General features: G+C 69.6%; 50 protein-coding genes (1 of these 50 cut by a window edge). 10 read left to right on the top strand and 40 right to left on the bottom strand.

All coding sequences use genetic code 11. The annotated features are described in order from the left end of the window. The 12 genes from ABIC29_RS15700 to ABIC29_RS15755 all read right to left on the bottom strand — a co-directional run. On the bottom strand, positions 1-743 hold the 5' end (the start) of the coding sequence (locus ABIC29_RS15700) for an ABC transporter substrate-binding protein (protein WP_147309221.1). The gene continues 823 nt to the left of window position 1, outside the view; 743 of the gene's 1,566 nt are visible here — the first part of the coding sequence; the start codon lies at positions 741-743; the stop codon falls past the left edge of the window. A gap of 108 nt (positions 744-851) precedes the next feature. Beyond that, positions 852-2,123 (bottom strand): amidohydrolase, encoded by a 1,272-nt coding sequence (locus ABIC29_RS15705; protein WP_354246899.1) that lies wholly within the window; start codon positions 2,121-2,123, stop codon positions 852-854. Positions 2,124-2,244: 121 nt separating this feature from the next. Then, a complete protein-coding gene (locus ABIC29_RS15710) occupies positions 2,245-2,922 on the bottom strand; it encodes a GntR family transcriptional regulator (RefSeq protein WP_354246902.1) in 678 nt (225 codons plus the stop codon). A gap of 146 nt (positions 2,923-3,068) precedes the next feature. After that, positions 3,069-4,280, bottom strand: a complete 1,212-nt coding sequence (locus ABIC29_RS15715; protein WP_354246905.1) for an acetyl-CoA C-acetyltransferase — start codon at positions 4,278-4,280, stop codon at positions 3,069-3,071. Further along, positions 4,277-4,936, bottom strand: coding sequence for a CoA transferase subunit B (locus ABIC29_RS15720; protein WP_116085332.1), 660 nt, complete (start codon positions 4,934-4,936; stop codon positions 4,277-4,279). The genes ABIC29_RS15715 and ABIC29_RS15720 overlap by 4 nt, the downstream gene beginning before the upstream one ends. Continuing rightward, entirely contained in the window at positions 4,936-5,751 is an 816-nt protein-coding gene (locus tag ABIC29_RS15725; protein WP_354246908.1) for a CoA transferase subunit A, read from the bottom strand. Before ABIC29_RS15725 ends, ABIC29_RS15720 begins: the two co-directional genes overlap by 1 nt. Before the next feature lie 12 nt (positions 5,752-5,763). After that, the gene (gene pcaDC, locus ABIC29_RS15730; protein ID WP_116085337.1) at positions 5,764-6,987 is read right to left on the bottom strand and encodes a bifunctional 3-oxoadipate enol-lactonase/4-carboxymuconolactone decarboxylase PcaDC; all 1,224 of its coding nucleotides are present in this window, start codon (positions 6,985-6,987) and stop codon (positions 5,764-5,766) included. Continuing rightward, positions 6,984-8,165, bottom strand: a complete 1,182-nt coding sequence (locus tag ABIC29_RS15735; RefSeq protein WP_354246911.1) for a lyase family protein — start codon at positions 8,163-8,165, stop codon at positions 6,984-6,986. Before ABIC29_RS15735 ends, pcaDC begins: the two co-directional genes overlap by 4 nt. Positions 8,166-8,178: 13 nt before the next feature. Beyond that, on the bottom strand, positions 8,179-8,772 hold the full coding sequence (gene pcaG / locus ABIC29_RS15740; protein WP_354246914.1) for a protocatechuate 3,4-dioxygenase subunit alpha: 594 nt from the start codon (positions 8,770-8,772) through the stop codon (positions 8,179-8,181). Continuing rightward, positions 8,765-9,562, bottom strand: coding sequence for a protocatechuate 3,4-dioxygenase subunit beta (pcaH, locus tag ABIC29_RS15745; RefSeq protein WP_354246917.1), 798 nt, complete (start codon positions 9,560-9,562; stop codon positions 8,765-8,767). The genes pcaG and pcaH overlap by 8 nt, the downstream gene beginning before the upstream one ends. A 2-nt stretch (positions 9,563-9,564) precedes the next feature. Continuing rightward, a complete protein-coding gene (locus ABIC29_RS15750; RefSeq protein ID WP_354246920.1) occupies positions 9,565-10,746 on the bottom strand; it encodes a 4-hydroxybenzoate 3-monooxygenase in 1,182 nt (393 codons plus the stop codon). Positions 10,747-10,876: 130 nt separating this feature from the next. After that, complete coding sequence (locus tag ABIC29_RS15755) at positions 10,877-11,629, bottom strand: IclR family transcriptional regulator (protein WP_354246923.1); 753 nt, start codon at positions 11,627-11,629, stop codon at positions 10,877-10,879. A gap of 200 nt (positions 11,630-11,829) precedes the next feature. Here ABIC29_RS15755 and ABIC29_RS15760 point away from each other — a divergent pair, with 200 nt between their 5' ends. Then, entirely contained in the window at positions 11,830-13,050 is a 1,221-nt protein-coding gene (locus ABIC29_RS15760) for an FAD-dependent oxidoreductase (protein ID WP_354246925.1), read from the top strand. A 53-nt stretch (positions 13,051-13,103) separates the two neighbouring features. Next, positions 13,104-13,691, top strand: a complete 588-nt coding sequence (locus tag ABIC29_RS15765) for a TetR/AcrR family transcriptional regulator (RefSeq protein WP_354246928.1) — start codon at positions 13,104-13,106, stop codon at positions 13,689-13,691. A 153-nt stretch (positions 13,692-13,844) separates the two neighbouring features. Here ABIC29_RS15765 and ABIC29_RS15770 read toward each other — a convergent pair whose 3' ends face one another. Genes ABIC29_RS15770 through ABIC29_RS15785 form a run of 4 tightly spaced genes read right to left on the bottom strand, consistent with a single transcriptional unit; the run spans position 13,845 to position 17,706 of the window. Then, positions 13,845-14,837, bottom strand: coding sequence for a Gfo/Idh/MocA family protein (locus tag ABIC29_RS15770; RefSeq protein WP_354246931.1), 993 nt, complete (start codon positions 14,835-14,837; stop codon positions 13,845-13,847). Then, positions 14,827-15,720 carry a sugar phosphate isomerase/epimerase family protein gene (locus ABIC29_RS15775; RefSeq protein WP_354246934.1) on the bottom strand — a complete coding sequence of 298 codons (894 nt, stop codon included), beginning with the start codon at positions 15,718-15,720 and terminating at the stop codon, positions 14,827-14,829. Before ABIC29_RS15775 ends, ABIC29_RS15770 begins: the two co-directional genes overlap by 11 nt. Continuing rightward, complete coding sequence (locus tag ABIC29_RS15780; protein WP_354246937.1) at positions 15,717-16,121, bottom strand: C-glycoside deglycosidase beta subunit domain-containing protein; 405 nt, start codon at positions 16,119-16,121, stop codon at positions 15,717-15,719. Before ABIC29_RS15780 ends, ABIC29_RS15775 begins: the two co-directional genes overlap by 4 nt. Continuing rightward, complete coding sequence (locus ABIC29_RS15785) at positions 16,108-17,706, bottom strand: GMC oxidoreductase (protein WP_354246940.1); 1,599 nt, start codon at positions 17,704-17,706, stop codon at positions 16,108-16,110. The genes ABIC29_RS15780 and ABIC29_RS15785 overlap by 14 nt, the downstream gene beginning before the upstream one ends. Before the next feature lie 260 nt (positions 17,707-17,966). On the opposite strand from ABIC29_RS15785, the gene ABIC29_RS15790 reads away from it, so the two are divergent. Next, positions 17,967-19,421, top strand: coding sequence for an MFS transporter (locus tag ABIC29_RS15790; RefSeq protein WP_354246942.1), 1,455 nt, complete (start codon positions 17,967-17,969; stop codon positions 19,419-19,421). A gap of 43 nt (positions 19,422-19,464) precedes the next feature. Continuing rightward, complete coding sequence (locus ABIC29_RS15795) at positions 19,465-20,823, top strand: ROK family protein (RefSeq protein WP_354246945.1); 1,359 nt, start codon at positions 19,465-19,467, stop codon at positions 20,821-20,823. A gap of 6 nt (positions 20,824-20,829) precedes the next feature. On the opposite strand, the gene ABIC29_RS15800 is transcribed toward ABIC29_RS15795, so the two are convergent. The 7 genes from ABIC29_RS15800 to ABIC29_RS15830 form a co-directional block, all read right to left on the bottom strand. Further along, on the bottom strand, positions 20,830-21,786 hold the full coding sequence (locus ABIC29_RS15800) for a LysR family transcriptional regulator (protein WP_354246948.1): 957 nt from the start codon (positions 21,784-21,786) through the stop codon (positions 20,830-20,832). Positions 21,787-21,972: 186 nt separating this feature from the next. Next, positions 21,973-23,205, bottom strand: a complete 1,233-nt coding sequence (locus tag ABIC29_RS15805; protein ID WP_116085354.1) for an MFS transporter — start codon at positions 23,203-23,205, stop codon at positions 21,973-21,975. 51 nt (positions 23,206-23,256) lie between these two features. After that, on the bottom strand, positions 23,257-24,288 hold the full coding sequence (locus ABIC29_RS15810) for a fumarylacetoacetate hydrolase family protein (protein WP_116085356.1): 1,032 nt from the start codon (positions 24,286-24,288) through the stop codon (positions 23,257-23,259). Further along, positions 24,285-25,313 carry an amidohydrolase family protein gene (locus tag ABIC29_RS15815; RefSeq protein ID WP_116085359.1) on the bottom strand — a complete coding sequence of 343 codons (1,029 nt, stop codon included), beginning with the start codon at positions 25,311-25,313 and terminating at the stop codon, positions 24,285-24,287. The genes ABIC29_RS15810 and ABIC29_RS15815 overlap by 4 nt, the downstream gene beginning before the upstream one ends. Further along, entirely contained in the window at positions 25,310-26,443 is a 1,134-nt protein-coding gene (locus ABIC29_RS15820; protein ID WP_116085538.1) for an FAD-dependent monooxygenase, read from the bottom strand. The genes ABIC29_RS15815 and ABIC29_RS15820 overlap by 4 nt, the downstream gene beginning before the upstream one ends. 62 nt (positions 26,444-26,505) lie before the next feature. After that, complete coding sequence (locus ABIC29_RS15825) at positions 26,506-27,537, bottom strand: cyclase family protein (RefSeq protein WP_354246952.1); 1,032 nt, start codon at positions 27,535-27,537, stop codon at positions 26,506-26,508. Then, positions 27,534-28,526 (bottom strand): fumarylacetoacetate hydrolase family protein, encoded by a 993-nt coding sequence (locus ABIC29_RS15830; protein ID WP_354246954.1) that lies wholly within the window; start codon positions 28,524-28,526, stop codon positions 27,534-27,536. The genes ABIC29_RS15825 and ABIC29_RS15830 overlap by 4 nt, the downstream gene beginning before the upstream one ends. A 265-nt stretch (positions 28,527-28,791) precedes the next feature. On the opposite strand from ABIC29_RS15830, the gene ABIC29_RS15835 reads away from it, so the two are divergent. Further along, entirely contained in the window at positions 28,792-29,826 is a 1,035-nt protein-coding gene (locus ABIC29_RS15835) for a VOC family protein (RefSeq protein WP_116085366.1), read from the top strand. A gap of 80 nt (positions 29,827-29,906) precedes the next feature. Here the strand turns inward: ABIC29_RS15835 and ABIC29_RS15840 are convergent, their stop codons facing one another. The 3 genes from ABIC29_RS15840 to ABIC29_RS15850 form a co-directional block, all read right to left on the bottom strand. Then, complete coding sequence (locus ABIC29_RS15840; protein WP_116085368.1) at positions 29,907-30,716, bottom strand: SDR family NAD(P)-dependent oxidoreductase; 810 nt, start codon at positions 30,714-30,716, stop codon at positions 29,907-29,909. Beyond that, on the bottom strand, positions 30,713-31,927 hold the full coding sequence (locus ABIC29_RS15845) for a cytochrome P450 (RefSeq protein WP_354246958.1): 1,215 nt from the start codon (positions 31,925-31,927) through the stop codon (positions 30,713-30,715). The genes ABIC29_RS15840 and ABIC29_RS15845 overlap by 4 nt, the downstream gene beginning before the upstream one ends. Before the next feature lie 71 nt (positions 31,928-31,998). After that, positions 31,999-32,970, bottom strand: a complete 972-nt coding sequence (locus tag ABIC29_RS15850) for a PDR/VanB family oxidoreductase (RefSeq protein ID WP_354246961.1) — start codon at positions 32,968-32,970, stop codon at positions 31,999-32,001. Positions 32,971-33,090: 120 nt separating this feature from the next. Here ABIC29_RS15850 and ABIC29_RS15855 point away from each other — a divergent pair, with 120 nt between their 5' ends. Beyond that, positions 33,091-33,984, top strand: coding sequence for an IclR family transcriptional regulator (locus ABIC29_RS15855; protein WP_116085376.1), 894 nt, complete (start codon positions 33,091-33,093; stop codon positions 33,982-33,984). Here ABIC29_RS15855 and ABIC29_RS15860 read toward each other — a convergent pair. From ABIC29_RS15860 to ABIC29_RS15880, 5 genes are all read right to left on the bottom strand, one after another. Next, complete coding sequence (locus tag ABIC29_RS15860; protein WP_354246964.1) at positions 33,896-36,172, bottom strand: glycoside hydrolase family 3 C-terminal domain-containing protein; 2,277 nt, start codon at positions 36,170-36,172, stop codon at positions 33,896-33,898. The genes ABIC29_RS15855 and ABIC29_RS15860 overlap by 89 nt on opposite strands. Continuing rightward, complete coding sequence (locus tag ABIC29_RS15865; protein WP_354246967.1) at positions 36,169-38,820, bottom strand: family 78 glycoside hydrolase catalytic domain; 2,652 nt, start codon at positions 38,818-38,820, stop codon at positions 36,169-36,171. Before ABIC29_RS15865 ends, ABIC29_RS15860 begins: the two co-directional genes overlap by 4 nt. Further along, positions 38,817-39,683 (bottom strand): carbohydrate ABC transporter permease, encoded by an 867-nt coding sequence (locus tag ABIC29_RS15870; protein ID WP_116085385.1) that lies wholly within the window; start codon positions 39,681-39,683, stop codon positions 38,817-38,819. The genes ABIC29_RS15865 and ABIC29_RS15870 overlap by 4 nt, the downstream gene beginning before the upstream one ends. A gap of 3 nt (positions 39,684-39,686) precedes the next feature. Further along, positions 39,687-40,571 carry a carbohydrate ABC transporter permease gene (locus ABIC29_RS15875; RefSeq protein WP_116085388.1) on the bottom strand — a complete coding sequence of 295 codons (885 nt, stop codon included), beginning with the start codon at positions 40,569-40,571 and terminating at the stop codon, positions 39,687-39,689. Positions 40,572-40,644: 73 nt separating this feature from the next. Next, a complete protein-coding gene (locus ABIC29_RS15880; RefSeq protein WP_354246970.1) occupies positions 40,645-41,949 on the bottom strand; it encodes an ABC transporter substrate-binding protein in 1,305 nt (434 codons plus the stop codon). 190 nt (positions 41,950-42,139) lie between these two features. Here ABIC29_RS15880 and ABIC29_RS15885 point away from each other — a divergent pair, with 190 nt between their 5' ends. Together ABIC29_RS15885 and ABIC29_RS15890 are read left to right on the top strand one after the other, a co-directional pair. Beyond that, on the top strand, positions 42,140-43,207 hold the full coding sequence (locus tag ABIC29_RS15885) for a LacI family DNA-binding transcriptional regulator (RefSeq protein ID WP_116085541.1): 1,068 nt from the start codon (positions 42,140-42,142) through the stop codon (positions 43,205-43,207). 23 nt (positions 43,208-43,230) lie between these two features. Then, positions 43,231-44,223, top strand: a complete 993-nt coding sequence (locus tag ABIC29_RS15890; protein WP_116085392.1) for a LysR family transcriptional regulator — start codon at positions 43,231-43,233, stop codon at positions 44,221-44,223. A gap of 76 nt (positions 44,224-44,299) precedes the next feature. Here ABIC29_RS15890 and hxlA read toward each other — a convergent pair whose 3' ends face one another. Both hxlA and hxlB read right to left on the bottom strand, forming a co-directional pair. Then, positions 44,300-44,923: a 3-hexulose-6-phosphate synthase gene (gene hxlA / locus ABIC29_RS15895; RefSeq protein WP_116085395.1), complete on the bottom strand. Its 624-nt coding sequence runs from the start codon at positions 44,921-44,923 to the stop codon at positions 44,300-44,302. Between the two features lie 59 nt (positions 44,924-44,982). Next, on the bottom strand, positions 44,983-45,561 hold the full coding sequence (hxlB, locus tag ABIC29_RS15900; protein ID WP_116085397.1) for a 6-phospho-3-hexuloisomerase: 579 nt from the start codon (positions 45,559-45,561) through the stop codon (positions 44,983-44,985). 100 nt (positions 45,562-45,661) lie between these two features. Between hxlB and ABIC29_RS15905 the strand changes: the two genes are divergently transcribed. After that, positions 45,662-46,489 carry a helix-turn-helix transcriptional regulator gene (locus ABIC29_RS15905; RefSeq protein ID WP_116085400.1) on the top strand — a complete coding sequence of 276 codons (828 nt, stop codon included), beginning with the start codon at positions 45,662-45,664 and terminating at the stop codon, positions 46,487-46,489. A 16-nt stretch (positions 46,490-46,505) separates the two neighbouring features. Here the strand turns inward: ABIC29_RS15905 and ABIC29_RS15910 are convergent, their stop codons facing one another. The 4 genes from ABIC29_RS15910 to ABIC29_RS15925 all read right to left on the bottom strand — a co-directional run bounded on the left by ABIC29_RS15910 (position 46,506) and on the right by ABIC29_RS15925 (position 52,794). Further along, a complete protein-coding gene (locus ABIC29_RS15910) occupies positions 46,506-47,075 on the bottom strand; it encodes an NADPH-dependent FMN reductase (RefSeq protein ID WP_116085403.1) in 570 nt (189 codons plus the stop codon). Positions 47,076-47,157: 82 nt separating this feature from the next. After that, a complete protein-coding gene (locus tag ABIC29_RS15915) occupies positions 47,158-49,611 on the bottom strand; it encodes a beta-glucosidase family protein (RefSeq protein WP_116085405.1) in 2,454 nt (817 codons plus the stop codon). Positions 49,612-49,698: 87 nt separating this feature from the next. Continuing rightward, a complete protein-coding gene (locus ABIC29_RS15920) occupies positions 49,699-51,471 on the bottom strand; it encodes a glycoside hydrolase family 3 protein (RefSeq protein ID WP_354246978.1) in 1,773 nt (590 codons plus the stop codon). 27 nt (positions 51,472-51,498) lie between these two features. Then, entirely contained in the window at positions 51,499-52,794 is a 1,296-nt protein-coding gene (locus ABIC29_RS15925; protein WP_116085410.1) for an MFS transporter, read from the bottom strand. 106 nt (positions 52,795-52,900) lie between these two features. Between ABIC29_RS15925 and ABIC29_RS15930 the strand changes: the two genes are divergently transcribed. Beyond that, the gene (locus ABIC29_RS15930; RefSeq protein WP_116085412.1) at positions 52,901-53,584 is read left to right on the top strand and encodes a TetR/AcrR family transcriptional regulator; all 684 of its coding nucleotides are present in this window, start codon (positions 52,901-52,903) and stop codon (positions 53,582-53,584) included. Between the two features lie 474 nt (positions 53,585-54,058). Here the strand turns inward: ABIC29_RS15930 and ABIC29_RS15935 are convergent, their stop codons facing one another. The 3 genes from ABIC29_RS15935 to ABIC29_RS15945 all read right to left on the bottom strand — a co-directional run bounded on the left by ABIC29_RS15935 (position 54,059) and on the right by ABIC29_RS15945 (position 57,533). After that, a complete protein-coding gene (locus ABIC29_RS15935) occupies positions 54,059-54,286 on the bottom strand; it encodes a hypothetical protein (RefSeq protein ID WP_116085415.1) in 228 nt (75 codons plus the stop codon). Between the two features lie 420 nt (positions 54,287-54,706). Continuing rightward, the gene (locus tag ABIC29_RS15940) at positions 54,707-56,563 is read right to left on the bottom strand and encodes an RHS repeat-associated core domain-containing protein (RefSeq protein ID WP_354246983.1); all 1,857 of its coding nucleotides are present in this window, start codon (positions 56,561-56,563) and stop codon (positions 54,707-54,709) included. Between the two features lie 514 nt (positions 56,564-57,077). After that, positions 57,078-57,533: a hypothetical protein gene (locus ABIC29_RS15945; RefSeq protein WP_354246986.1), complete on the bottom strand. Its 456-nt coding sequence runs from the start codon at positions 57,531-57,533 to the stop codon at positions 57,078-57,080. Positions 57,534-57,671: the final 138 nt, after the last annotated feature.

Consider the following 57,671-nt stretch of genomic DNA (forward strand, 5'->3'; position numbering starts at 1 on the left):
GAGGTGAGTTCGTTCCGGATGGTGGCGCTCTCGGTGATGTATCGGTAGGCGAGGCTGTCGGGCCGCGCGTCGTCGAAGCGCCAGGAGTCCTCGAACCGCTCGAAGGTCGCATCCTGGTTCGGCGTGTAGTCGACGAGGGCGTAGACACCGGAACCGGCGTCGTTGCTCGCGAGCCACTCCTGTGCGTCGTCGTCGCCCTCGTGCTCCGCGACGAGCACCGAGTCGAGCACGTACACCTTGCTCATCGCTCCGACGAACGTCGTGTTCGTCTTCGCGAGCTGGATCTCGACGGTCGTGTCGTCGACCGCCGTGGCGGACACGTAGTCGCTGATGAACGACGCGACCCCGAGCCCGAGCCCGCTGTAGCGATCGAGCGTGTAGACGACGTCGTCGGCCGTGAGCGGGTTGCCGCTGTGGAACACGACGTCGTCCCGCAGGGTCAGCGTCACGACCGTCGCGTCGTCGTTGTAGCTCCACTCGGTCGCGAGCTGGGGCAGGATCTCACCCTCGGCGTCGTAGGTGATGAGCTTGTCGTACATCGCACCGTCGGTGAAGTCGGTCTGCACATCCGACGCGAGCACGGGGTCGAGGGACTGCGGGGTGGCGCCGGTCCCGATGATGACCGTGTCGTCTCGGGTGGCACCGCCCGACGAAGACGGCTGCGCGGCGCAGGAGGTCAGGACGGCGGTGCCGGCGATGAGGATCGCCGCGATGCGCGCGGCCTTCCATTGGGTTCGTTGCATGTCACTCTCCGATTCGGGGGTGGTGCGGTGGCGTGGGGGGGGTGATGCGGCGGTGCGGCGGGACGGGCGGTGCGGCGGGATCGGGAACGAGCCCCGGGTCGAGGCGGGTCAGGCGCCGACGGGGACCTCCGTCGCGAGGCGGGTCCGCACGAGGTCCGTGACGGACACGAACGCGCCGTCGTGCATGACGGCTCGCTGCGAGGGTGCCGCCGCGATCGCGGCTGCGGCGGATTCACGGTCGAGCACGACGAGGTCGGCGCGGTCCCCGACGTCGAGGCCGTACGCGTCGAGGCCGAGCGCGTCGGCCGCAGCACCGGTGGCGAGGTCGAGTGCGACGGCGAGCTCGTCGTCGGTGCGGAAGTTCGACTGGTAGGCCACCTGGTGCGCGACGGCGAGCATGTCGCCTTCGCCGAACGGCCACCAGGCGTCCCGGATGTTGTCCGAGCCGGCGAAGACGGTGACCCCCGCGTTCCTGAGCGTCAGCACCGGGGGCATCGGGCCCGCGGGCCCGTTGGTCATGACGGCCACGCCGGACGCGGCGAGGTCGTCGGCGACACGACGGAGTTCGTCGCCGTCGAGGGTCCCGAGGCCGTATCCGTGGCTGATCGCGACGCGGCCTCCGAGCCCCGCTCCGCGCGTTCGCTCCGAGATCAGCCGCGCCTGCTCCGAGGCCGGCGCCCCGAGGTCGTGCAGGTGGATGTCGACCCCCGCACCGTGGCGCTCGGCGAGGCCGAACACGATGTCGAGGTGTCCGATCGCATCTCCGTCGTAGCCGATCGGGTCGAGTCCGCCGATCGCATCGGCGCCCAGCCCGAGGGCTGCGTCGAGGAGTCCGGCCACGCCGGGCGAGCGGAGGATCCCGCTCTGGGGAAAGGCGACGATCTGGATGTCGAGCCGGTCACGGGACTCCGACCGGAGTTCGAGGAGCGCCTCGAGCGAGGAGAGGCCCAGTTCGGGGTCGATGTCGACATGGGTGCGGACCGTGCCCGTCCCGAACCGGACGAGCTCGTCGGCGAGGGCCCGCGATCGAACGCCGACGGGCTCGAGGCCCCCCCGGATGCGGCGCTCCGCGGCCACCCTGGCCGGCACTCCGACGCCGACCCGGTGCGGCTGCCAGGGCGCGCCGACGAAGGTCTTGTCGAGATGGGCGTGTCCGTTGACGAGCGCGGGAATGACGAGGCGCCCGCCGAGGTCCAACGTCGTCGACGGCGCCGGGCTCGTGGCGCCTCCGACCAGGAGGTCCCGCAGGCTGGGCCGCTCGCCTGCCGGAGCCGCCGCCGCCGCGCACGACCGGCCGACGATGCGTCCGGCTGCGACCGTGAGGTCGACGAGCGAGCCGTCGGTCAGGCGGGCGTTCTGGAGGGTGATCTTCTGATCCACGGGAATCCTTCATTTGGAGTACTTGGTATACAAGATTCCAAATGGTTGTTTCCGTGGCGTCCGATCTACGTAAACACCATGTTTCTGATGGTTCGGTATTCCATCCTGTGTTTCCGGCGGGTCACTGGGCGAGTCGGGTGCGCATGAGCGCGAGCGAGTCGACCCGGCTGTGCTCGACGTGCGCGTACGCCAGAGACCCCGCGAGTTCCGCGTTGCCGCTCTGGATCGCGCGGCAGAGTTCTCGATGCTCGGCGCACAGGACGCGCTGGTCGCGTTCGGCCTCGAGCCGGAAGAGCCGCCGTACCCGCCCGTTCACCGGGACCATCAGGCTGATGAGCAGGGTGTTGCCCGACAATCGCAGGATCTCCTCGTGGAAGGCCGAGTTGGCCGCGGCGATCTCGCGATCGTCGCCGAGTCCGAGCGACTCCTCGGCGGTGACGAGCCGAGACTCCAGTTCGGCCGCGGATGCACCGGCCGCGCAGGCACGTGCGGCCGACTTGGCGGCCAGCACCTCGAGGCTGGACCGGACCTCGAACAGCTCCGCGACGTCGGTGAGCGTGAGCTCGGTGACGATCGCGCCCCTCCGAGGGATCGTGCGGATGAACCCCTCGCTCTCGAGCCTGGGCAGCGCCTCCCGGATGGGGATCCGCGAGACGTTGAGCTCCTCGGCGAGGTCGCGCTCACGGATGCGGGCACCCGGGGGAAGCACGCCCTCGATGATGCGCTCGCGCAGCTCCTCGTAGATCTTCGTGGCCAGCGAACGGTCCGCGAGCCCGAGCGGCGTTTCGATCGTCGACACCTGGTCCTCCTCACATGGAAGGCCTACTGTATGCCAGACGGTGCGACGGAGGCATCGGCTTCGGCCGATCGTCACATCGTCGTAACGGGCGACGGCCCCACGCACCCGAAGCCCGCGCGATCCCGGTGCAGCACGAACCACCTTCGTCAGGCCCGCGCGAACACCGCCGCGAGGGCCTGCCCTCCGCCGATGCACATCGTCTCGACCGCGAGCTCCCGATCGAGGTCGACGAGTTCGTGCGCAAGGGTCGCGAGCATGCGGATGCCGGTGGCCCCGATGGGGTGCCCGATCGAGATGCCACTGCCGCGCGGGTTCAGGCGCGGGTCCTCGGCGTCGATCCCCCAGTCGGCGAGACAGGCGAGCACCTGCACGGCGAAGGCCTCGTTGAGCTCGATCACGTCGAGGTCGTCGAGGCGGATGCCGGCACGCGCGAGCGCGCGATTCGTCGCCGGCACGGGGGCCACCCCGAAGCGCAGCGGGTCGTTGCCCGCCACGGCCCAGGAGACGAGCCGGAGCATGGGCTCGAGGCCGAGTTCGGCGGCGCGGGCCGGCGTCGTGACGATGCACGCCGCCGCGGCGTCGTTCTGTCCGCTGGAATTGCCGGCCGTGACGGTCGCCTCGGGGTCGCGGCGCAGGATCGGACGGAGCGCACCGAGCGCCGCGAGCGTGCTGTCGGCGCGCGGATGCTCGTCGCGGTCGACGATGACGTCGCCGCGGCGCGAGCGGACCGCGACGGGCACGAGCTCGGCGTCGAACGCTCCAGACTCCTGCGCGGCGACGGCCCGCTCATGCGAACGGAGCGCGAACGCGTCCTGCGCCTCCCGGGAGATGCGGTACTCGGCGCGCAGCAGCTCGGCCGAGCCGACGTTGCCGTCTGGCGTCGGGAACCTGGCACCGCCGACCGTCTCGCGGCCGCGGGCGAGCGCGTCGTGCAGCATCAGGCCGGCGCCGGTCACCCCCCGACGGCCCTCGACCGTGTAGAGCGGCGCGTTCGACATCGACTCGACGCCGAGCGCGATCACGGTGTCGGCAACGCCGGTCTGCACCTCCATCGCGGCGTTGAGCACGGCCTGCAGTCCGGAGCCGCAACGGCGGTCGAGCTGGTAGCCGGTCGTCTCGACGGGGAATCCGGCGTCGAGCGCGGCGACACGTCCGAGCGCCGGCGCCTCCATGGTCGGGTAGCCCTGGGCGCCGATCACGCCGTCGACGTCGGAGGGGTCGAGCCCGGTCCGTTCGACGAGGGCCCTCAGCACGGTGGTCGCGAGCTCGAGGGCGGTGACGGGGGCCAGCGCGCCGCCCATCCGTCCCACCGGGGTGCGGAGCGGCGCGCAGATGACGACGTCGCGCAGCTCGGTCATCGGGCGGCTCCCACGGCGAGGCCCTCGGTGACGGTGAACGGCGCGCCGGTGGCATCCGTTACCTGCTCGATGCTCACGCCGGGGGCGAGTTCGACGAGCACGAACCCGTGATCGGTGACATCGAACACCGCGAGGTCGGTGATGACGCGGTCCACGCAGGCCTTGCCGGTCAACGGGAGCGTGCACTGCTCGACGAGCTTCGCGCTGCCGTCCTTCGCGACGTGCTCCATCACGACGATGACGCGTTCGGCACCGTTCACGAGGTCCATGGCGCCGCCCATGCCCTTGACCATCTTGCCGGGCACCGCCCAGTTCGCGATGTCCCCGCCCTGCGAGACCTGCATGGCGCCGAGCACGGCGGTCGTGATGCGCCCGCCGCGGATCATTCCGAAGCTCGCCGCCGAATCGAAGTACGCCGCACCGGGCAGCACGGTCACGGTCTCCTTGCCGGCGTTGATGAGCTTCGGGTCCTCCTCGCCCTCCCACGGGTAGGGGCCGACGCCGAGGATGCCGTTCTCGGAATGCAGCACGACCTCGACGCCCTCGGGCAGGTGGTTCGGGATGAGGGTCGGCAGGCCGATGCCGAGGTTCACGTACGTGCCGTCCTCGAGCTCGCGGGCGGCGCGGGCCGCCATCTCGTCACGCGTGAGCGGCATCAGCGGACCTCCTCGGTCTCGTCGGCTTCGGTTCCGGATGTCTCGGGCCTGGCCCGAGCGGTCGTCTTCTCGATCGGCAGCTCGGCAGCCTGCTCGCGCGTGAGCACGACGACCCGGTCGACGTAGATCCCGGGCAGGTGGATGTCGTCGGGGCCGAGCACGCCAGGCTCGACGAGCTCGTCGACCTCGGCGATCGTGATGCGCCCGGCCATGCCCGCGAGCGGGTTGAAGTTGCGGGTCGACTTCTCGAACCGCAGGTTGCCGTGCCGGTCGCCGACCGCGGCGCGCACGAGCCCGTAGTCGGTGCTGATCGCCCGCTCGAGCACGTACTCGCGGGTGCGGCCGAACGCCTCGAACGGGCGCAGCTCCTTCGGATCGGACGCCAGCGCGACCGATCCGTCGGCGGCGTACCGCAGCGGCATCCCGCCGTCGGAGACCGCGGTGCCGGCGCCGGTCGCGGTGTAGAACGCGGGGATGCCGGCCCCACCAGCACGGAGCCGCTCGGCCAGCGTGCCCTGCGGCGTCAGCTCGACCTCGACCTCGCCGCCGAGGTACTGGCGGGCGAACTCCCGGTTCTCGCCGATGTAGCTCGCGATGACCTTGCGGATGCGCCCGGCGGCGAGCAACTCCCCCAGGCCCCACCCGTCGACGCCGCAGTTGTTCGAGACGACCTCGAGGTCGCCCACCCCGCGGGCGAGCAGGGCGCGGATCGTCACGATCGGCACGCCCGAGAGGCCGAAGCCCCCGACCGCGAGCGAGGCGCCCGAAGGGATGTCGGCGACCGCATCGGCGGCCGTCGCGAAGGTCTTGTCCATGGTGCTCCGGGTTCAGTCGTTCGGCGAGGAGGTCGAGGGGTCTGCGGCCGCGGCATCCGCTTCGGCGAAGACCGTGCGCGCGATCGCGAGGGCCGAGTTCGCCGCGGGCAGCCCCGCGTAGAGCGCGGTGTGCAGCAGCACCTCGGAGATCTCGTCGCGGGTGAGGCCGTTGGTGAGGGCGGCGCGCACGTGCATGGCGATCTCCTGCTCATGGCCGCCGGTCGTGAGGCTCGCGAGCGTCGCGATCGAGCGATCGCGGCGCGTGAGCCATGGTCGATCCCACACCTCGCCCCACGCGTACCTGGTGATGAAGTCCTGGAACGCCGCGGTCTCGGGGGTCGTGGCCGCCACGGCGCGGTCGACATGCGCGTCGCCGAGCACGGCGCGCCGCACCCGCATCCCGCGGTCGTGGGCGACGGATGCCTCGACCGCGCGTTCGATCGCGACGAGGTGCTCGGCGATGAGCTCGGCCGTGGCCTGCGGCTCCTCGAGCACCGCGAGGTGGGAGGCGCCGTCGAGCGCGATGTGGCGGGCGCCGCGGATGTCGTCGGCGAGGTCCTGCATCGAGGCCGGCGTCGTGACGGCGTCGTGCTCGCCGCTGAGTGCGAGGGTCGGCACGTCGAGCGCCGCCAGGTCGCGGGTGCGGTCGAAGTCGCCGAGCGCCTCGGCGCAGCAGGCGTACGATTCGTCGTCGACGTCGACGAGCGCCGTGAGCGCAGCGGCGCCGGGTCCACCCGCATCACGGCCCAGGAACCCGGGGGCGAACCACCTCGAGGCGCTGCCGGTCACGAGCGATGCGGTGCCGCTCGCACGCACGTCGGCCGCTCGGGCCGACCAGCTCTCGCGCGTGCCGATGCGCGCACCGCTGCAGCTCATCACGAGCCCGAGCACCCGGTCGGGATGCGCGACCGCGAGTTCGAGCGCGACCGCGCCGCCGAGCGAGACGCCCGCGACGTGGAACCCGCCGCCGCCCGCCTCGTCGACGACCGCGAGCACGGCCTCGGCGAGGTCGGCGATCGTGAACGGCTCCGCTGATGCCGGGCTCGCCCCGTGGCCCGGCAGGTCGACGCGGAGGATCCGGAGGCCCGCCGTTCGCGGGTCGGCGCGCAGCGCTCCGACGACGCCGTCCCACAGGGCGGTCGTCGTGCCGAGCGAGGCAAGCAGCACGAGGAGCGGGTTCGACGCGGCCGGCGCGGTGCCGGGAGCGAACGAGCCGAGCAGGCGGGGCACGGTCATGGGCGGGACTGCCTTTCGGACAGGGCGGCGAAGCGGGCGACGGCCCGGTCGACGATGCGATCGGATGCCGCGTCGAGCACCCCGCGGTCGGGACGCTCGCCCGCGGGTCCGGCGTGGGCCAGGATCCGCGCCGCACGGTCGCGATCGAACTCGAGGCCCGCGAGCAGGCGGGTGGCGGCGGTCGACGCGGATCGCGCGAGACGCAGGATTCGGCGCGACGACGACCACTCCGCGTGCCAGCGGCCCGCCGAGCGCTCGTCGCCCGCGAGCGCCGCGGAGGCGACGATCTGGAGCAGGCCCGGCGACTCGACGGCTGCCGCGGTGATCGCGACGGCGTCGACCGGGTTGCGCTTGTGCGGCATCGCGGACGAGCCGCCGCCGCCGGCCAGGCGCACCTCGCCGAACTCCTCGCGCGAGAGCAGCGTCACGTCGCCGGCGATGCGGCCGAGCGCCGCCACGACGGCGGCCGCCGCCGAGGCGACTGCGAGCACGGGCGTGCGCTCGGCGTGCCAGGCGCGGCCGGGGTCGGCGAGCCCGAGCTCGGCGGCGAGACCCGCACGCACGGCGTCGGCGGCGCCGGGGCGCCCGGCTGCGGCATCCGCTGCGGTCCCGGTGCCGACCGCACCGCCGAACTGCACGGGGAAGGCGAGGGCGTCGACCGTCTCGAGCGCGGAGGCGACGCCGTCGAGCCAGCCGGCGGCGAGCACGCCGAGGGTGCTCGCCTCCGCGTGGCGGGCGATCGAGCGGGCGATGCGCGGGCTGCGCCGCTCGGCCTCGGCCAGGGCGGCGAGGTGCGAGCCGGCCTCGACGAGCGCGGCGCGCGTGCCGTGCATGGCATCGCGCGCGACGAGCATGAGCGCCGTGTCGACCACGTCCTGGCTGGTCGCGCCGAGGTGCAGGCGATCGGCCAGGAGGCCGGCCGCCACGAGCTGCGCCCGCAGCGCCGGAACGAGCGTCACCACGGGCACGGCGTCGTGCGCCACGCCCTCGATGAGCGCGGCGCGATCGAGCGATGCGGCCTCGAGCGCGTCGGCCTGCGCATCGAGGAACTCGTCGAGCTCACTCCCCCACGCGCGCAGCAGCGCCCGTTCGACCTCGACCATCGCCCCGAGCACGGCATCGTCGTCGGTGCCCGTCGTGTCGGCTGCGCCAGGATCCAGCAGTCCCCAGTCCGTCATCGCCACGACTCCATCACAGTTCGGTGCCGTAGTCGAGGAACACGGTCTCGCCCTCGCCCTGCAGTCGCACGTCGAAGCGGTACGAACCGGGAGCATCCGACTCGGCCACGAGCGTTCCGCGGCGGGCGGGATCGACGCGGGCGAGCAGCGGGTCCGCCGCGTTGGCCGCCGGCTCGTCGCCGAAGTACGCCCTGGTGAAGAGGTGCTGCAGCACGCCGCGGGCGAAGATCGTCACGAGCAGGTACGGCGCCGATCCGTCGCGCATCGCACCGGGCTTGATCGTCGTGAACGAGTAGTGGCCGTCGCGGTCGACCGCGGCACGGCCGAAGCCGGTGAAGCCGTGCTGGTCGCGGGTGAACGACCCGCGTTCGGTCGAAGGCCGGCCAGCGGCATCCGCACCCCAGATCTCGACGATCGCATCGGGGATCGGGTCGCCGGCCCCGTCGAAGACCGCGCCGTGCAGGCGGATCGCGTCGGGCAGCCAGGGTGCGCGCACGTCCGGTCCCCCGTCGTACGGCAGGGCGTATCCGAAGAAGGGTCCGACGGTCTGCGACGGCGTCTGGCCGAGTGGCGTGGTCTGCTCGGTCCGGTCGGTCTGCTCAGGCATGGTCGGCGTCCTCCGGTTCCATCCAGGTCGACTTCGGGCCGGTCAGCACGACGTCCCAGTGGTAGCCGATCGCCCACTCGGGCTCGCTCACGTCGTGGTCGTACGCGGCGACGAGCCGCTCGCGCGCGGCCGGGTCGACGATCGACTGGAAGATCGGGTCGAGCGCGAAGAGCGGGTCGCCCGGGAAGTACATCTGCGTGATCAGGCGCTGGGTGAACGCCGAGCCGAAGAACGAGAAGTGGATGTGCGCGGGCCGCCACGCGTTGCGGTGGTTCTTCCACGGGTAGGCGCCGGGCTTGATCGTGGTCAGGCGGTAGGAGCCGTCGTCGCCCGTGATGATGCGGCCGACACCCGTGAAGTTCGGGTCGAGCGGCGCCGGGTGCTGGTCGCGCTTGTGCACGTAGCGACCCGACGCGTTCGCCTGCCAGATCTCGACGAGCTGGTTGCGCACCGGCCGGCCCTCGCCGTCGAGCACCCGGCCCGTGACGATGATGCGCTCGCCGAGCGGCTCCCCGGTGTGCTGGATCGTGAGGTCGGCCTCCTCGGCCGCGACGTCCGTGTGGCCGAACGCCGGCGAGACCAGCTCGATCTCCTCGGGGTCGGCGCGCACGAGCTCATGCGTCGGATGCCGCAGCAGCGTGGAGCGGTACGGCGCGAAGTCGCGTCGGGGGTGGGCGGCGAGCCCACGACCCTCGGATGCCGCGGCATCCTGCTCGAGCGCATGACGGTCGGCGATCTCGTCGCTGATCGTGCGCTGCGACAGGTCGGGCTGGGATGCGAGGCGTGGCATGGTCACTCCGTGATGAAGGGAAGGCCGGCGTACTGCTCGGCGAGGCTCTGCCGCGCGGCGCGCGACCCGGTGACGTACTCGAGGCGGCCGACCTGGCTGCGGTACGCGAACTCGCGCGCCGAGGCATCCGGCGCATCGTGGACGTGGAGGAGGTCGGTCATCCACTCGGAGAACTGCTGCACCTTCCACTGGCGGGCGAGCGCGGCGTCGCTGTAGCCGCGGAGGCCGGACTCGTCGCCGCCCTGCAGGCCCGCGACGAGCGCGCGCCCGAGCAGCACGACGTCGGCGATCGCCGAGTTGAGGCCCTTCGCACCGGTCGGCGGCACGATGTGCCCCGCGTCGCCGACGAGGAACAGCCGCCCGTGGGACATCGTCGAGGCGACGAACGAGCGCATCGGCGTGATCGACTTCTCGAGCACCTTGCCCTCGTGCAGGGTCCAGCCGTCGACGCCGAGCCGGGTCTGCAGCGCGTCCCAGATGCGGGCGTCCGACCAGTCGTCGATCGACGCGTCGTGGTCGACCTGCAGGTAGAGGCGCGACACCTCGAGCGAGCGCATCGAGTGCATCGCGAACCCGTCGGCGTGCAGCGCGTAGATGAGGTCGTCGGTCGACGGCGGGACGTCGGCGAGGATCCCCAGCCATCCGAACGGGTAGGAGCGCTCCAACGCCCGGATTCCCGGGATCGCCGGTCGGCAGACCCCGTGGAAGCCGTCGGCACCGACGACGACCTCGCCGTCGATCGAGGTCGCCGCACCGGCATCCGTGAAGGACACGCTCGGGCTGGAGCCGCCCAGTCCGGTCGGGGTGACGTCGGCCACCTCGAAGCGGATGTCGCTGCCGAGCCGGTCGTGCTCGGCGAGCAGGTGCCGCACGAGGGCCTGCTGCCCGTAGATGGTCACGGTGCGGCCGACGAGGTCGACGAAGTCGACGTGGTGGCGGGTGCCCTCGAACTGCAGGTGGATGCCGTGGTGGGTGAGCCCGCGCTCGCGCAGGTCGGCGTCCAGGCCGAGCTCGGCGAGCGCGTCGACCGATCCCTGCTCGAGCACGCCGGCCCGGATGCGGCCGAGCACGTACTCGCGCGAGCGGGCCTCGAGGATCGTGAAGGCGATGCCGGCCCGGTGCAGGATGTGCCCGAGCAGGAGGCCGGCGGGTCCGGCTCCGATGATGACCACCTGGGTTCGCAACGCTGCGTCCTCTCGCGTCGATGGAAGGGTGGCACCATCGTGCTGCGAGGGCGGATGTCGCCGCATCCCGGATTCCATCTGATGGAAGCCGTCGGCGTCGTCCCCGGCCCCCGACTCGGGCGTCGTTCGCCTACGGCCGATACCCGAGCGCCGCCGAGATGCCCCGGCCCGCGATGCGCACGCCGAGCGCGAACTGCGGCTCGTCGCGCCGTTCGACGTGCGCGATGATCGAGACCGCCGCGACGACGTCGCCCGTGGCGTCGCGCACCGGGGCGGCGACCGAGAATGCACCCTTGGTCAGCGCCTCGACCGACATCGCGATGCCCGTCGAGCGGATCCCGGCCATGCGCTCGCGGAGCGCTGCCTCCTCGACGATCGTGCCCGGCAGGAACTTGCGCGGACCCGCCGCAATGACGTCCTCGAAGACGCCGGGCGGAGCGAAGGCGAGCAGCGCCTGGCCGACGCCGGTCGCGTAGAGCGGCAGGCGCGAGCCGATGTCGGTGATCGACGGCACGGCGTTCGCACCCGACATCCGCTCGAGGTAGACCGCGCCGAGCCCCTCGCGCACGGCGAGGTGCACGTGCTCCCCGGTCGACTCGAAGAGGTCCTCGAGGTACGGCTTGGCCGCGATGCGCAGCCGGCGTGACGACGGCTGACGAACCGCGAGACGCCACAGCTTGATGCCCACGCGGTACCGCCCGTCGCCGGAGCGGGTGATGCCGCCCCACTCGACCCACTCGCCGAGCAGGCGATGCGCCGTCGACAGCGGCAGCCGGGCGCGTTCGGCGATCTCGCTGAGCGTCAGCTCGTCGCCGCGCTCGAACGCGTCGGCGATGGCGAAGAGCTTCTCGGCGACGCTCCGTGCGTCGTCACCGCGGGGCATTCGACGACCTCCGTCTGATATCGGAGAGGGAACGATCGGACACGGCGCGCGCCTTCGAACGGAACGAATTGTGCGCCCAGCCTACCCAGCCCCCACCCATCGGGCGGGTATCAGCGCGACGGATCTCATTCATCCGCTTTCGCGATGAGCAAAGAACTGTAATGGCCTTACAGTTTCAGGGAGCACTCAAGGAGGAGCGCATGTCCACAACCACCCCGATCGCCGTCCTCGGCGCCGGCCCAGCCGGCATGGCGGCCACACTCGGCCTGCTCAAGGCCGGTCACGACGTTCGCCTCTACGAGCGGTACGCTCACGCCCGCCCCGCGGGCAACATCCTGAACCTCTGGCCTCCGCCCATCAAGGCGCTGGAGGACATGGGAGTCGACATCGAAGACCTCGGCGCACCGTGCCACACCACGTTCCGTTCCGAAGCAGGACACGTCCGTGCGGACGTCCGGATTCCCGATGAGGTCGTGGCCCGGTACGGAGGCGGGTTCATCGGAATGCTCCGCCCGGACCTGTACAGCCGAATGCTCGCCGCGATTCCCGACGGCGTCGTGCAGACCGGCAGGGAACTCGCCTCGATCGACGACCATGGCGACGGCGTGACCCTGCGGTTCTCCGACGGCGAGATCGTGGAGACTCCGGTGCTGATCGGCGCCGACGGCATCGACTCGACGGTTCGCCGTCACCTGTGGGGCGCGACACCGAAGCGGCCGCACCATCTGCACATCATCGGTGGCTTCACCTTCGACATCGATGACGTGCCCGGGCTCGAGCGAGGCGAGGTCGTGCTCACCCACAACCGCACCGTGCAGGGCACGTACTCCTCGATTCGGCGGGATGGTCGAGACGGAGTTCAGTGGTGGGTCCTCGAAGCCTGGCGCGACGACCAGGACGCTCCCGCCGACCTTCGTGCGCATGCGACCGGGCTGGCTGCGGGATTCCGCGGCCCGCTCTCGGACCTCGTTGCTCGGACGGATGTCGCGCACGTCCAACGGTGGCCGATCCGCGACCTCGCACCGCTGCAGAGGTGGTCGAAGGGGCGGATCACGATCGCCGGGGATGCCGCGCACGCGACCTCCCCCTATGCGGCGTACGGCGCGGGCATGTCGATCTGCGACGGCTACTTCCTCGGGCAGGCACTCGTCGGCGTCGATCTCGATGACGATGCCGACGTGGTCGCCGCGCTCGGCGCGTACGAGCAGCTCCGCATCCCGCATACCCGCTCCCAGGTGCAGCAGGCGTACATCCTCGGCAAGGTGTTCCATCACGCCCCGACCGTCCTGCGTCCTGTGCGCGACTTCATCCTCGACCGCACCCCATTGCTGCAGCGACAGGTCGGCGAACGCAGCCCTGGCGAGATCGTCGCCCAGCTCGCCGAGATGGGCGCTGGGATCCTGGCCCCGGCCGAACGATGACCACGACGGGATGCCCGCACCCGAACCGTGCGGGCATCCTGCAGGATGGGACGGTGACCGATGCCGTGCGCCCCCCGCTCCAAGCTCGAAGTCGAGACGCGTGGGAGCGAGTACTCGCGGTGGGGCTCGATCTGCTCCGCACCGAAGGCTACGACGCCTTCACCATGGGCGAGATCTGCCGTCGCGCAGGCGTGTCCGCCCCATCGATCTACGCACGCGTCGACGGGCGCTCCGGTCTGTTCCTCGCCGTCTACGACCGCGGCATGCGGGCCGTCGCAGCGACCGAGGACCGCGCGCTCGAGGCATCCGGTGGCACGATCGAGGGCGTCGCGCGTGCGATGGCGGCGGTGTTCTCCGAGCACCGCGACCTGCTTCGCTCGGTCATCGTACGTGCAGCCGCGGAGCCCGCCCTGCTCGACCGGGGCGCAGAGCTCTCCCGGGGCGTCGTCGAACGCTTTGCGAGCCGGCTCGAGCACGTCGACCCCGAACGAGCCGCGATGCTGGTGCGAACGCTGTACACGGAATGCTCGTTCCGAGCCATGTACGGCTCGGAATTCTGGCGTCCGACGGCAGAGACCGACGATGAGTTCGTCGAACGATTGACGACACTCGCCCGATTGCTTGCCGGACCGGTGCACTGACACCCGGTCCGCCCGACGCTCGACGCCCGACGCTATCCAGCGACGACGACGAACTCTCGTTCGACCGCGACCCACCCTTCGGAGGCGGCTGACCGGAGGACGGCTTCGGTCACGCGAACCATCCGCAGGCCGTCATGGAACGATGGCATCCGTTCAGGAGCAGCGCCCCCGGTTGCCGCATACACGTCTCGGACGAAGGCGTTGAACGCATCCTGGTAGCCCATGGGATGACCCCCCCGGGACGATCGAGAGCTCCCCTGCTGCGCGCGACATCGCCGATGCCCCTCTGGACACGGTCGTGACGGCCCCTCGGCGGCCGATGCGAAGCGAATCGGGCTGCTCCTGCGCGAACCCGATCGAGCTGGAGGTTCCGGCGATCTCGATCCGCAGGTCGTTGTCGTGGCCGGCGGCGGTCTGCGAGACCAGCAGCGTGCCGACGGCGCCACCGCTGAACTTGACGGTCACCGCGGCGACATCCTCGGTGGCGACCGCCGCACCGCCGCGCACCGGATGCACGATCGAGGTCGTCGCGCACAGTGTCTCGACCCGTTCGCCCGTCACGAACTCCAGGAGGTCGACGAGATGCGATCCGATATCGGCGAATGCGCGCGACCTGCCGCCGTCGGCATTGCCGACCCGCCAGTTCTCGTCACTCGGGTCGAGGAGCCAATCCTGCAGGTAGACGCCCTGCACCGTGATCAGGCGTCCGAGCTCGCCGACGGCGACGCGCGCCCGAAGGTCCTGGATCATCGGGTGGTACCGATAGACGAACGGGACGGCGGCGATCAGGCCGGATGCCGCGGCCAGCGCGGCGATCGCCGCTGCATCAGCGGATTCCGTGGCCAGCGGCTTCTCGCAGACGACGTGCTTTCCGGCCCGAAGCGCCCGCGCAGCCAGATCGGCATGCGTCACGTTGGGTGTGCACACATGGATGACGTCGATCTCCGGGTCGGTGAGGAGGTCGTCGACGGAATCCGAAGCGCGCGCGAAGCCGAGGTCTTCCGCGGCTCGGCGAGATCGAGCGGGCGTCGAGGATGCGACGGCGACGAGTTCCGCCCCGGCGGCACGGGCAGCACGGCTGTGCACCGTCGCCATGAAGCCGCCGCCGATGATGCCGACGCGTGGTGCGACTGAGTCACGCGGCACGGAGCTCTCCCTCGATCCGGCGGAGCAACGCATGCTGGCGGCGCACCTGCTCGATGCTCCGGTACGGCAGACGGTCTCCCTCGAACTCGCTCGAGAGATAGCCGGACCACTGGTGCTCGAGCAGCGTCGCGAGGATCTCACGCCACGGGATCTGATGGTCCACGAGGTCATCGCCGATCTCGAAGAACTTCGTCTGGATGAACGCGGTGTACGGCAGCACGTCGACGAGGTCGGCCATGGGCACGGCGAGCGGCTTGCGCCATCCCTCCTCCTGCGCTTCATCGCTCAGACCGTCGTGCTGCACGTTCGTGATGGCGCGCTGGAATACGCCGGTGTCGATCATCAGGCGGAAATGATCGCTCCCGGTGCGCTGGATGAACTCGAGGTACTCCGCGACGACCGGGTGTTTGATCGGCGTGGGAGCGTGGATCTCCGGACAGATCACGATGTCCAGCTCCGAGGCGAGGTCGAGGTTGCGCTCGATCACGCCTTGCCAGATCGGGTGCGGTGTCAGGTCCATCGAGACCACGCCGATCTTCGGCCGGAGCGTGGTGAATCCGAGCGTCGAGGCGAGGCGAAGATCACCCGCCAGCATCTTGGCGCCCTCGTCGACCGTGAGATCGCGGTCGCGCCACATGCGCGAGTCGATCCACGAACCGTAGTTCGTCGGCTCGAGCCCGTACGTGTCGAGCAGCCGTCGCCACTCGTCGACCCAGGCAGTGGTCGGCGCCGGGTAGCCGGGGATGTTGCCCTCGCCGAGGATCTCGATGCCCGTCGCGCCGAGGTCCGCGATCTCGGCCATCGCGTCCTCGAGCGTGAGGACCGTGTTCATGTCGCCCGTGTAGCTGTACAGGGAGACGCCGTACTTCAGGGTGGCGCTCATGGGAGGATCGTGACCTTCCGCTCGGAGTGGAACAGGGACGGCTGGAATTCCGCCGGGATGTACGGCGCGTGGATCGCGATGTCGACCGCGAGATCGTGGACGCCGACGGCGAGCCCGCCGTGGTGCGGGACCGTGATGGTGGCGAGCTCATCGAGCTGCCACCGCACCTCCGTTGCCGTCAGCCGCAACTGTTGGATGCTGAATTCGCGGCCCTGCAGGGTCCATCGCGGAAGCTCGCGGTCGAACCCGACGCCGTCGACGACGACGTCGACGCCATCGATGAGGCTGCCCCACACGCCGCGGTAGTTCGGCATGCGGAGCCGGAACTGGAATCCGGTCACCTGACCGTCGACGACGACGTTCCGAACGCCGTGGTTCTGGATAAGTTCACGCTCGAGCATCGGTGGTCCTCGCTTCCGTGCGGTCGTGTCGGATGTTCCGCAGCCCGAGGGCTGCGGCGAGATCTCGAGCGCCGCCGACCGCGAGGGCGACGCCCGTGAGGGTGGGGTTGCAGGCGGTGGGCGTCGGGATGACGCCGTTCCCCGCCACGTACAGTCCGCGCACACCCCAGACCTCGGAGTTCGGACCGCACACGGAGGTGCCGTCATCGGTCGCCCCCATGCGAACGGTGCCCTGGTAGTGCAGAGAAGCACCGGATGGGAAGGCGAAGGGCGCATCGCCCAGCGGCTCCCCCACCGCGTTCGCGGCTGCCGTGATCGAGACACGTGCTCGATCGAGCGTCTCTCGATCGCGATCGGTCAGGGTGTAGTGGATCCGCATCGCCGGCATTCCGTAGTCGTCGACGTCGGACTCCGAGAATTCCACCCGGTCGCTCGCCTGGATGTCCTTGGCGCAGAACCAGCCGAGTCCGACGATCGAACCGGGCACAGCCTCGCCGTCCATCGGTACGGGCGACGCATCGAGCTGCATGACCTGCCCATGGAACGGCTCCGCGTCGGTGAACGGCACCCAGCTCACGCCGCTCTGGGCGGTGATCGCGGTGCCGCGCACGGTGGCGACCGGAGCTTCGTCGGCGTCGCGGAGCTGGGCCGCGTAGACGATCTGCGGCTGGTCGTTCAGGTATCGGCCGAGCGCGTCCAGACGGATCCCCGACGCGTGCAGCACCTGCGGCGTGCGAAGGCTGTCGGCGGCCACGACGACGAAACGCGCACCGACCGAATGGTGTTCGCCGGTGCGCAGATCGCGTACCTCGACGCCGGCCGCACCGTCGTCGTCGATGACCACGCGGGTGACCAGCGACTGGTCGAACAGCGTGAAGTTGGGATTGGACCGGGTCTCATCGCCGAACACGACGTCGGATCCCGACCAGTGCAGCGTTCCGTCCTCAGCCGTTCGCACCGCGAGGGGCATCGGCTGAACCCGGCGTTCCGGGTGACGGTCGGCATCGAGCGCTGCTCCGAGGTTGGTGCGCACCCGGTCGGCGAGCGGAGCGTCCGCGAGCAGGGCGGAGCTGACGCCGAGCAGTCGCTCGCCCTCGTCGAGAAGTTCGTCGAGGTCGTCGAGGAACGCGATGCGCTCGCCCTCCCCCGGCCGCGGGCAGGCACCCGTCCAGTGCGCAGCCATGCCGCCGACGTTGCTGGACATCGCCGCTGCCGGCAGTCCGTCTTCACCGGGCTGTCGCCAGCCATCGCGCAGCAGGAACGTCCCGGGTCGCACGAGCCGCTCAGCATCGTTCGCGTAGTCGTTCATCGTGTCGGTCGAGCCGGCGTCGACCTGCGGCCGAGGCCCTTCGGAACGGCGCTGCGATTCGGCGCGTTCGGCGAGATCGACGATGTTCTTCACGTGGCTGCCCGGGGGCGAACTCACGGTCGGGCCCACCTCGAACATCGCAACCCGGGCGTGCGGCGCACGCTCGGTCAGGGTGCGAGCGTAGGCCGCCCCGGCCGGACCGCTGCCGACGATCACCACGTCGACCTCGGTCCTTCGGCTGAGAGCGGGGTCGGCCCCGCGTTGGGTTGCAGACATCGAACCTCCAGGTACAAGAGAGGCGGTCGCTCGCGGCGACCGCATCAGTATCTTATGTGCGGGACGCGCAAAAGCAAATACGCCACCTCGACATCGCCCTTCCACCCAACTGGTTCAGGCCACACCTGACAGGTACTGCCAAGTCGCGCCTTGGGACGAGTGCGCCAGTCGTCCCGACTTGTCACGAGGACTTGACTTCTGCGCTCTACGCACGCAAGATCGCTCCCAACCATTCCCTTCGACGTGGAGAATCCTCAACGATGAGTAACCAGACCCCGCCCTTGGCGCAGACTGCCGCCGTTCGCTCCATCACCCCGCTCGACGCGAGCGCGCTCGGATCTCCCGATGACCCTCGCGCGGTCCGCCCCCGGGAGAAGGCGGCGTTCGCCCTCGGTGATATCGCGTCGAACCTGACGTGGACGACCATCTCGAGTTATCTGCTCTTCTTCTACACGGATGTCGCCCTGATCAGCGCCGGCATCGCCGGCACCGTCATGCTCGTCGCCCGGCTCCTCGATGCGTTCTTCGACCCGATGGTCGGCGTCATCCTCGACCGTACGAACACGCGCTGGGGCCGGGCGCGCCCTTACCTGCTCTTCGGCGCCCCCGTACTCGCCGGACTGACCATCTTCACCTTCGTCACACCTGCCGGAGGCGACGACGTGTGGACGATCGGATTCGCCACGGTCACCTTCATCCTCGTCGGATTGGCCTACTCGGCGGTGAACGTGCCGTACGGCGCCCTCATGGCCATGACGACCCGTGACTCCGGTGCCCGGATGAAGCTGGCCGGCTGGCGTTCCTTCGGCGTCGGGATCGGGATCATCATCGTCTCGACGGCCTTCCAGCCCGTGGTCACCGCGATCGGCGGCTCACCCACCTCCTCGTTCGGATTCGGGGTGGCGGCAGCGATCTTCGCCCTCGTCGGGCTCGTGCTGTTCTGGCTCGTGTTCGCCTGGGTGAAGGAACGGGTCCCGCTCACGCCGGCCAAGCTCGAGCGGGGAAGCCTTCGGGCGTCCCTGAAGGCCCTCGCCAAGAACGGTCCGTGGATGGCCGTGTTCGCCTTCTCCATCCTCGCCTTCGCCCGACTCGGCGTGATCACGGGCGGCACCGTCTACTACGCGCTCTATGTGCTGAACAACCCGGCCGCCATCTCGATCGTGCTGCTCGCCTTCTCCCTGTCGGCGGTCATCGGTTCCCTTCTGACCGCCCCGATCCTGCGCGTGCTCGGCCAGCGCCGTGGCATCATCCTCGGCCTCGTCGCCTCGATCGTGCTGACGGCGGCGCTCCCGTTCCTCCAGGACAACCTCTTCGCCTTCATTGCGGTGTTCTTCCTGGCCAACCTCGCCGGCGGCTTCGGGTTTGTCGCCGCTCCCGCGCTCACCGCGGACACGGTCGAATGGCAGGAGTATCGCAGCGGGCGTCGCGACGAGGGGCTGCTCTTCTCGGGCTACAGCATGAGCACGAAGATCGGTGCCGCCCTCGGTTCGGCGATGCTCGCATGGGGCCTCGCGGCCATCGCGTACAACCCGGCGGAGCTCACCCCGGCAACCTCCGAGGGCATCATGTGGCTGTACATCCTGCTCCCCGTCGCCATCGCGGGACTGCAGATCGTCGCGATCGCCTCGTACCGCTTGGAGAAGCGACTGCCCGAGGTTCAGGCTGCGATGGTCGAGCGCCGCGCGATGGCCGACCCCGGTACCGCCGGATCATGAGATCATGGCCGTCCACCGGATGCCGAGCTGGGAAGGGAACCCGATGACCTCGACTGCAACACCGGAAGAGGCGTCGATCTCCGTGCCCGAGCGGCAGTCGGTGGGCGGCCGTCCCATGCTGGACCGGCCATCCGCCGACGGCTTCGTCGCCGCCGCGCTGGACAGCGCGGCGCTGGCGGCCGTGGTCGATCTCATCCGCACAGGTGCGGCAGAGACCCGACCGGAACTGATCGCACGGAGCGGTCTCGGGCGGAAGGTCGTCGCCCAGCGCGTCGAGCAGGCCATCGAACTCGGGCTCGTCGAAGAGGGCGCACTGGCCCCATCCGGGGGCGGCCGCCAGGCGCGCATGCTGCGCTTCCGCGCAGACGCCGGCCACGTCCTCGTGACCCTCATCGGCGCGAGCGAGTTCACGGTGGCGGTCTCCGACCTCTCGGGACGACTTCTCGAGGTGGCGCATGAGGATTGGGATCTGGCGGCCGGCCCCGAGGCCACCATGGAGCGAGTGCACCAGAACTTCGAGACGCTCTCGTCACGATTCCGGGGCCGCCCGTGGGCCGTCGGGGTCGGCCTTCCCGGTCCGGTCGACTACGAGTCGGCACGGCTCGTGGCCCCCCCGATCATGCCCGGATGGGACGGCTTCAGCGCCCGCACCTGGCTTCGTGAGCGCTACGACGCGCCGGTCTGGGTCGACAACGACGTCAACTTGATGGCGCTCGGCGAATGGACCAGGAGCCCGGCGCGCGACGGCCGAGACATGCTCTTCATCAAGGTCGGCACTGGCGTCGGCGCCGGAATCGTCGTGCGCGGCAGACTCGTCCGGGGGGAGAACGGCGCGGCCGGCGACATCGGCCACACGCACATCACCGACGACCCGACGAAGGTCTGCCGATGCGGCAAGGTCGGATGCCTCGAGGCCGTGGCCAGCGGTTGGTCGATGCTCGCCGAAGCCCGGCGACGAGTCGGCGAGAGCCCGACGCTGTCCGGCATCCTCGAGCGCACCGGAACGCTCGCACTGGGAGACCTCGGCGCCGCCGCCCGCCGAGACGATTCCCTCTCGAACGAACTCATCGAGTCGAACGCGCGCACCGTCGCCGAAGTCGCCGCCAATCTGGTGAATTTCACGAACCCCGGGACGCTCGTCATCGGTGGCGGAGTCCTCCGCGCCGGCGACCGGATCGTCGATGACATCGACGAGGTCGTCCGCAGCAGGGTGACCGACCTCGTCGCCCGCGGGCTCGTGATCAGGCCCGCATCGCTCGACTACCTCGAAGGGGTCCAGGGTGCCGCCGTCCTCGCGGTCGAGAACCTCTTCGCACCCTCGACGCTCCCCCGGTGGATCGAAGACGGGAACCCGCTCGGCCGGGCGGTGACCCTGCAACGCTACGGCGCCGCGTTCACCTGAACCTCGTCACCGCGAGGCATGCCCGAGGCCATCCTGGTCATCAGCGGCGGCGAGTGCGGCACCGGCTTCCGCGAACAGCCCCCGCATCCACTCGTGCTCGGGGTCGCGCCGGTGCATCGGATGCCACCACAGCGCGTTGTGGATCGCGGTCGCCTCGAACGGGGGCTCGAGCACGCGGAGCCCATGCATCGCGCGCACGTGGTCGGCGAGGCCGGCCTGCACAAGGCCGAGCCGAGGCGTGCCGGCCACGAAGCCGGGAAGGCTGAGGAAGCTCTCGACGACGACCTCGACGCGCGGCTCGATGCCGAGTTGCTGGATCTGCCGGGTGGCCGAGGTGAACGCCGACCGGGACTGGTAGGTGAAGACCCAGGGCAGGGCGGCGAGGTCGTCCATGCTCAGCGTCTCGCCGACGGCCGGGTTGTCTTCGGCCGCGACGATGACCCAGCCGTCGGTCCAGAGGTCGGTGTAGGGCAGCCCGTCCAGGAACCCGTGCGGCATCAGCATGCCGTCGGCGCTGCGGAGCCGGGTCACCGCGTCGTCGACGATCTGCGGGTTGTGCAGCAGGAAGCGGAAGCGCACCCCGGGCGCCCGCTCCGCGGCGAGCACGGAGACCCGCCGACCGATCGTCGCGAACGCGTAGTCGGACCCGTAGACCGCGAACTCGCGCGTCGACTCGCCCGGATCCCATTCGGCCTGCGATTCGAAGACGCGGCGGGCGGCGTCGAGCGCCGAGCCGGTCTGCTCCGCGAGGCGGGACGCGAGCGGGGTGAGCTCGTAGGAGTTGCCCTGCCGGGCGAGGATCGGGTCGTTGAAGTGGGCGCGGAGTCGCGAGAGCGAGGCGCTCAGCGCCGGCTGGCTGAGCCGAAGCCGCTCGGCGGCGCGCGTGACGCTGCGCTCGGTGAGGAGCGCGTCGAGCGACACCAGGAGGTTCAGGTCGAGGCGCGAGAGGGAGCGATCGGACACGGCATCGTGCTTTCGGATCGGCGGAACGGCGGAACGACGAATCAGGATCCGAGCATATCAATCGCTGCGATGCGCGGTCGGGTGCGAATCGAAGTCATGGATGAGAAGGAACGCCGGCACCCGGCATCCGCACCTGAGCGATGCGGATGCCGGGTGGACGGCGTGCGTCGGCCGCCGGCCCGGGCGTCAGGCCGCGGCCCGGTCCCCCGTCGCAGCGGGGCGCCGCAGCAGCACCCCGAGCACGATCGCGACGATCGCCGCGACGACGCCGACCACGCCGACCGCGACGGACAGGCCGCCGACCGCGGCGGCGAGCCCGCCCATGAGGATCGGCGTGAGGAACTGCCCGAGGTAGAACGCCGTCTGCCACCAGCCGGTCGAACGACCGCGCTGCTCGAACGCGATCTTCGACAGCGCCCAGGTGAGCAGGGTCGGCAGCAGCAGGCCCGAGCCGGCCGACGCGATGATCGCGCCGACGATGACGGCCGGGAGGCCGCCGCCCAGCCAGATCACGAGCATGCCGATCGCCTGCAGTCCGAACGCGATCGGCAGCTGCACCCGCGGCGCGAGCTTCGCGATGCGGGCGAACGTGAACGCACCGGCCGCAGTGGCCAGCGAGGCGAGCGCCGCGGCGAGGCCGATGACGCCCGTGTCGGTCGCCGCCACGCCCGTGCCGACGACGAGGTAGCTCGTCTCGATGATGAGCACGTAGAACGTGAAGCCGCCGAACAGGGTCACGACGAGCGGCGCCGCGAGCAGCTTCCACGGCACGCGCACCTTCTCACCGGTCGAGACGTGCGCATCGGTGCGGTCGTCGCGGCTCGGCTCCCACAGCAGGAAGATCATCGGCACGGCGATGAGGATGCTGATCGCGTAGACCCAGAACGGCGTGTGCCATCCGGCGACGCCGAGGGCGCCGCCGACGGCGATGAACACCGTGGCCGCCAGCGTGGTGACGACGGTCTGCAGGCCGAGGTACCTGGTGCGCCGCTTCTCCTCGTGGAAGTAGTCGACGATCAGGGTCGTGCAGACGGTCATGATCGCCGCCTCGCAGACGCCGACGAGCACGCGGCTGAAGAGGATCAGCTGCAGGTCCTCGAGCCATGCCGGGGCGGTGCCGACGAGCGCATAGGCGAACATCGTGACGATCAGGAGGTTCTTGCGCCCGAGCCGGTCGACGATCTGGCCGGCGAACGGCGCGAAGATCGCGATGATGAGCGCCGGGATCGCAACGATCATCGGCACGAGAACTTCGGAGCCCGGCTGGTCGCCGAACACCTCGGAGAGCTGCGGCAGGATCGGCGTGATGAGCACCGATCCGAGCACGGGCATGCAACTGCCCGCGAGCAGGAGCACCGCTTGCCAGAAGCCGGCGGTGCGGGTGGCGACGGGCTGCGTCGCCGGGCGGGTATTCGTCATTGAATCTCCTCGATCGGGGTGGGGGTGGGGTGGTGCGTTCGTGGGCCCGGCTCAGCCTGTGGTGGCCGGCGCGGGGAATGACGTCACGACCGGCGTGTCCGGCCTGGTGCGCGGGCGCGTGCGCGCCGGTCCGATGTGCGGCGCAGGACGCGGCGGCCCGACGAGGTTGCGGATCTCGCCGACACCCTCGACGCGCATGACGACCTCGTCGCCTTCGACCAGTGGTGCGGGTGAGAGCGACCCGGTGCGGCCCCACAGCTCGCCGAGGCATCCGCCGTTTCCCGCGGTTCCCGAACCGAGCACGTCGCCGGGTGCGACGCGGGAGTTGCGCGAGGCGTACGCGACGAGTTCCGCGAACGGCCAGCCCATGTTCGAGAGCAGGTCGTGGCCGATCCGCACGCCGTTGACGAGCACCTCCATGCCGATGGGCAGGAACCCCTCGTCGTCGTGGCGGTCGGCGAACTCGTCGGCGGTCACGATCCACGGGCCGAGCGTGGTGGCGAAGTCCTTGCCCTTGCACGGGCCGAGCCGCACCTTCATCTCCCGGCCCTGGATGTCGCGGGCCGACCAGTCGTTGAAGACCGTGTAGCCGAAGATGTGCGCACCGGCCTCGTCGGGGTCGAGGTTCGTGCCGTCGCTTCCGGGGACCGCGCCGATGACGGCGGCGACCTCGAGCTCGAAGTCGAGCCGCTCGGTCTGCGGCGGCCGCACCGTGTCACCGGTGGCGATGAGCGAGTGCGGATTCGTGAAGTAGAAGGTCGGGAACTCGTACCATTCGGCGTCGACCCCCTGCCCGCCCGAGACGGAGCGCACGACGCCCTCGACATGCTCCTCGAACGCGACGAAGTCGCGCACGCTCGGCGGCACGACCGGCGGGAGCAGCCGCACCGCCGCGAGCGGGAGGCGCCTCGCCGGTTCGGACTCGGCGGCGCCGGCCGCGGCATCCGCGATCCAGGGAACCTCGGCCAGGCCCATGCGCAGGACGTCGGCGACGGTGAGCCGGTCGGGGAACCGCACGACCTGGTCGCCGACGACGAACCCCTCGCCGATGGTGCCGTCATGCTCCCAGCGCGCGATCCTCATCGGGTCGCCGCCCGATCCAGGGCTGGAATGAGCGACCGGATGCTGCCCGACAGGATCGCCTGCTCGGCCTGCGCGTCGAGTCCGGCGGCCCGCACGAGGGCGACCGGGTCGTCGACGCCCATGTCGAACGGGAAGTCGCTGCCGAGCACGACCCGGTCGGCACCGGCGGCGTCGACGAGGATGCGGAGGCCCGTCGCATCGTGCACGAGCGAGTCGAACCACAGCCGCCGCAGGTAGCTCGACGGCGGCTCGCTGCATCCGTGCGCCTCGGGCCGGACGCGCCACGCGTGGTCGCTGCGACCGAGGTACCCGGGCAGGTAGCCGCCGCCGTGCGCGGCGACGATCCGCAGGCGCGGATGCCGGTCGAGCACGCCCGAGAAGATGAGGTGCGAGAGCGCGACCGCGTTCTCGGTGGGCTGGCCGACGGTGTTGGCGAGGTAGAAGCGGTCGAGCCGCTCGTCGAGCGTGCAGCCGAACGGGTGCAGGAAGACGACGGCGTCGAGCTCCTCCGCCCGCGACCAGAACGGCTCCAGCCGCTCGTCGGACAGTTCGACGTCGCCGGCGCTCGAGGAGATCTCGACGCCGACGAGTCCGAGCTCGAGCACCGCATATTCGAGTGCGCCGACGAGGAGCGACGGATGCTGCAACGGCACGAGGCCGAGCCCGAGGAGGCGGTCGGGGGCCGAGGCCACGAGCTCGGCGGTCGCGAGCGAGGCCGCCCGCGCGACCCGGTCGGCGAGCTCGGCCTCAGCCCACGGGTAGTAGTGGGAGGGCGACGGCGAGACGAGTTGGATGTCGATGCCCGTGGCGTCCATCGCCTCGAGGCGGGTCTCGAGATCGGTCAGCTTCGCGAACCGCTCGCGGATCATCGCACCGGATGCCGCCTGCGACTCGGGTCCGTTGCGTCGCGCCTCGAGGGCTGCGGCGGCCGCGAAGCCCTCCGGATCGGCGGCCTGCACGATGCCCTGCAGCGCCGGCAGCAGGACGTGCGCGTGCACGTCGACGACGGGGTCGTTCGCGCTCATGCCGGCTCGCTCACGAGGGAGCCGACACGGTACATGAGCCCGGGCACGTCGGCGTCGCGATCGTGGTCGAGCATCCACTGCCCCACCTGCACGGATGCCTCGACGACAGCCTGCGCGCGCGGCAGGCGCCGGGCGTGGAACTCCTCCCACAGGGTGTCGTCGACGGCGTCGCGACCGAGCAGCAGCTCCGAGAGGACGAGGGCGTCCTCCGCCGCCTGCGCGGCGCCCTGGGCGATCGTGGGCGGGCAGCTGTGGGCCGCGTCGCCGATGATGACCACCCGGCCGCGGTTCCAGGCGTCCGGCACGAGGTGCGCGGTGAACCACGTGTAGTTCACCCGCGCCGACGCCGTGAGGGAGGAGCGGATCTCGTCCCAGGGTCCGCCGTACCCCTGCGACAGGTCGCGCATGAGGTCGATGCGTCCGTTCTCATCGAGGTCGCCGTGGTCCTGCGCGGCCTCGACGAGATAGGCGTACATCGTGTCCTCGCCGGTCGGGCAGTATCCGGCGATGAACGCCGGGCCGCCGTAGTAGAGGTCGGTGTGCGTGACCGATTCGGGTCGCGGCACGAAGGCGCGCCAGATGCCCATGCCGGTGCGGTTCGGCTGGGTGTCGATGCCGAGCATCGACCGGATGCTGGAGTGCAGGCCGTCGGCGCCGATCAGCAGGTCGTAGCGGCCCGTGCTGCCGTCGGAGCGCGCGACGTCGACGCCGTCGTCGTCCTGTTCGAAGGAGGTGACGGTCACCCCGAGGTGGATACCGGCACCGACCTCGCGCGCACGGTCGGTGAGGATGCGGGCCAGGTCGGGCCGGTACATGCCCGCCGTGGCCGGGAACGCGTCGCCGCCGGTGCGCTGGTCGGGGATCTGCGCGAGCACCGGGGCCTCGGGTCCGGGTGCGCGGATGCCGAGGACGTCGAAGGAGTAGGACTCCTCCTGCACGGCCGGCCAGATGCCGAGGCGGTCGAAGACGCGCAGGGCGTTGCCCTGCAGGGTGATGCCGGAGCCGAGCGCACCGGGGTCGGGCTTCTGCTCGAACACGTCGACGTGCACGCCGCCCTCCGCCAGGAGGATCGCGGCGGCGATGCCGGCGACACCTCCCCCGGCGATGGCGACTCGAGAGACTGCGGTCATCATTGACTCCTTGTGGTTCTGCGGTGGTGCGTGGTCGTGCTGCGGGCGGTCGGGTCGTGCGGCTACTTGAGGGCGATGGGGTTCACGGGTGAGCCGACGGCGCCGGTGATCGGCAGCGGCGGGGCGGTGAGGAGGAACTCGTACCGGCCGTCGGCGGCGCAGTCCGCGGCGAGCGCGTCGAGATCCCACATCTCCCCCACGGTCAGCCCGATGTTCGGGATGACGACCTGGTGCAGCGGCTGGAAGGCCTCGTCGAACTCATTGGGCCGCACCTCGAAGCCCCACGTGTCGGTCGCGACGGCGGCCACCTCGGTGCGGTGGATCCAGCCGGCGGTCGTGAACGAGAGCCCGGCGCTCGGGCCTCCGGCGTAGCCGTTCCAGCCCTCCCGCTTGGCGCGGGCGTAGCGGCCGGTGCGCACGAGCAGGAGGTCGCCGCGGCCGACACGCGACGTCGGCCCCTGCGCGGCGATGCACGCCTCGAGGTCGTCGACGGTGATCGCGTAGCCGTCGGGCAGTTCGCTGCTGCCCGGCTCGCCGAGCCGAGGTCCGAGGAACCGGCCCACGTCGAGCAGCACGCCTCGCCCGACGATGGCGGATGCCGCGTGCTCGATGCCCGTGACGAGGTCGCCCTCGCTCGTGACGACGCGGCCGGCCGGGCGGCCGTTCCAGGCGACGCCGCGATCGAAGATGTGGCCGAGGCCGTCCCATTGCGTCGAGCACTGCAGCGGCATCGCGATCACGTCGTCGGCGCCGCCGAGGCCGTGCGGGAAGCCCTGGCCGACGAACTCGGCGTCGGTGCCCGTGTCGAGCATCGTGTGAACCGGGTTCGTGCGCCGGCGCCATCCCTGCTGCGGGCCGTTCATGTCGAAGGGCTGCGAGAGCGAGAAGGATGCCCCGCGCTGCACGAGAGAGGCGGCCCGGGCCCTGGCATCGTCGTCGATGAAGTTGAGGGTGCCGAGGCGATCGTCATCGCCCCACCGTCCCCAGTTTCGGTATGCCTCGGCGGCCGCGGCGATGTGCGTCAGCGGGTCGCTGCGGTCGAGCTCGGCCGGATCCTCGGTGAGGGCGCGCGGGTTCCCGACGGTCGCACTCATGCCGGCACCCGCGCGGCCGCGGAGCGCACGACCTGCGTTCCGAGGCCCTCGATCGTGCCGATCATGACGTCGCCGTCGCGCAGCATCCGGCCATGGACGAGCCCGTTGCCGGCGGGGCTGCCGGTCAGGAGCAGGTCGCCCGGCAGCAGCGGCATCGTCTCGGATGCCGCGGCGATGAGCGCGGGGATGTCGAACAGCAGGTCCTCGGTCGTGGCATCCTGCATCGTCTCGCCGTTGACGGTGAGCGTCAGGCGCAGGTTGCCGGGATCGGCGATCTGCCGCGCCGGCACGAGGAACGGGCCCGTCGGCAGGAAGCCCGGGGCGTTCTTGGCGCGGTACCAGTCGGTGCCGATGTCCTTCATGTCCTGTCGGAACACGAGGTCGCGCGTCGTGATGTCGTTCACGATCGTGTAGCCGGCGACGTGGGCGAGCGCATCTTCACGGCTCACCCGGAACGCGGGCGCGCCGATGACGACGGCGAGCTCCAGTTCCCAGTCGTGCTGGTCGCTGTAGGCGGGCAGTTCGAGGATCTCGCCGGCTCCGACCACGCACGCGGGCAGGCCGATGAAGAAGTACGGGATGCCCTCACGCGCGCGGCGGTCCATGAGGTCGGCCGCCCACTCGCGCAGCTCCTCGATCGGGCGCGGGTCCTGCTTCGCACGGCCGGCGACGACGAGGTCGATGACGTGCGTGCGGTAGTTCGCACCGGTCTGCAAGACCTGCCGGGGCTCGACGGGGGCGAGCAGGGTGACGGACTCGAGCGGCTGCCACGCGGCACCGGCGGGCTCGTCACCTGCCGCGGCGAGCGCGGCGATGCGATCCCAGGCCGCTTCGCCCTCGGCGAGGAAGTCGTTGAGCGACTCGGCACCGAGCTCCTCGGCGGAGAGGGGGCGGATGCGGTCGCCGACGACGAGTCCGGGCACTGGGCCGGTGTCGGAGGCGAAGCGCGCGAGTGCGAAGGGGACGGTCGGGCTTGACGACGTCGTCACGTGTGGATCTCCGTTCGCCGGATGCCTCGATGCATCCGGTGTGCTTGATTCAAGAGCGTCGGCGTACATCAGGAAAGCGGAGATCGGTGATACCGCGCATCATCACTCCTGATACCCGCGCTCCCGCTCCCGCCAGCCAGCGCCCATCACTGCCATCTATGCGGGGTATCCAAGGATTCACCTTCCCGAATACCCGCCCGCCGCTCAGGGTGGTCCTGTGGCGCCACGTGCGCACAGCCCAACCGGAACGACCGAAGGATCAACGATGATCAAACTCCTCTCCCACCTCGCGCACGTCGAGATCGCGGCACCCGACCCCGCGGCATCCGTCGCCTTCTACGAGCGCCTCGTCGGCATTCGCGCGATCGCGAGCGAAGGCGGAAAGACGTACCTGCGCTCGTGGGGCGACTACTACGACTACAGCCTCGTGATCTCGCACGGCGCCGAGCCGGCCCTCGTCGAGATGGCCTGGCGCACCACGAGCGACGAGGCGCTCGACGAGGCCGCACGCCGCATCGAGGCCGCCGGCGTCACCGGCGTGTGGCACGACTCGGGCTTCGGCCACGGTCGCTCCTACACCTTCACCGGCCCCTACGGCCACACCATGAAGCTGTTCTGGGACGTCGACAAGTACCAGGGCGAGGGCGAGTTCGCCTCGGTCTTCCCCGACCGCCCCGAGCGACGCTCGCGTCACGCGGTCGGACCGCGCTCGCTCGACCACGTCACCGTCGCCGCCCGCGACGTGCGCGGGTTCGCCGAGTGGTACCGCGACGTGCTCGGCTTCCGCATCATGGCCTACACCGTGCTCGACGAGGCCCCGGTCACCGTCTTCGGCGTCATCACGACGAACGAGAAGTCGCACGACCTCGGCGTCGTGCTCGACTCGTCGCAGCGCGCCGGCCGCGTGAACCACTACGCCTACTGGGTCGACACCCGCGAAGACCTCCTCCAGGCCGCCGACGTGCTCATGGAGAACGGCGTCGCCATGGAGTACGGCCCCTCGATCCACGGCATCGGCGAGCAGAACTTCCTCTACTTCCGCGACCCGAGCGGCATGCGCGTCGAGGTCAACACGGGCGGCTACCGCAACTACGTGCCCGACTGGGAGCCCAACGACTGGAAGCCCTCGCAGGGCTCGAACAACCTCTACCGCAACGGCGCCATGCCGATGTCGATGACCGAGTCGTTCCCGCCGGATGCCGCGCCGTCGGCCACCGAGGAGGGCCTGCACCCCGACACGGCCGAGGCGATCATCGCCGACGCTCTGGCGAACCCGTACGCGAAGCAGGGTCGCGGCTGATCGTTCCCAGCGGTGTCGAGGCCGCTCGCCCCGGGTGACCGGGACGGGCGGCCTCGTTCATGCTCCGAGACGGAGCGAGGTCATTCGATCGGGGCCGCGTCGAGCGCCCGCGCGAGCGAGAGTCCGCCGCCGTGCCCGGTCAACCCGCCGTCGACGGCGATCTCGGCGGACGTCACGAACGACGCAGCAGGCGAGATCACCATCGCGACGACCTCGGCCACCTCGGCCGCACTCCCGGCACGGCCCAAGGGCGTCGAAGCGAAGCTCCCCGCCCGGAAGGCGTCCGAAGCCGAGGCGGTCATCGGGGTGTCGATGTACCCCGGACTGACCAGGTTCACGCGGATGCCCCTCGCGGCGAGCTCCATCGCCGCCGATTTCGTGATGCCTCGAATGGCCCATTTGCTGGCCCCATAGGCGATGCCGTAGTGGGCCGTGAAGCCCGCGGCGGAACCGATGTTCACGATCGATCCGCCCTCCTCCATCAGCGGCGAGATCGCCTGGATCCCGAGGGCCGGCCCGATCGCGTTCACCGCGAACGCGGCTTCGAAGTCGTTGCGCGTGACATCCGCCAGTCGGCCTCGACGTGTGATCCCCGCCGCGTTCACGAGACCGTGCACCGTGCGACCGGCCACGCGGAGCCCGTCCGCGAGTTCTCCCCACGCCTGCGGATCGGACACATCGACCTCGAGGCCCTCGATGCCGGGCGGCGGTTCGCCGCCGCCCTCCCATCGCAGGTCGGCCGCGATCACGCGCGCCCCGCGGGCAGCGAGCAGGGCGGCGCACGCCGCACCGATTCCCGACGCCGCACCCGTGACCACGTACGTACGGCCCGCGTGCTCCGTTGCGCCGTGCCCGGCCGGCTCGGCGGCGGCGTCACGGTCGAGGCTCACGCGAGCTCCACCCGCATCGGCATGCGCTTCCACGCACGGAGCGTGTTGTTCAGGTGGCGCTCCGGAGTTCCGATGAGCTGGATCGATTCGACCCGTCGCGCGAGCGCCGTGATGAGGGACACCGCTTCGAGCCGCGCGACGTGCTGGCCGACGCACTGGTGGATGCCCATGCCGAACCCGACGTGGCCGGAGGGGTCGCGGGACAGGTCGAAGCGCTCGGGATCGGTCCACCGTCTCGGGTCGGAGTTGGCCGAGCCGAGGAACATCAGGATCTTGTTGCGGGCGGGGATGTGCGCGCCGCCGAGTTCGATGTCCCGCGTGGTGGTCCGGAAGAACGTCTGCACCGGCGCCTCGAGCCTGATCGCCTCATCGAAGGCCACGCGCGCGAGCGACGGGTCGGCGCGGAGCTCGGCCCAGGCATCCGGATGCGTCGCGACGGCGTGGAGGACGGCACCGATCGCGTGCACCGTGGTGTCGACACCGGCGGACAGCAGCGACCGGACCACGAGCGGGGCCTGGTCGGCGGTCAGGTCGCCGCGGTCGGCGGCGGCCCAGATCGCGGCTCCGAATCCACCGGGGCTGATGCGATCGCGTGCGCACTGCTCGTTGACCCAGGCCGAGTGCTCGCCGATGTGCGGCGCTCCGTGCTGCACGAGGAAGTTCTCGGGCCCGAAGCTGTTGAACAGGTGGTCGCCGTAGGGCAGGAGATGCTCCCGGCCGTCGGCCGGAATCCCGACGGCATCGGGGAACACGCGGAGCGGGAAGGCTTCCGCAAGCGACTCGACCGCATCGAACTCGATGCCCTGCGCGAGCACCTCATCGATGAGGTCATCGGCGTCGGCCTCCCAGCGGGGTGCCAACTCCCGCAGGGCGCGCGGACCGAGGACGCGCTCGAGGACCGACCGCGGCGCATCGTGATGCGGAGGGTCGGCTTCGAGCAGCAGGCTCGGCGGCCGCCAGGGCGTCTCCTTCCGGAAGTCGGTGATCCCGACGCCGGCCGAGGACTCGAACCCCTGCCAGTCGAGCAGTGCGGCGCGGACGGTTTCGTATCGACCCATCGCGAAGACGCCGTAGCGTTCGAGGAGGACGACCTCGCCCGCTTCGCGGAGGCGTCGCTGGAAGGGAAGCGGGTCGGCGAGGACCTCCTGGCTGAATGGGTCCTCGTTCGAGGTCGGGATCGTCGTGTCGAGGACTGGGGTGCTGGTCGTCATCGGTGCTCTCTTCGTCGAGATGGGTTCGCTGATCGGGACAGGTCTGGCAGGGTGGGTGGCGCGGCCGCGCCTCAGAGGGCGATCACGAGTCGATCGCTCTTCGACCTCGAGACGCACGGGAAGAAACAGGCGCCTTCTGCGCGCTCCGCGTCGTCGAGGATCGCGTCGCGGTGGTCGGGCACCCCGGCCACGATGCTGGTCTCGCACGTGCCGCAGACGCCGCGCGAGCACGAGGTGAGCAGGTCGAAGCCGGCGCTCCGCAGGGCATCGGCGACCGTCACCCCGGGCGCGACGCGAACGCGTCGTCCGGAGCCGGCGACCTCGACATCGAACGGCGTCGTGCGCGCGGGCTCCCCCTGCTCGGCCGCCGCGAACCGCTCGACCCTGGTCCAGCCGGGCCTGCGTTCGACGGCGAGTTCGGAGATCGCGTCGGTCAGGCGGGTCGGGCCGCATGCGTAGAGCTTGGCCTGCGTCGTCGCCGCGGCATCCGTCCCGGTCTCGAACCACGAGCGGATGTCGGTGGGTCCGTGCTCGTCGGAGGTTCGGACCGTGACCCGGTCGCCGTATGGTGCGAGTTCATCGAGGAAGGCCATCCGGGACCGCGTGCGTCCGAGGTAGAGCAGTCGCCAGCTGAAGCCGAGCAGGCTCGCCGCCCGCAGCATCGGAAGCATCGGCGTGATCCCGATGCCACCGGCGACGAAGGCGAAGGACGGGGCGGGGGTCAGTCGGAAGGTGTTGCGCGGGCCGCCGAACCCCACCAGGTCACCCTCACGCAGCTCGTCGTGGACGTAGCGCGAACCGCCGCGCCCATCGGCCTCGCGGAGGATCGCGATGCGATACGCGCCGGCCTCGCGCGGGTCGCCGTGCAGGGAGTACTGGCGCGTGGTGCCGTCGGGCAGCACGAGGTCGAGGTGCGCACCGGGCGTCCAGTCGGGAAGTCGCCCGCCATCGGGGCGTCGCAGTTCCAGGGACACGACCTCGTCGGCCGCCTGGGTCTTCGCGGTCACCACGAGCACGTCGGCTCCGGTCTCGATCAGCGTCATCGCTGCCTCCCTGTCTTCGTCGACGATCGGTAGGGACACGCTAGGTCGCGCACGTCCAGCGTTGCGCCGGATTTCGAATCAATCGAAAACGGCTAGGATCGATGCGCAGAGGAGGTCATCATGGCGCGGGCATCCGCAGGCCGATCGACGCTGAGCCGGCAGCTTCAGCTCCTCGACGCGTTCAGCATCGACGCGCCGTTCCTCACCCTGTCCGAGCTCTCGAGGCGCAGCGGACTGCCGGTCGGCACGACGCACGCCCTGCTCGCCGACCTCGAGGAACAGCGGCTCGTCGAGCGCGGCGCCGATCGCACCTACCGTCTCGGCATCCGTCTCTGGGAGCTGGCCTGTCGAACGCCGGGCGCGCTGGGCTTGCGTGAGATCGCCATGCCGCACCTCCAGGAGGTGCACGGCGTCATCCACCAGCACGTCCAGCTCGGCATCCTGAGCGGCGGCGACGTGCTCTTCCTCGAACGGCTCTCCAGCCGTGACGCCGTCGTGAACGCGACGATCATCGGCGGGCGCCTCCCCCTGCATGCCTCCGCAGCGGGCCTCGTGCTGCTCGCCGACGCCGATGCCGGCACCCGCGACGAGGTGCTCGCCCGCCCCCTGCGCTCGCTCACCGACGCCACCATCACGGATGCCGCGGGGCTGCGCCGTGTCCTCCACCGCGTCCGCGCGCAGGGATTCGCCGTCGCCGACGGGTACATCCATCCGAGCGCCCGCGGCATCGCCGTTCCGATCACCGGAGCCGCCGGTGAGACCGTGGCCTCCGTCGGCGCCGTCGTGCCCAATGACGACGCCCCGTGGGTGCCGCTGGTGGACCAGCTTCGCACGGCCGCCGGGCGGATCTCGGCCGCGCTGCGCTCGGCCGCACTGCCGCAGAGTCATCCCGAGGCGAGCCCCGGCGGCCGCTACCGCACGCTGGTCAACTCGTCGGACGAGTCGATGCAGTACCTGGCCGGTCCTGCGAACCGCCGGCAGCCGCACTCACCCGCTGGAGCAGCTCCTCGCTGAGGGCGTTGCCGGCATCCACCGCGAGCCGGTGGATGGGAAGCCCGCCGACCATGAGCACCGCCGTGGGATTCGTCAGCATGCCGATCGTCGCGCCCGTCGGGTCTGCGGCGCGCAGTTCGTCGAGCAGCAGGGCGCCGGCGACGGGGTGTTCGAGCCATTCGACCAGGGTCGAGTGCCTGGTGAGCGGCAGGGCGACCTCCGTTCCGGCGATCTCGACGAGCACGGTCCGGCGGATGTCGCGTGACGACGCCGCGAAGTCGAACCCGTGCGTCCCCCCGTCGACGACCCATCCGCCGCCCGCCTCATCCCATCGCTCGACGGAACGACGGTCGATGCGTACGGAGACCGATCCGGACGCGCCCGGCTCGAGCTCGATCGCTGCGAATCCGGCGAGGGTTCGCACGGGCCGGCGTACCGGAGACGCCGGCGGAGACACGTACATCTGCACCACGGCACGAGCGGCCCGCGCGCCGGTGTTGCGAACGGTCGTGCTCGCCACCCATCCGGAGCCCTCAGGCTCGACGTCCGCATCGTCGAATTCGAAGGTCGTGTAGGTCAGGCCGTGGCCGAAGGGATACGCGACCGGCGAATCGGCGCTGTCGTGACCGCGGTATCCGACGAACACGCCCTCACCATAGACACTGCGGCCGGCCTCACCAGGGAAGCTCAGGTAGCTCGGCGAATCCGAGAGCGCGAGCGGCACGGTCTCGGCGAGCCGGCCGAAGGGCGCGGCCGCACCGACGAGCACGTCTGCGAGCGCGGTGGAGACACCCTGTCCGGCCAGTCCGGCCAGGAGGATCGCATCGACGTGCGGGCGCCAGGGCTCGAGCGAGACCACGCCGCCCGCGATCACGACGACCACCGTGCTGGGAGCGGCCAGGGCGACCCGGCTGATGAGCCGGACCTGCGCCTCCGGCAGGTCGATCGTGGTGCGGTCGTAGCCCTCCGATTCAGCGGTCTCGGGCAGGCCGACGACGACCACGGCGACGTCGGACGACGCGGCGACGCGGACCGCCTCGGCGAGCAGTTCATCGCTCGTCGTCACCGCATCGGGCAGGTACCCGGGCGCGTGATCCACGACGCCGACGAGCGGTCGGAGCGCCTCGACGATCGAGCCGGCCGCCGGCGCGTTGACGCCGGCGCTTCCAGCGCCCTGGATCCGCGGCTCGTCTGCGAGGGCGCCGATGACGCCGACCCGAGCGGCGTCGCCCAGGGGCAGCGTCTCGTGCTCGTTCCTCACGAGCACGGCTGCCTTCCGCGCCGCCTCGACGGCGAGTGCGGCGGCACGTTCGCGGTCGACCGGGCGAGCGTCGGCTCGGGCCGAGACCCGTTCGCCGAGCGCGATGATCCGTTCGGCGGACCGACGCACGACGGACTCGTCGAGCACGCCCGCTCGCACCGCCTCGACGACCTGTGCATCGGATGCCCCTGAGGTCGACGGCATCTCGAGGTCGAGACCGGCGCCGACGGCACGAACGCGGTCCTCGACCGCACCCCAGTCCGAGACCACGACCCCGTCGAAGCCCCACTCCTCGCGCAGGACGCCGGTGAGCAGGCGTCGGTCTTCGCTCACGTAGGTGCCGTTCACCCGGTTGTAGGACGCCATCACGAGCCAGGGCTTCGCCTCGGTGACGACGGCTTCGAAGGCCGCGAGGTAGAGCTCCCGCAAGGCGCGCTCCGAGACCTCGGCGCTCACGCGCATGCGGTCGGTCTCCTGGTTGTTCGCGACGAAGTGCTTGACGCAGGCGCCGACGCCCGCAGCCTGCACGCCGCGGACGAATGCCGATGCGAGGCGAGCCGTGAGCAGGGGGTCTTCGGAGGAGTACTCGAAGTTGCGGCCGCCGAGCGGCGAGCGCTTGAGGTTCATGCCGGGGCTCAGCAGCACGTCGGCGCCGGCAGCGCGCGCCTCGTCGCCGATCGCACGGGCAACACGCTCGACGAGTTCAGGGTCCCACGTCGAGGCCATCGCCGACGAGGTCGGGAAGCAGGTCGCCGGCACCTTTCCCGACCAGTCAGGCAGGTTCATGGCGACGCCGTTGGAGCCGTCGGTCATCATCACGGCGCGGATGCCGCGCTCCGGAATGGCCTTCGTCGACGCGAAGTCGGCACCCGAGAGCAGGCTCGCCGCCTCTTCGAGCGGGAGCTCGGCCGAGAGCGCCACGGCGCTCGCCCCGGTGTCGGAGCTCATCGTGAACCCTCCTGGATCATCTGCGCGCGCTCCTCGGGATTGTGGATGTTCCATCTTCGCGGTCGAACAGGATCCTCATCGGGCGCCCGATGGGTGAACTCGAACCGGTGGGCGCCGGCCCCCACGGTCTCCACGTGGTCGGTCCCATCCGGCAGGACCACCTCGGCGGTCACCCCGACCGGGATCCGAAGCTCGACGATCATCCGACCGCCATCGCGCGTCCATTCGCACGAGATCGTGCCGAAGGGGCTGTCAAGGCGCACCGAAGCGCGACCGAGCCCTCCGCCGGGCTGCGGCGCGATGCGTACACGCCGATAGCCGGGTTCCAGCTCCTCGAGTCCGCCGACGACGCGGTGGAGGAAGTCCGCCACCGCCCCGAGGGCGTAGTGGTTGAACGACGTCATCTCGCCTGGGTTGATGCTGCCGTCGGGCAGCATGCTGTCCCAGCGCTCCCAGACCGTGGTCGCGCCCATCGTCACGGCGTACAGCCACGACGGCGCCTCGGTGCGGAGGAGCAGGTGGTACGCGTCGTCGAGGTGGCCGGTCGAGGTGAGTGCGTCGCACACGATCGGCGTTCCGACGAAGCCCGTGGCGATCAGGTAGTCGCCTTCCGCGACGAGTTCGGCGAGCCGTTCCCCCGCTGCGCGGTACTGGTCGCCCTCGAGCAGTTCGAACGCGATCGCCACCGAGAGGGCGGTGACGGTATCGCTGACCACTCGCCCGGACGGTGCGACGTAGTTGGTCTGGAACGCCGCCGCGGCCAGATCCGCGATCCGCGCGTACCGCGCCACCGCGGCCGCATCGCCGAGTAGTTCGGCGGCATGCAGCACCAACCGCGCGGTCCGGGCGTGGTAGGCCGTCGCGACCAGTGTGGCGTCGGTCCTGGAGTCGCCGGGCCGCTCGGGCGGTGCCGCGGGGTCGAGCCAGTCACCGAGCTGGAAGCCCTCGTTCCAATGGCCCGTGTCGTGCGTGAGCGCGAAGACCTGATCCACCCACGCGCGCATGCTGTCGAAATGGGAGCGCAGGAGGTCGAGATCACCGGTTCGGCGGTAGAGGGTCCACGGCACGATGACCGCGGCGTCACCCCAGGCCGCGGCGGGGTCCACCGGGAAGCCGCACTCGATCCACGGGTGGAAGTTCAGCACCGACCCCGTCGCACGCTGCTCGGCAGCGAGGTCCCTCAGCCAGTTCTCGAGCACGCCGGTGGCATCGAACAGGTACGACGCGGTCGGCGCGAAGACCTGGATGTCGCCGCTCCAGCCGAGCCGTTCGTCGCGCTGCGGGCAGTCGGTCGGCAGGTCGACGAAGTTGTCGCGCATGCTCCAGACCACGTTCTCGTGGAAGCGGTCGAGCAACGGGTGATCGGCCTCGAACCAGCCGGTGCGACGCATGTCGGAGTGCACGACGAGGGCCTCGATGCCGTCGGTGCCGGCATCGGCCGGCCATCCGATGATCTCGGCGTACCGGAAGCCGTGCAGCGTGAACCTCGGCGTCCAGGTCACGAGCTCATCCGTTGCGAACGTGTACGCGTCCTCGGACGTGGCCGATCGAAGCGGGCGGAGCGCGAGCTCGCCGTCCTCGAGCACCTCCGCGTGCCGAAGGGTCACGGTCTCCCCCGGCGTTCCGGCCACGGTGAATCGCAGCTTTCCCGCGATGTTCTGGCCGAAGTCGAGCAGCAGGCGGCCGTCGTCGCGCCGTTCCGCCGTGACGGGACGGATCGACTCGATCACGCGGACCGGAGGACCGGTCGGTGCTTCCAGGTCAGCGGTGAAGCGGAGCCGCGGAAGGATGTCGGTGGCGTTCCATTCGTCGGCTTCGAACCCGGGCGCCGACCAGCCTGGCTGCTCGAGGCGGGCGTCGTGGCGTTCGCCCTCGTAGAGTCCGGTGGCGACGATGGGTGCAGGCGACTGCGTCCAGTGCAGCGGCACGACGCGGGCGCCGAGGTCGTCCTCGATCTCCAACTGCAGCAGCAGCGAGACATCCGTGCCGTAGTTGTCCCACAGCCCGCCGTTGAACCCGAGCCTGCCGCGATACCAGCCGTCGGCGAGCCATGCGCCGATCGCGTTCCGCCCCTCGGCCAGCGTCTCGGCGATGTCGAGCGTGCGATAGCGGAGGCGATGACGGTAGCTGGACCATCCGGGCGCGAGCACCTCGTCGGATGCCGCGGCGCCGTTCACCTCGAGATCGTAGACGCCGTGCGCGGTCGCGTACACCCGTGCCCGGCGCACGCGGCCGACGACCTCGAACTCCGCACGCAGGAGCGTGGCGGCTCGCGGGCCGTCGTGCGGCGCCTGCAGGGACGGCGAGACCCAGTCGACCACCCAGTCCGCGACCTCGAGGAGTCCGGCTTCGACCCGGACCGGTGCGCTCCAGGCAGTGGGCGCCTCGTCGCCGACGAGATGGGAGCGAACGCGCACCTGTGCCGCCTCACGGGACCGGAGCGGACGTGCGGGCCACGGACGGAAGAGCGTGTCGGCGGACTCCACGAAGACCGTCGTCGACTCGTCCGTGCCGACGAAGCCCACCTCGACCTCGTACGCGCGTTGCGCCCGCTCGCCGCTCACGGCCCAGCTCAGGCGCGGGGCGGCGACGCCGATCCCCAGCGTCGTGGCGGCGTGCTCGAGCCGAAGGCCCTCGATGCCGGTCATCCCTTCACCGAGCCCGCGGTCAGGCCCTTCATCACGCGCTGGTTGAGGAAGAGGTAGATCGCAAGGGTGCCGATGACGTTGACGGCGATGGCGGCGAACGTCGGCCCGTACTGGACCTGCCCGAACTGTCCGGTGAAGTTCAACAGGCCGACCTGGATCGTGCGCAGGTCGTCTCGGGTCGTGAACGTGAGCGCGATGAGCAGGTCGTTCCAGATGAAGAAGAACTGCACGAGCGCGACCGTGAAGATCGCATTGCGCACGAGCGGGAACCCGATGGTCCAGAACATCCGGAAGATGTTGGCCCCGTCGAGCGTCGCAGCCTCGAAGATCTCACGAGGGACGCTGCGGAAGTAGGTGGCCATCATGAACACCGTGAGCGGCAGGCCGATGGCGGTGTACGTGATGATGAGCGGCCAGAGAGAGCCCGTGAGGCCGGCCCGGAAGTAGATCGTGAACAGCGGGAGCAGGATCATCTGCCCCGGGATCATGATGCCCGCGAGGAAGGCGAGCAGCACGGGGCCACGCCCCTTCCACACCATGACCTCGAGGGCGAAGCCGGCGGCGACCCCGAACACGATCGTGAAGAAGAGCGCGGGGACGACCGCGAGCACGCTGTTGCGGATGTAGACGGCGAGGTTGCCGGTCGTCCAGGCCTCGACGTAGTTGTCGAAGTTCGTCCAGTCCTCCGGCAGCGCCCAGGTGGGGTTGTTCAGGAACTCCTCCTGGGTCTTCAGCGAGCCGGTGAGCAACCAGAACAGCGGATAGACCACGACGATGAGGAGCAGCCCGACGACGATCCAGACGGGAACGCGACGAACGACTCGGATGAGGCGGGGCGATCGATCGGTGGAGGTGGCGGTCATGGTTCAGCCCTTGGTCAGATCGCGGCGCGAGGAACGGAAGATGAAGATCGTGACGAGCAGGCAGATGATCGTCAGCAGCAGTGCGATCGAGCTTCCGTACCCGTACTCGCCATAGGTGAAGGACGTCTGGTACATGTACAGCGTCAGTGGCGTGGTGGTGTTGCCCGGTCCTCCGTTGGTGAGGGCGAGCACCGAGTCGAAGACCTTCAATGTCCCGTTGACGCTGAAGATGATCGAGGAGAGCAGCACCGGCAGCGACAGTGGGATCACGATGTGGCGAACGAGGCGCCAGCCCGATGCACCATCGAGGCGAGCGGACTCGAACAGGTCGTCGGGGATGTCGACGAGCCCGGCGTACAGCAGCACGGCGTAGAAGCCCATCGATCGCCAGAGGTCCATGAGGATGAGCACGAGGAACGCCGTGTCGGGCGATGCGAACCAGTCGACCGACTGGATGCCGACGAGATTCAGGAGGTCGTTGACGAGGCCGTTCTGCGGCGCGATCTTGAACAGCTCCTGGAAGAGCAGGGCGACGGCGACCGTCGGCAGCACCACCGGGAAGAATGCGAGGGTGCGGATCAGGCTCGACGCCTTGCGGAGCCAGAACACGTAGATGAGGGCGAGCAGGTAGCCGAAGCCGACCTGCGCGATGGTCAGGACGACCGCGTACTTGAGCGTGAAGACCAGCGCATCTGCGATCTTCGGATCGGTGAACAGCGCCGCGAAGTTGTCGAGGCCGACGAATTCGAACCCGGTGATCGGGTTGCCCTCGAACACCGTGTAGCCCAGCGACCAGAAGATCGGGACGAGCATCACGAGGGTGTAGACGAGCAGGGCGGGGCCCAGCAGGACAAGGATGGCGCGCCAGTCGCCGAGTACGCGGTTCACAAGAGTTGCTTTCGATCGAGACGTGGGCCGAGGGTCGCGTGGGAACGCGACCCTCGGCCGGTTGGGGTCGGAGTTACTTCAGGTCCGCCTGGACCATCTCCATGAACTTCTCGGGCGTGATGGCGCCGGTCACGAGCTGCGACGCGTTGGTCTGGCTCGTCGTGGCCGCCTTCGCGTTGAAGAGCGCCTCGAACCAGAGCACGCTCTGCGTCGTCTCGTCGATGCGCTCCTGCACGGCCTGCGTGAGCGGCGGCAGGTCCTCCACGGGTTCGTTCACGGCGAAGCCGGTGATGACGCCCTGCTCGCTGAGCGAGGTCGAACCGAAGTTCTCGGCGAAGCAGCCGAGCCATGCGGAGACATCGTCGGTGTAGCTCGCCTCGGAGAGCGCGAGCGGCACCCCGACGTTCGCGGCGAGCTGGTCACGGCTGCCCGCGCCGCCCTCGACCTCGGGGAACGGCATGAATCCGATGTTCTCGGCGCCGATCTGGTTCTGGGCGGGGTCGTTGAAGTTCGCGAGGATCCAGCTGCCCATGTAGAACATGCCGGCTTCGCCGGTGAGGAACTGGTTGACGGCGGTCATGTAGTCGATCGAGCCGACCGACGGGCCGAAGTACCCTTCCTTGCCGAGGTCGGCGACAGCCGCCGCCGCTTCGACGTATTCGGGGTCGGTGAGCGAGGCCTCGCCGTCGATGACCTTCTGCAGGGCATCCGGGCCGATGGTGCGGAACAGGTAGTTGCCCACGAGGCGAGTGAGCGGCCAGCCGTCCTGGCCGTCGGCGGAGAACGCGGTGACGCCCGCGGCATTCAGCTTCGCCGCGGCATCCGTCAGCTCGTCCCACGTGGTCGGCTCGTCGATGCCGTTCTCGGCGAAGAGCTGCTTGTTGTACCAGATGCCCTCGACGTTGAACTCGGTCGGCAGCACGTAGACGTCGCCGCCGTAGAGGGCCTCGATGGTGGAGCGGGCTGCGGGGATGATCGCGTCGCTCTGGTCGAGCTCTTCGAGGGCCGCATCGACAACGACGAGCTTGCCGCCGTCGTTGAGGTCCTTGGCGACCTGCGGCGAGTTGCCGCTGGCGAAGAGCACGGGGAGCGCGTTCTGGCCGGCGAGCAGCTGGAGCTGCTGGTCGTAGCTGGCCTGCGGCTGGGTGGTGATGTCGAGCGGGAGCGCCTCGTTCTCGGCCGAGCAGCTGCCGGTGCTGAGCGAGGTCAGCGTGTCCTGGATGCTCGTGTTCTCAGCGAACGACAGGTACGTGAAGTCCGTCGGCGCCGCGGTGTCGCCGCCGCTGTCGCCCGAACAGGCGGTCAGCAGGAGCGCGGTCGCTCCCAATCCGGCGATGAGCGGAACGAAGCGTCGCGCTCGGTTGCGTGCTGTGGTCACAGTTCCTCCTTGAATGCGGCCGCGCCATCGAGTTGTAGCGCTGCAAGAGGATGCTAAGCGGACGCACAGCGCTCCGCCTCGGCTCAGCCGTGATTTCGGGCATGCGCATCCTGATACCCGCTATCGAACCCGCGAATACCCGCATCGTTGCGTGGCTTGGAACGCTGCAACGATCGCGTACGCTGTGCTCATGACGATCACCTCGACGACGAGTCCCGGCGGCCAGAGGGCATCCGGTGCGACGAGCACCGGAACCGCGGGCATCGCCGATGTCGCCTCCCTCGCCGGCGTCTCCCAGTCGACCGTGTCGAACGTCCTGAATCACCGCGAGCGGGTGGCCGCCGAGACGATCGACCGCGTCGAACGTGCCATCTCGATGCTGGGGTACGTGCCGAACGGGGCCGCTCGATCCCTCGCTGCCGGGCGCTCCAGATCCGTTGGACTCGTGCTCTCCGACCTCGGCAACTCGCTGTTCGTCGACATCGCTCGCGGCGCCGAGCGCGCCGCGGAGGAGCACGGGCTCTCGCTGCTCGTCGCAAATGCCGATGGTCGCCTCGAACGCGAGGATCGCTACGTCGACCTGTTCACGGAGTCCCGTGTGCTCGGCACACTGCTCACCCTCAACGACGAGTCCCACTACCGGGCGCTCGCCGCGCGGCGCGCGCGCGGCACGGTGCTCACGCTGCTCAATTTCCATGCCGATGCCGCCGCGTTCTGCAGCGCGTACTTCGACAACGAAGCCGGCGGCCGGCTGGCGACCCAGCATCTCCTGGACACCGGCCGCTCGCGGCTCGTCTTCGTCGGCGGCCCGAGCGCGCTGCAACCGGTCGCCGAGCGTCGGGAGGGCTTTCGGCGAACGCTCGCAGCAGCGGGCGTACGACCGGTCGACGAGCTCTCGCCCGAGGGCATCAATCGGGCCGACGGGTGGCAGGTCGGTCACGTCCTCGCTCCGAGGGTCGCCGCCGGTGAGATCGACGGCGTCGTCGCGGCATCCGACCTGCTCGCCGCCGGCATCGTGCAGGCGTTCACGGAGACCGCCGGACTCTCGGTCCCGACATCCGTGGGCGTGATCGGGTACGACAACAACCAAGCGGCGTGGGATGCACCGATCCCGATCTCCACGATCAGCCAACCGGGTGCTGAACTGGGCTACGCCGGGGTCGGGCTCCTCCTCGACGACATCGATTCCAGCGCGCACGAGCATCGTGCCGTTCGACTCGAACCCGCACTCGTGGTACGACGGAGCACAGGGCGATAGGAACCGGCGAAGGGACGACGTCGATGGAGACGGATGGATCGGGCGGATCGGCTGCCGGCGAGGCCGGGGCCGCCGGCGAACGCCATCGTGGTCCGATGCAGCTCGGCTCGATCGATCTCAACCTGCTCGTCCCGCTGCAGGCGCTGCTCGAGGAGAAAGGCGTCAGCCGGGCAGCCGACCGCCTGTTCATGAGTCAGCCCGCCCTCTCGGCGGCGCTCGCCCGGCTCCGTCGGCACTTCAATGACGAGCTCCTCGTCCGCTCGGGCAACACGTACGTCCTCAGCCCACTCGGGACGGAGCTCCTCGCCGAAGTCCAGGGAGCGACCGGCGTGCTCAGCAAGCTCTTCGGGACCCAGGCGGAATTCCGCCCGTCCGAGAGCCACCGGGAGTTCCGCTTGGTCGGCTCCGACTACGTCGCGGCGATCTTCGGCGCGCCGCTCGCCAGGGCGGTCGCGGCGGCCGCACCGCACACGCAGCTTCGGTTCGAGCACGTGCAGGACGCCGTCGTCGACAACGCGCCCGACTCGCTCCGCGACATCGACGGGCTCTTCCTCCCGCATGGCTACTTCGAGAATGCCGAGCACATCGACCTGTTCGTCGACCCATGGGCGTGCATCGTCGCGGCACCCGCAGATGGCGCCGAGCCGGCGGAGCTGACCGTCGACTCGCTCGGCATCCGCCCGTGGGCCGTCACCTACAGCGGCCGCACCGCCGTGACGAGCGCGACCCGCCAGCTGCTCACGCTCGGCGTGTATCCCCGAACGGAGGTCGTCACCCGCAGCTTCCTCACCTTGCCCGACATGGTCGCGGGCACCGACCGGGTGGCTTTCGTGCCGGAATCGCTCGCCCGGCGCTTCGCAGCCCGCTCGGACGTGGTCGTCGTGACGTCCCCGCTCGAGCTGCCCCTGATCCGGCACGCATTCTGGTGGAGCCCGACCCACGAGGAGGACGCGGGGCATCGATGGTTGCGGACGCAGATCGCCGCCGTAGCTGAGAGGATGCACGCCGACGCCTGATGGCTCCCATCGGGTCGGACGCCACCGAGACAGGGAGGCCGACCTCGCGCCGACCTCCCCCTTCGCAGCGCGCCTGCTAGACGATCGCGGCGCGGAGCGTCGCGGCTGCGGCGCCCACATCGGCTGCGCCGTAGATCGCCCCGCCGGCGACGGCGACTCGGGCGCCCGATGCCTGCACGGAGGCGATCGTCGAGGCGTTGATGCCGCCGGCGACCGAGAACGGCACACCCGAGGCCTCGCCATCGCGGAGCAGCGTCGAGAACGTGAAGCCCTCCTCGGCCTGCTCGTCGAGTCCCGCGTGCATCTCGACGAACTCGACCCCGAGGGCCACGACCTCCTTGGCGCGCGTCGGCTTGTCGACGACGCCGATCAGGTCGACGACGATGCCCTTGCCGTGCTTCTTCGCCGCCTTCACGGCGCCGACGATGGTGCTGTCACCCGCGGAGCCGAGCACGGTCACCAGGTCCGCGCCCGCGGCGAAGGCGATGTCGGCCTCGAGTTCGCCGGCATCCATCGTCTTCAAGTCGGCGAACACGACCTTGTCGGGATGTGCCGCCTTCACGGCGGTGATGGCGGAGAGGCCCGCGCTCTTGATCAGCGGGGTGCCGAGCTCGAGGATGTCGACGTGAGGCGCCGCGGCGGCGGCGAGCTCGAGTGCGGCCTCGGTGGTCAGCGTGTCCATGGCGAACTGCAGTTTCATCGTGTTCCTTCGTGTGCGGTTGGGTGGGTGGCGCGTGAGGTTTCTCGGGGTGGTGCGGCTCATTCGAGGTTCGCGTGCCTCGGCCACAGTTCGGCCGCGGTCGCGCCTGAACGCTGCCAGAGCGCATCGAAGACGGCATCGCCGACGATCACGACCGCCTGTTCGAACAGGCTGCCGGCGTATTGGGCGGATGCCGCACCTGACCGGTCGAGCTTGCCCGCAGCGGGCACCACGATCAGGGCGGTCGAGAGCTCGGCCAAGGGTGATTCCGGAGCGGTCGTGATCGCGGCGATGCGAGCGCCCACGGATGTCGCGACCTGCGCCGCACGGACGATGCCGTCCGTGGTGCCGGAGCCGCTCGCCGTGAGCAGCAGGTCGCCCGCCTGGATCGCCGGCGCCGTGACCTCGCCGACCACGTGCACGGGAAGTCCGAGGTGCATCAGGCGCATCGCCGTCATGCGCAACGCGAGGCCGGAGCGGCCCGCGCCCGCCACGAACACGCGCGGCGACGCGGCGATGAGGTCGGAGAATGCCGCCAGCGCGTCCGTCTCGGTGACGACGACTCGCTCAAGCAGCGTGTCGAGCTCCTGCCGAACTCGTCGGAGCGACGTGGCGACGGAGGCATCGATGAGGACCATGTCCCCATGGTCGCGTCGCAGCGAGCGAGATCACCCCACTCGTCCGCACGGTTCTGCCCATCCGAAAGGATGGCTGCTCCGGGATGGGTAGGTTGGTGCGATGGAATCGACCACCGACCTCCCCTCGCCGGCGTCGCGGCGCCTCGCCGCAGAGCATGCGGGCACGGTCGCCGAGCAGGCGGATCGGCACGCGATCGCACTCGAATCCATCCTCGCGATCCTGCGCTCCACCCGACTCGACGACCGCGGTGCGCGCACGATGGCCGCCGAAGTCGCGACGACGGCGCTCGTCGGCCTCCGGATGGCGACCGACGAGCAGCGGAGCAACCTGCTCGAGCCGGTGGTCGGCGCCTTCGCCCGGCTCCGCGTCGACCTGCATCCGCTCGTCAAGTATGGAGACCTCGATGTGCAGTTCGTCGAACCTCCGGCCACCGGCCGGGCCCTGCCCGGCGAGGTCGCGCACGCGGCGCGCGCCATCGTCCGCAGCACGGTGCTCGCCTTCGTCGACCAGGGCGAGACGCGCCGCGTGCGCATCCAGTGGGACTGCGACGGCCTCAACCTGCTCATCGGCATCCGCGATGACGGCAAGGGCGAACTCACCGCGCACGATGACTCGTTGCGTCCGATCGCCGAACGGGTCTCGGCGTTGAGCGGCGCCTTGGCAGTCTCCTCGACGCCGGGTTGGGGCTCCTCGCTCGACATCCGACTCCCCCTCGACCCGCCGGCCGAACCGGAGCCGCTCGCCGACGCTGTACCGCTCTCGGGTCGGGAACGCGACGTTCTGCGGCTCATCGTCGCCGGCGAACGCAACCGAGCGATCGCACGCCAGCTCGGCATCAGCGAGAACACGGTGAAGTTCCACGTCTCGAACCTCCTGCGCAAGGCCGGCGCCCGGAGCCGAGCCGAGCTGGCCGCCCTTGCTCGCTGATACGACGCCCGCGGGGTTACGGGCGCGGGATCACCGTCAGCACCCGTTCGACATGGGTCCTGAACTCCTCCATGAAGTTCGTCAGGAACTGCGCGGTGCTCTCGACGAGCACCTCGCCGTCATCGGCGAAGACCTCCGGCGTGAAGTGGATGTACGCCTCTGGCGCCGTCATCTGGCGGGCGTTCACGAAGCTGAGCACGGCACGCAGGCTCTGCTGGGCCACGGCCGTGCCGATCATCCCGATCGAGGCGCCGATCACGGCCGCGGGAATGTGGTCGAAGGAGTTCTGACCCCACGGCCGCGACGCCCAGTCGATCGCGTTCTTGAGCGCGCCCGGAATCGACCGGTTGTACTCGGGCGTGACGAACAGCACCGCATCGGATCGGCCGATCGCCTCCTTGAGCGCGATCGCCTCGGGTGGGTAGGCGTCGTCGTAGTCGGGACTGTAGAGGGGAAGGTCCCGGATGGGGATCTCCGTGAACTCCAGACCTTCCGGCGCGAGCCGGATGAGCGCTTTGGAAAGGGTTCGGTTGATGGATGTCGAAGAGAGACTGCCGACGAAATAGCCGACCTGATACGTGGTCATCGCGACTCCTTGGATTCGTTCCTGCGTCCGGTCGCAGCCTACGCGCGCACCGGACGAGCGGCATCCCCCGCCTCGAAGCCCGCTACTCGACGCTCACGCGGGCGAGGAAGCTGCGGTCCGCACCGACGTTCACGGTCTGGCCGGTGACCTCGACACGCGCCGACTGGCGCAGATCGTCGGATGCCGCGCCGAACGACACCTCGATCGCGCCGGGTTCGAAGACGAACCCGTCGTCCTCGAGGCCGATGTACGCGAGCTGGCTCAGGTCGAACTCGACCGTGACCCGCTTCGACTCCCCCGCAGCGAGCGCGACGCGCGCGAAGGCGACGAGCTGCTGAGCGGGGCGGGTGACGCCGCGGGCCCGGTCGGCGACATACGCCTGCACGACCTCTTCACCGCTCACCGCGCCGGTGTTGGTGATCGAGATCGTCGCCGAGACGGTTCCGGATGTCGTCACCGCGGCATCCGCCAGCGCAACCGAGCCGTACTCGAACGTCGTGTACGACAGGCCGTGCCCGAAGGCGTACAGGGGCGTGGCCGGCTGGTCCTGGTAGCCCTGGTGCATGTCGGTCTCGCTGCGCCGGTAGCCGGAACCGAGGTGCTGACCGCTGTGGATCGGGACCTGGCCCGACGTGCGCGGAATCGTGAAGGGCAGCTTTCCGCCGGGGTTGGCTGCACCGGTGAGGACGGATGCCAGGGCCCGGCCCTGCTCCGGCCCGCCGAAGTAGGCGGTCACGATCGCCGACACCGAGTCTTCGATCGAGCTGAGCGCGTAGGGGCGTCCCATCTGCACGACCGCGACGACGGGCTTGCCCGACCGGGCGGCCTCCTGCGCGAGGCGCACCTGGATGGCGGGCAGGTCGATGTCCGCCGTGTCCACGCCTTCGCCCTCGGTGCCGCCGACCGCCCCGGCCAGCCACGACGATCGCCCGCCGAGCGCGAGCACGATCACGTCCGCGTCCGCGGCGGCGCGGAGCGCGTCGGCCGGGTCCCAGTCCTCATCGCGGAGCGGGGTGACGACGGACGCGATCTCGGCCGCCGGCAGCGCGTCGCGCAGCGCATCCGTCAGCGACCGCGCACCGTATGCGCCGCGCACGACCGCTTCGAGGTCGATCGACATGAACGCCGCCATCGCCTCGGCCGCTTCGGCGGCGACATCGTCCGGCACGTCGGTCGGTGCGTCCACGCCGGCCATGTTCCCCATGCCGCCGGACATCATGACCTTCATGAGCTCGATCCCGGCAGGCTGCGTGTAGGCCGCGAAGGCCGTGTACGCCGATTCGGCGTGGGGTCCGAGCACGGCGATGCGGCGCGACGCTGAGGAGAGCGGCAGCACGTCGCCGTCGTTCTTGAGCAGGGTGACCGACTGGTTCGTGAGGGTGACGGCGAGCTCGCCGCCGCGCCCGGCGACCTCGCTGATCTCGATCGGGTCCTCGCTGGCGTACGGGTGCTCGAAGAGGCCGAGAGCGAACTTGTCCCGCAGCGCGCGATGCACGGCCTCGTCGAGCCTGCTCTCGGCGATACGACCGTCGCGCACTGCACCCGCCAGGACCGGCCCGTAGGCGTACGGGTTGGGGAGCTCGACGTCGAGGCCCGCCGCGAGTGCAAGGGCGGCCGCTTCGACCTTGTCCTCGGCGACCTCGTTGCGCTCGACGAGCATCTGGGTGGTCATGTAGTCCGACACCACGGTGCCGGTGAATCCCAGCTCGTCGCGCAGCAGCCCTCGCAGGATCGCCGGGGATGCCGCGACCGGAACGCCGTCGACAGTGGAGTACGAGTTCATCACCGAGGCGAGGTTCGCGAGCCGGATCGCCGCTTCGAACGGGCGGGCGTAGACCTCGCGGAGTTCGCGTCGCGTCACCGCGGTGCCGGCCATGTTCTGGCCGGCCTCGGTCACCGAGTAGCCGAGGAAGTGCTTGGCCGTCGCGATCACGCCCGAGTCGAGGTCATCGCCCTGCAGCCCGCGGATGAAGGCGACACCGAACGCGGTCGCGAGGTACGGGTCTTCGCCGTAGGTCTCGTGCACGCGACCCCAGCGCGCGTCGCGCGCGACGTCGAGCACCGGCGAGAGCGCCTGGGTGAGTCCGACCGTACGCATCTGGTGGCGGATGAGCTCGGCCATCTCCTCGACGGCGTCGGGGTTCCAGGTCGCCGCGAGGGCGATCGCGGTGGGGAACGAGGTGAAGCCCGGAGCGACGACGCCGTTCAGCGCCTCGTTGTGGAAGATGGCCGGGATGCCGGCGCGGGTGTTCTCGACGAGGTATCGCTGCAGCGCGTTGACCGATGCGGCGACCTGCGGAGCGCTCTGCGAGCCGAACATGCCGATCCCCGAGACGTGGCCGATGCCGCCGCCGAGCGCCTGCTCCACCGCGGCCGGCACGATTCCCTGCGGGCCGACGAGTCCGAACGGCATGATGCCGACGAGCTGCTGCGCCTTCTCCTCGACCGTCAGCTGGGCGGCGAGGCGCGAGGCGCGCTCGTCGGGAGTGCCGGCGGTCGGGATTTCGACGCGCTCCTGGGTCTGGGTGGCTTCCATGGTGAATTCGTCCTTCTCTGGTGAGAACGGCGCGCGCGTGGTGGGCACTCGCCGAATGCCGCGCACCGGTGAGGCGCGGCCGTCTGGTCAGTCGGTGTAGCCCAGGCCGTGGCCGAAGCGGAAGGTGGGCGACTCAGTGTCGAACGGGGTGTCTTCACGGCTGTCGCGCACGGCGTCCATCGACGACGGAAGGTCGAAGGGCAGCCTGCCCTGCGGCGTCGCGCGGCCGGTCAGCACGTCGAGGCGCGCGGCATCCGATGCCCCGTAGTCGGCGATGATCGCGGCGGCGCAGTCGACGAGGTCGCCCAGGACCGCTGCGCGGTCGAGGGTGATGTCGATCACGGTCGGGACCGACTCGCAGATGCCCCGCAGGCGCGCCTGCTCCTCGGGGGTGAACTCGAGGGATCCGGCGTGGAAGAACAGCTCGAATCCGGGCCCGCGGGGCTCGAACGGAGCGGAGAGATGGAGGACGGCGAGATCGGCCTCCTCGACGGAGTCGACCCTGGTCCAGTCTGCTTCACTCGAGATGTCGATGTTCTCGGCGTACACCTTGACCGCGCCGGTGATCGGCAGGGTGGGCACACCGTCGCGCTCGGTGTTGCTGAGCAGCGTCATCGAGGCGCGCTGGGCCGCCGCGCCCTCGGCGACGAAGCTGTCGTTGCCGGCGATCGTGACCGCCTGCTCCTCGTCGGCGAGGGGGTGCTCGAACAGGCCGAGCTCGATCTTCTGCGTGAGGAGGCGCACCACGGACTCGTCGAGTCGCGACTCCGGCACCCGTCCGAGCCGCACCGCGGTGACGAGCTCCTCGGTGCACATCTCTCCGCCGAACTGGTCGACGCCTGCGTCGAGGAGGCGCACGATGCGCTCTTGGCGGGTCTTCGTCTCGAGGCCCCACGCCTTGGCGGGCATCGGGGCGCCGAGGATCTCGATGTCCGTCAGCAGTCCGAAATCCGTGCAGACGACACCGTCGAAGCCGAGCTGCGTGCGCAGCAGGTCGGTGACGATCGCCTTGTTGAAGGCGAACCCGACCTCTTCGTACTCGGTGCCGACCGGCATGCCGTAATAGGGCATCATCGAGGCGACGCCGGCATCGATGGCCGCGATGAACGGCGCGAGGTGGGAGCGGAAGTTGCCTCCCGGGTACACCTGTTCCTTGCCGTAGGTGAAGTGCGGGTCCTCGCCGTCCTTCTGGGGGCCGCCGCCCGGGAAGTGCTTCGCCATCGCCGAGACGGAGGAGGAGCCGAGCTTCTCCCCCTGCAGGCCACGGACGTAAGCCGCCGCCAACTCGGTGGTCAGCCCGGCATCTTCGCCGAACGTCGCACCCGCCCGAGCCCAGCGGGGCTCGGTCGCGACGTCGATCTGAGGATGCAGGGCCGACCGGAGTCCGACCGAGACGTACTCCTGGCGCACGATGTCGGCGAACCGCTCGACCAGTTCCGGGGAGCGCAGGGCCGCCAGGCCGATGCTCTCCGGCCACAGCGAGAACATGCTCGACAGCGCGGATGCCGCGGGGTTGTCGACGAATCCGTGGCGCGGATCGGTCGAGAAGGTGATCGGAATCCCCAGGCCCGAGCGCAGCGCGAGTTCCTGCGCGGAGTTGACCCACTGGGCGAACTCGCGCGAGTCGTTCGCGTCGCCGATCACGTACAGGTGCGTGAGTCGGTGATTGATCGCGAGCGACGCCAGCGACGGCAGCCCGAACATCGTGTTCGGCTCGTCCACGGGGCCGACCGACACGATCGAGAGGAACATCGTTCCGGCCTTGTCCTCGATGGACATCCGGCTGACGAGGTCCCGGGCCCTGGCCGCGGGGGCCAATGTCGGGTCCTGGTACGGGAAGCGCGCGCTTGCGTCGGGCATGGGGATTCCTTTCAGAGGGATGTCAGGTCAGCGAACGCCGCGGATCCGGAAGACGAGGGCGCCTCCGACTCCCGCGACGAGGCCGGCGAAGACGAACCACAGCAGGTAGCCGGCGCCGAACAGGCTCTGCCCGATCGGGATGATCAAGACGCCGGCGATGAGGGGGACGACCATCGCGGGCAGGGTGTTCGCGATGTTGAGCACGCCGAGGTCCTTCGCGGTGTTCTCGGGGTCGGGGAGCACGTCGATGCACAGCGCCTGGTCGACCGCGAAGAAGAGGCCGCCGCCGATGCCGATGAATGCCTCGGCGACGAGGATGGCCACGAGGCCGGCGCTGTCGCCGAACGCGTGCGAGAACCCGAGCAGGATGATGCCCACCGCGAGCAGGATTCCGCCGAGCGCGACGAAGATGCGGCGGCGGCCCATCTTGTCGGAGAGCTTGCCGCCGATGATGCTGACGACGATGAGGAAGACGGTCGACACCATCGTGGCCGTCAGGTTGAACGACAGCTGTTCGGTGATCGACATGCCGTATGAAGTGGCGAGGAACAGCGTGAGGTAGGCCGCGACACTGCCGTAGCCGAACATGATCATGGCCTTGGTGAGCCAGGCCCAGCCGAGGTCGGGGTGCTTCTTCGGGTTGAACCAGAACGTCTTGAGCAGGTTCAAGACCGACATCCGCTCCTCGCGACGCTCGGTGCGGACCTTGTCCTTCAGCACGAAGGCGAAGACGAGGCCGAGCACGAGGCCGACCGTCGCGGGGATGACCGCGCGGAGGAAGTCGTTGGGGAACGCGTTCAGCGAGATGGCGCCGGCGAGGATCGCGACGGGGGTGGCCGCGCCGACGAGGCCGGACACGAAGCCGCGGCGGTGCTCGGGCACCTGATCCGCCAGGGTGGCCGACTCCGCGGCCTGCGCGAAGTTGCTGAACAGCTGCGCGCCGCACCAGCCGATGAGCAGCACCCACATGTTCGGGGCGATGCCGACGACCAGGAAGGAGAGGAAGGTCCCGACGACGCCGGTGATGATCCACGGGCGGCGCATGCCGAACCGTGACATCGTCGCGTCCGACAGGCGGCCGGCGATCGGCTGGGACACGAGCGCGAACAGCGAACCGACGGCGGTCACGATGCCGAGCTGCACCGGGACCTGGTCGAGGCTGACGAGTCCCTGCAGCTTGACCGACAGTCCGCCGAGGATCGGGGTGAGGATCGCGAAGTACAGGCCGAAGGCCGCGAGCGCGAAGGTGGGCGTATAGCCGCGAGGTTCCTTGCCGGGCCGATCGACGGCGAACGGCGCGGGGGCCGCCGTGGTTTGTGACATTGCGTGACTCCTTCGTCATGATGACTCGTCATCCTATTTGTAGGAGACGACGACAAAAGGCAATGTAGCATGAAAAACCTACATCGATGTCGGTATTGGAGGACGTTTGTCGACAGGCAACTACGCGAAGGGGCTGCGGCGGCGGGACGCGATCGTCGAGGCGGCGACCGAGGTGTTCGCACGAGCCGGTTTCGATGGAGCGTCGATCGTCGAGATCGCGGCGGATGTCGGCATCTCGCGCGCCGGTCTGCTCCATCACTTCGAGTCGAAGGAAGAGTTGCTGATGGCGGTGCTCGATCAGCGCGAGGCATCGGACCGCCAGGTCTTCCTCGCCAGCGGCTCGCGCCGTGAGGGCGGAATCGGCGTCCTTCGAGGGATGGTGCGCCTCGCGCAGCGCAACGAGGAGCGCCCCGGCCTCGTGCGTCTCTACGTCGCGCTCAGTGCGGAAGCGACAGCCCACGACCATCCCGCCCACAGGTACTTCGTGGAGCACTACACCCGGATCCTCGAGGGAACGACCCACGCTTTGCGGAGCGCCAGGGAGTTGGGCGCCCTCCGGCCGGAGATCGACCCGGATCGATTCGCCACCGACCTCGTCGCCCTGCAGGACGGCCTGCAACTCCAGTGGCTGTTGAGGCCGGAGCGCGCACGAATCGCAGCACCGCTCGAGGCGTTCATCCAATCCGCGCTCACCCGCGACCTCTGGGCGATCGTCCCCGACGTGGATTCAGGGGTCGATCGGCCTCGGGGCGTGACCACCTCCGACTCGAACCCACCGCTCGAGGGCTGATCGCAACGACGGCTCCGCCGTCGTGAACGCGCCTCGGAGATCGGCGCGCTTCTGCGCGGCGGTGGCCAGCGAGACGAGCATCAGAACGGGTATCCGCCGTGCTCGCTGCTCGTCGTCGTCGGCGCCTCGCAGCCACTCCGTGACTCGTCACGCTCGCCGGCTGAACACCGCACGCGGCTCCTGCAGGACAGAAAGCCCCGGCGAGAATCACTTCTCACCGGGGCTTTCATGCTGGTCGGGCTGACAGGATTTGAACCTGCGACCCCTTGGAAGATCTAGCCCGTCTCGGGATGCCTCCGGATGCCTCGGGAACTCGCGGATTCCCTCGTGATGACAGGGGAACCGGGCGGTTCGACAGTTCCGAGTGTACGCGGACGATGCCGGAGGTTCACGGCTGATTTCGATGGGAAAGAGGTGAGCAAGCGCGATTCAGTCGAATCCAGGGTCATCAATATCGTCTTGGACAGCGAGTCATCAATACCTTCCGCAGACCCCCTGGTCAGCTGCCCGAACGCGTCTTACCCGGTCAGCCATCAGCACGTTGTCGACGGTCACCGTCTCGACCTGCCCGTCGACGTTGTACGTCAACACCGTCACGATCCCGACACCACCGGGCGGCGTCACCGTGGACGTCGTCGCCTGACCGAGGAGGTTGTACCCTGTCGTCGTGACCGTGCCCCACACATCCGGGTAGTTGGCCATGCGCCCCGGCCTCGATCGTGCGGACGCGCTACGTGTCCGCACGAGCTGCGCGGAGTATCGCCTGGCGCGTGTCCCTTCCGACCGACGCAACACCAGGACCGCGGATTACGACGCCGGTGCCCGGGTCAATCTCAGGAACAGAGTGAATCCCAATGCGCGACGTCGTGTAGCCCGCCGCAGTCTCTCTCCTGGAGGCTCTCGTTGTTAGTAGGGCGATCGGCCACATCGCGACGAACGCCATCAGAAAGACGATGCAGACTGCCACGACCAAGGGGTTCTGAAGGACCTGTCCACTCACGGTCATGGCAATAATGAGCACGATTGGCAGCATTATCAACAGAACAACGTCGATCAGAATTATGCCAAGGCAGGCCCATACCGAAAGTCCGGGTACTGTTCCGCCGGAACTCGGACTATCCATCAGCGCGTCCAATCTTCAAACTGCTGACCGTAACCGACTACGTTACCCAATGTTCCTGACATCGTCGCCAGTCCGTTGGTTGCTGCATCAGCGGACCTTCGTGCAATACGAGTGGTGCCGGCCACCCGCATGCCAAGGCCGATCATCTTCCCAGCACCCCCGATCCCAAGCGTTGCAACACCGATCCCGCAGCCGACAGCATCGCCTGAAATGCAGTCAACCGCCGTCGCGGCGACTCCAGTAACCGCTGCCGCCGCCAATAAAGCGGGAGCCGCCGGTCCCGCGAAGATTGCCGCCGCAAAAAGCACGAGGCTCGCTGTCGACAGGATCGTGCTTGTCAATTGCCAATCGACTCGACCGAGACCACTGCCACCACGATTGCCGCCACTGTCGCATCCGCAACCTGCACCCCGTGCCGACACGGATCGGCTGATAGGAACAGCAAGCTGACGACCAATCTGTTGAGACGATTGGGCCTTGTAGTAGTTCGCGTTGCAGCTCTTCGACCCGCAGTCTTGGCGCTCTCCGCTGAGGTCGGTCTTGTTGATGGGGTCGGCTGGGTAGTCGTAGTTGTTCGTCACGCCGCCTTCGACGGGATCGACTTCGAGGAACCTGCCCAACGCGGGCACGTACTGGCGGGCGCCCATCTCGATCGTCATGATCGACCCGGCATGCTCGGTGAGTTTGCGATGCGTGCCGAGCCATCCCCAGTCCGCATCCCCCTCGAGAGTGTTCGGGCCCGCATCATCCGCCGCGAGCGTCCCGATCCGACCCGTCACCGGGTCGACCGGTTGCCCGAACGGGTCGTAGCGGAACACCCCGACACTCCGGGTGCCGGCAGCATCCGCCGTCACCGTGACATCCCCATGCATGTTCGGATACGACCACGACTGCGACGCCCCCGTCCTGGACACCGTGACCCCGCCAGGCAGGCCGACGAAGGACTGCACGACGCCATTCGCCCCATCCAGGAGCAGGGCAGGGCTGTCACCTCCGCCGGTGAACCCGTACCGGGTCACGAGGGTCTCCGGGTTCTGCCCGGCCGGGGTCTCGGTGCGCTGCACGATCCGGCCCGTGACATCCCGCAGATACTCGATCGTGGGACCGCCAGCGACCGTGGTCTTCACATGCTGGTCGGACACGTCGTACCCGAGGGCCTGGTCCGCGAGGGTGGTCGTGTTCCCATGCGCGTCGTACGCCAGCTGTACCGCCGTGATGCCCGCCGCGACCGGTGACACACCAGGACCGGCAGGGATGCCGGTCACCGCGGTTGACGTCAACCGGTCGGGCTGGTCGTAGCAGTAGGCCGTCGACACCGGACTGCCCCCATCGGGCAGATCAGTGGAAGAGGTCCGGTTGCCGTTCAACCCGGCACCGGTGTTCACCCCGCACCCGCCGGTCGAAGCGAAGCCGTACGACAGGGTGTGGCCCGGGATGATCGCGGACACCAGACGCCCCGCACCATCGAACCCATACCGCGAGTTCAACGGTGCCGACGAGCCGTCGGTGAGGGTGTTCGCCACGATCCGGCCGGACTGGGAACGGAATACCGAATCAGACACGGTTGCCTGCCCGTTAGGGAACTGCCAGGACATGCCCGTCAACGCGCCCGCCGGGTTTCGTTGCAGACCGGCCAGGGCCGAATCGTTCGCGACATAAGTCACGCCGGCGAGCTGCCCGAACGCGTCGTACGTCGGATCGGCCATCAGTACCTCGTCCACGGTGACGGTCTCGACCTGCCCGTCGGTGTTGTACTTCAGCTTGGTCTTGATGCCGGTACCGCCGGGAGGTGTCGCCGTGGACGTGGTCGCTTGACGGAGGAGGTTGTACTCGGAGATTGTGACCGTGCCCCACAAGAAGGGCCACTCTTCCGCGGCCGCTGCATCCCGACCCCTTGAGTTTCGGCGACCCTCCGGCGTTCGGGACGGATTTGAACCTGCGACCCGCCGACTTGCAGGTCAAATCCCGCCCACGGGCGACGACCTGAACGCCCAACTTAGCGAGCTCGTAGACCGCCCACTCCCCCGGAATCACGCGGATCCGCCGACGCCAGCCCGCTCGGTGGCGTCGATTCCGGTCGTCGACGATTGTTCGTCGAGGCGATTTGGACGAGGCCATCAGAAACAGAAGAAGTCCCGGCGAGAAATAGCTTCTCACCGGGACTTTTTCACATGGTCGGGCTGACAGGATTTGAACCTGCGACCCCTTGGAGATTCCAACTCCTTTCGGGGTTGCCTCCGGATGTCTCGGAAACTCGCGGATTCCCTCGTGTTGATTGGGGAACCGGGCGGTTCGACAATTCCGAGTGTACGCGGACGATGCCGGACGTTCACGGGTGATTTCGATGCGAAAGCGGTGGGCGAGTGCGATTCAGTCGAATCCGTTGTCGCCCTCCCAGCGAGAACCCATACCTTCAGCGTTCGCCCGAAGAGCATCCTCGATTGCCGGAAGGCTCCGGCGTGCTGTCGATTTTCGCATCGCAGTGGCCGGGAACAAGCGATCTTCGCGACCGATTGCTAACCCGAGCACGCTGACGTGGCGGCTCATGAGATCACCGTCCGCCCATCGGTTGAAGTAGCCGGAGTATTCGCCAATGAGGATTTCGGCAATGTCACCATGCTCGATGCGATACATCCGCAGCCAGGACACGATTCGAATCCCTGTGCCCTCGATCCAGACTCCGAGCATCAATGAACGAACGGCGAGCAAAAGCACCGGGAGTGCGGCAGCAATTGCGCCAGCCGAGACGCCCCCTGTCGCCGCAACGCCGAACGCGATTGCTATGCCGAAACAGGACGCCAACATGAGGCCGACGGCCCGCGCCACTTCCCCTGCGCCGCGAACACGGCGCTTCCCGGCCGTCCCTCTCGCTACCATGCGATGCTCCGCCCTCCGCGTCCTTGAACGTATGCGCGTGATATTGCTGCGCTCTTGCGAGTGAAGATGCTCGACACCGCTGAAGTG

Source organism: Agromyces sp. PvR057 (assembly GCF_040547485.1).
GTDB lineage: Bacteria > Actinomycetota > Actinomycetes > Actinomycetales > Microbacteriaceae > Agromyces.

Excerpts from the sequence above, each read along its gene's own strand:
- ABIC29_RS15835 (WP_116085366.1), top strand. The coding sequence starts at position 28,792 with ATGATCAAACTCCTCTCCCACCTCGCGCACGTCGAGATCGCGGCACCC.
- ABIC29_RS15865 (WP_354246967.1), bottom strand. The coding sequence starts at position 38,820 with ATGACCGGCATCGAGGGCCTTCGGCTCGAGCACGCCGCCACGACGCTG.
- ABIC29_RS15810 (WP_116085356.1), bottom strand. The coding sequence starts at position 24,288 with ATGAGGATCGCGCGCTGGGAGCATGACGGCACCATCGGCGAGGGGTTC.
- ABIC29_RS15925 (WP_116085410.1), bottom strand. The coding sequence starts at position 52,794 with ATGTCACAAACCACGGCGGCCCCCGCGCCGTTCGCCGTCGATCGGCCC.
- ABIC29_RS15755 (WP_354246923.1), bottom strand. The coding sequence starts at position 11,629 with ATGCCCCGCGGTGACGACGCACGGAGCGTCGCCGAGAAGCTCTTCGCC.
- ABIC29_RS15915 (WP_116085405.1), bottom strand. The coding sequence starts at position 49,611 with ATGGAAGCCACCCAGACCCAGGAGCGCGTCGAAATCCCGACCGCCGGC.
- hxlA (WP_116085395.1), bottom strand. The coding sequence starts at position 44,923 with ATGAAACTGCAGTTCGCCATGGACACGCTGACCACCGAGGCCGCACTC.
- ABIC29_RS15845 (WP_354246958.1), bottom strand. The coding sequence starts at position 31,927 with ATGACGACCAGCACCCCAGTCCTCGACACGACGATCCCGACCTCGAAC.
- pcaDC (WP_116085337.1), bottom strand. The coding sequence starts at position 6,987 with ATGACCGTGCCCCGCCTGCTCGGCTCGTTCGCTCCCGGCACCGCGCCG.
- ABIC29_RS15860 (WP_354246964.1), bottom strand. The coding sequence starts at position 36,172 with ATGAGCTCCGACACCGGGGCGAGCGCCGTGGCGCTCTCGGCCGAGCTC.
- pcaH (WP_354246917.1), bottom strand. The coding sequence starts at position 9,562 with ATGCCACGCCTCGCATCCCAGCCCGACCTGTCGCAGCGCACGATCAGC.
- ABIC29_RS15785 (WP_354246940.1), bottom strand. The coding sequence starts at position 17,706 with ATGTCTGCAACCCAACGCGGGGCCGACCCCGCTCTCAGCCGAAGGACC.
- ABIC29_RS15775 (WP_354246934.1), bottom strand. The coding sequence starts at position 15,720 with ATGAGCGCCACCCTGAAGTACGGCGTCTCCCTGTACAGCTACACGGGC.
- ABIC29_RS15885 (WP_116085541.1), top strand. The coding sequence starts at position 42,140 with ATGACGATCACCTCGACGACGAGTCCCGGCGGCCAGAGGGCATCCGGT.
- ABIC29_RS15920 (WP_354246978.1), bottom strand. The coding sequence starts at position 51,471 with ATGCCCGACGCAAGCGCGCGCTTCCCGTACCAGGACCCGACATTGGCC.
- ABIC29_RS15735 (WP_354246911.1), bottom strand. The coding sequence starts at position 8,165 with ATGACGGACTGGGGACTGCTGGATCCTGGCGCAGCCGACACGACGGGC.
- ABIC29_RS15905 (WP_116085400.1), top strand. The coding sequence starts at position 45,662 with ATGGAATCGACCACCGACCTCCCCTCGCCGGCGTCGCGGCGCCTCGCC.
- hxlB (WP_116085397.1), bottom strand. The coding sequence starts at position 45,561 with ATGGTCCTCATCGATGCCTCCGTCGCCACGTCGCTCCGACGAGTTCGG.
- ABIC29_RS15780 (WP_354246937.1), bottom strand. The coding sequence starts at position 16,121 with ATGCTCGAGCGTGAACTTATCCAGAACCACGGCGTTCGGAACGTCGTC.
- ABIC29_RS15890 (WP_116085392.1), top strand. The coding sequence starts at position 43,231 with ATGGAGACGGATGGATCGGGCGGATCGGCTGCCGGCGAGGCCGGGGCC.
- ABIC29_RS15870 (WP_116085385.1), bottom strand. The coding sequence starts at position 39,683 with ATGACCGCCACCTCCACCGATCGATCGCCCCGCCTCATCCGAGTCGTT.
- ABIC29_RS15715 (WP_354246905.1), bottom strand. The coding sequence starts at position 4,280 with ATGACCGAGCTGCGCGACGTCGTCATCTGCGCGCCGCTCCGCACCCCG.
- ABIC29_RS15790 (WP_354246942.1), top strand. The coding sequence starts at position 17,967 with ATGAGTAACCAGACCCCGCCCTTGGCGCAGACTGCCGCCGTTCGCTCC.
- ABIC29_RS15820 (WP_116085538.1), bottom strand. The coding sequence starts at position 26,443 with ATGACCGCAGTCTCTCGAGTCGCCATCGCCGGGGGAGGTGTCGCCGGC.
- ABIC29_RS15850 (WP_354246961.1), bottom strand. The coding sequence starts at position 32,970 with ATGACGCTGATCGAGACCGGAGCCGACGTGCTCGTGGTGACCGCGAAG.
- ABIC29_RS15720 (WP_116085332.1), bottom strand. The coding sequence starts at position 4,936 with ATGCCGCTCACGCGTGACGAGATGGCGGCCCGCGCCGCCCGCGAGCTC.
- ABIC29_RS15760 (WP_354246925.1), top strand. The coding sequence starts at position 11,830 with ATGTCCACAACCACCCCGATCGCCGTCCTCGGCGCCGGCCCAGCCGGC.
- pcaG (WP_354246914.1), bottom strand. The coding sequence starts at position 8,772 with ATGCCTGAGCAGACCGACCGGACCGAGCAGACCACGCCACTCGGCCAG.
- ABIC29_RS15795 (WP_354246945.1), top strand. The coding sequence starts at position 19,465 with ATGACCTCGACTGCAACACCGGAAGAGGCGTCGATCTCCGTGCCCGAG.
- ABIC29_RS15725 (WP_354246908.1), bottom strand. The coding sequence starts at position 5,751 with ATGGACAAGACCTTCGCGACGGCCGCCGATGCGGTCGCCGACATCCCT.
- ABIC29_RS15805 (WP_116085354.1), bottom strand. The coding sequence starts at position 23,205 with ATGACGAATACCCGCCCGGCGACGCAGCCCGTCGCCACCCGCACCGCC.
- ABIC29_RS15815 (WP_116085359.1), bottom strand. The coding sequence starts at position 25,313 with ATGAGCGCGAACGACCCCGTCGTCGACGTGCACGCGCACGTCCTGCTG.
- ABIC29_RS15825 (WP_354246952.1), bottom strand. The coding sequence starts at position 27,537 with ATGAGTGCGACCGTCGGGAACCCGCGCGCCCTCACCGAGGATCCGGCC.
- ABIC29_RS15855 (WP_116085376.1), top strand. The coding sequence starts at position 33,091 with ATGGCGCGGGCATCCGCAGGCCGATCGACGCTGAGCCGGCAGCTTCAG.
- ABIC29_RS15935 (WP_116085415.1), bottom strand. The coding sequence starts at position 54,286 with ATGGCCAACTACCCGGATGTGTGGGGCACGGTCACGACGACAGGGTAC.
- ABIC29_RS15910 (WP_116085403.1), bottom strand. The coding sequence starts at position 47,075 with ATGACCACGTATCAGGTCGGCTATTTCGTCGGCAGTCTCTCTTCGACA.